52 protein-coding genes (2 of these 52 running past the window's edge) are annotated in these 56791 nt (G+C 67.9%); 21 read left to right on the forward strand and 31 right to left on the reverse strand.

Annotated features, from left to right (window positions below; all coding sequences use genetic code 11):
• A protein-coding gene (locus L0966_RS07395) for a GcrA family cell cycle regulator (protein ID WP_234051201.1) crosses the window boundary here: on the forward strand, positions 1 to 439 show its 3' portion. The gene continues 89 nt to the left of window position 1, outside the view; 439 of the gene's 528 nt are visible here — the last part of the coding sequence; the start codon falls outside the window, past its left edge; the stop codon is at positions 437 to 439.
• Positions 440 to 862: 423 nt separating this feature from the next.
• Here L0966_RS07395 and phoB read toward each other — a convergent pair whose 3' ends face one another.
• The 7 genes from phoB to L0966_RS07430 form a co-directional block, all read right to left on the reverse strand.
• Positions 863 to 1564: a phosphate regulon transcriptional regulator PhoB gene (phoB, locus tag L0966_RS07400; protein WP_234051202.1), complete on the reverse strand. Its 702-nt coding sequence runs from the start codon at positions 1562 to 1564 to the stop codon at positions 863 to 865.
• A gap of 94 nt (positions 1565 to 1658) precedes the next feature.
• Complete coding sequence (phoU, locus tag L0966_RS07405) at positions 1659 to 2381, reverse strand: phosphate signaling complex protein PhoU (protein WP_234051203.1); 723 nt, start codon at positions 2379 to 2381, stop codon at positions 1659 to 1661.
• A 19-nt stretch (positions 2382 to 2400) separates the two neighbouring features.
• Positions 2401 to 3225, reverse strand: coding sequence for a phosphate ABC transporter ATP-binding protein PstB (gene pstB, locus L0966_RS07410; RefSeq protein WP_234051204.1), 825 nt, complete (start codon positions 3223 to 3225; stop codon positions 2401 to 2403).
• 121 nt (positions 3226 to 3346) lie between these two features.
• The gene (pstA, locus tag L0966_RS07415) at positions 3347 to 4180 is read right to left on the reverse strand and encodes a phosphate ABC transporter permease PstA (protein ID WP_234051205.1); all 834 of its coding nucleotides are present in this window, start codon (positions 4178 to 4180) and stop codon (positions 3347 to 3349) included.
• Between the two features lie 17 nt (positions 4181 to 4197).
• The gene (gene pstC / locus L0966_RS07420; RefSeq protein WP_234051206.1) at positions 4198 to 5163 is read right to left on the reverse strand and encodes a phosphate ABC transporter permease subunit PstC; all 966 of its coding nucleotides are present in this window, start codon (positions 5161 to 5163) and stop codon (positions 4198 to 4200) included.
• 285 nt (positions 5164 to 5448) lie between these two features.
• On the reverse strand, positions 5449 to 6489 hold the full coding sequence (gene pstS / locus L0966_RS07425) for a phosphate ABC transporter substrate-binding protein PstS (protein WP_370640644.1): 1041 nt from the start codon (positions 6487 to 6489) through the stop codon (positions 5449 to 5451).
• A gap of 219 nt (positions 6490 to 6708) precedes the next feature.
• Entirely contained in the window at positions 6709 to 8034 is a 1326-nt protein-coding gene (locus L0966_RS07430) for an ATP-binding protein (protein ID WP_234051207.1), read from the reverse strand.
• A gap of 350 nt (positions 8035 to 8384) precedes the next feature.
• Between L0966_RS07430 and L0966_RS07435 the strand changes: the two genes are divergently transcribed.
• Positions 8385 to 9020, forward strand: a complete 636-nt coding sequence (locus tag L0966_RS07435; RefSeq protein WP_234051208.1) for a hypothetical protein — start codon at positions 8385 to 8387, stop codon at positions 9018 to 9020.
• A gap of 420 nt (positions 9021 to 9440) precedes the next feature.
• Here the strand turns inward: L0966_RS07435 and L0966_RS07440 are convergent, their stop codons facing one another.
• Positions 9441 to 10526 carry a UPF0104 family protein gene (locus L0966_RS07440; RefSeq protein ID WP_234051209.1) on the reverse strand — a complete coding sequence of 362 codons (1086 nt, stop codon included), beginning with the start codon at positions 10524 to 10526 and terminating at the stop codon, positions 9441 to 9443.
• A 199-nt stretch (positions 10527 to 10725) separates the two neighbouring features.
• Positions 10726 to 12612 (reverse strand): potassium transporter Kup, encoded by a 1887-nt coding sequence (locus tag L0966_RS07445; protein WP_234051210.1) that lies wholly within the window; start codon positions 12610 to 12612, stop codon positions 10726 to 10728.
• Positions 12613 to 12887: 275 nt separating this feature from the next.
• On the opposite strand from L0966_RS07445, the gene trmD reads away from it, so the two are divergent.
• A complete protein-coding gene (gene trmD / locus L0966_RS07450) occupies positions 12888 to 13610 on the forward strand; it encodes a tRNA (guanosine(37)-N1)-methyltransferase TrmD (protein ID WP_234051211.1) in 723 nt (240 codons plus the stop codon).
• A gap of 123 nt (positions 13611 to 13733) precedes the next feature.
• On the forward strand, positions 13734 to 14144 hold the full coding sequence (gene rplS / locus L0966_RS07455; RefSeq protein ID WP_234051212.1) for a 50S ribosomal protein L19: 411 nt from the start codon (positions 13734 to 13736) through the stop codon (positions 14142 to 14144).
• Between the two features lie 78 nt (positions 14145 to 14222).
• Here the strand turns inward: rplS and L0966_RS07460 are convergent, their stop codons facing one another.
• The 5 genes from L0966_RS07460 to L0966_RS07480 form a co-directional block, all read right to left on the reverse strand.
• Positions 14223 to 15116, reverse strand: a complete 894-nt coding sequence (locus tag L0966_RS07460; RefSeq protein WP_234051213.1) for a hypothetical protein — start codon at positions 15114 to 15116, stop codon at positions 14223 to 14225.
• A gap of 403 nt (positions 15117 to 15519) precedes the next feature.
• On the reverse strand, positions 15520 to 17427 hold the full coding sequence (locus L0966_RS07465; RefSeq protein WP_234051214.1) for a hypothetical protein: 1908 nt from the start codon (positions 17425 to 17427) through the stop codon (positions 15520 to 15522).
• Between the two features lie 135 nt (positions 17428 to 17562).
• On the reverse strand, positions 17563 to 17790 hold the full coding sequence (locus L0966_RS07470; RefSeq protein ID WP_234051215.1) for a zinc ribbon domain-containing protein: 228 nt from the start codon (positions 17788 to 17790) through the stop codon (positions 17563 to 17565).
• A 126-nt stretch (positions 17791 to 17916) separates the two neighbouring features.
• Positions 17917 to 18369 carry a VOC family protein gene (locus L0966_RS07475; RefSeq protein ID WP_234051216.1) on the reverse strand — a complete coding sequence of 151 codons (453 nt, stop codon included), beginning with the start codon at positions 18367 to 18369 and terminating at the stop codon, positions 17917 to 17919.
• Positions 18370 to 18376: 7 nt separating this feature from the next.
• Complete coding sequence (locus tag L0966_RS07480; protein WP_370640664.1) at positions 18377 to 19513, reverse strand: PA0069 family radical SAM protein; 1137 nt, start codon at positions 19511 to 19513, stop codon at positions 18377 to 18379.
• A gap of 469 nt (positions 19514 to 19982) precedes the next feature.
• Between L0966_RS07480 and L0966_RS07485 the strand changes: the two genes are divergently transcribed.
• The 6 genes from L0966_RS07485 to L0966_RS07510 all read left to right on the forward strand — a co-directional run bounded on the left by L0966_RS07485 (position 19983) and on the right by L0966_RS07510 (position 27392).
• Positions 19983 to 20135: an aa3-type cytochrome c oxidase subunit IV gene (locus L0966_RS07485; protein ID WP_234051217.1), complete on the forward strand. Its 153-nt coding sequence runs from the start codon at positions 19983 to 19985 to the stop codon at positions 20133 to 20135.
• Between the two features lie 35 nt (positions 20136 to 20170).
• Positions 20171 to 21319 carry a Re/Si-specific NAD(P)(+) transhydrogenase subunit alpha gene (locus L0966_RS07490; protein ID WP_234051218.1) on the forward strand — a complete coding sequence of 383 codons (1149 nt, stop codon included), beginning with the start codon at positions 20171 to 20173 and terminating at the stop codon, positions 21317 to 21319.
• A complete protein-coding gene (locus tag L0966_RS07495) occupies positions 21319 to 21774 on the forward strand; it encodes a proton-translocating transhydrogenase family protein (protein ID WP_234051219.1) in 456 nt (151 codons plus the stop codon). The genes L0966_RS07490 and L0966_RS07495 overlap by 1 nt, the downstream gene beginning before the upstream one ends.
• Positions 21775 to 21784: 10 nt before the next feature.
• Entirely contained in the window at positions 21785 to 23191 is a 1407-nt protein-coding gene (locus L0966_RS07500; protein WP_234051220.1) for an NAD(P)(+) transhydrogenase (Re/Si-specific) subunit beta, read from the forward strand.
• Positions 23192 to 24320: 1129 nt separating this feature from the next.
• Positions 24321 to 27092, forward strand: coding sequence for a malto-oligosyltrehalose synthase (gene treY, locus L0966_RS07505; RefSeq protein ID WP_234051221.1), 2772 nt, complete (start codon positions 24321 to 24323; stop codon positions 27090 to 27092).
• 75 nt (positions 27093 to 27167) lie between these two features.
• Positions 27168 to 27392, forward strand: a complete 225-nt coding sequence (locus L0966_RS07510) for a hypothetical protein (protein WP_234051222.1) — start codon at positions 27168 to 27170, stop codon at positions 27390 to 27392.
• 42 nt (positions 27393 to 27434) lie between these two features.
• On the opposite strand, the gene L0966_RS07515 is transcribed toward L0966_RS07510, so the two are convergent.
• Positions 27435 to 28391, reverse strand: a complete 957-nt coding sequence (locus tag L0966_RS07515) for a pirin family protein (protein WP_234051223.1) — start codon at positions 28389 to 28391, stop codon at positions 27435 to 27437.
• A 523-nt stretch (positions 28392 to 28914) separates the two neighbouring features.
• Here L0966_RS07515 and L0966_RS07520 point away from each other — a divergent pair.
• Positions 28915 to 29193, forward strand: a complete 279-nt coding sequence (locus L0966_RS07520; protein ID WP_234051224.1) for a TM2 domain-containing protein — start codon at positions 28915 to 28917, stop codon at positions 29191 to 29193.
• 93 nt (positions 29194 to 29286) lie between these two features.
• On the opposite strand, the gene typA is transcribed toward L0966_RS07520, so the two are convergent.
• Positions 29287 to 31113 carry a translational GTPase TypA gene (typA, locus tag L0966_RS07525; protein ID WP_234051225.1) on the reverse strand — a complete coding sequence of 609 codons (1827 nt, stop codon included), beginning with the start codon at positions 31111 to 31113 and terminating at the stop codon, positions 29287 to 29289.
• 168 nt (positions 31114 to 31281) lie between these two features.
• Here typA and L0966_RS07530 point away from each other — a divergent pair, with 168 nt between their 5' ends.
• The 5 genes from L0966_RS07530 (at position 31282) to L0966_RS07550 (ending at position 36751) form a co-directional block, all read left to right on the forward strand.
• Positions 31282 to 31710, forward strand: coding sequence for an ion channel (locus L0966_RS07530; RefSeq protein ID WP_234051226.1), 429 nt, complete (start codon positions 31282 to 31284; stop codon positions 31708 to 31710).
• A 192-nt stretch (positions 31711 to 31902) separates the two neighbouring features.
• Positions 31903 to 33123 (forward strand): acyl-CoA dehydrogenase family protein, encoded by a 1221-nt coding sequence (locus tag L0966_RS07535; protein ID WP_234051227.1) that lies wholly within the window; start codon positions 31903 to 31905, stop codon positions 33121 to 33123.
• Complete coding sequence (locus L0966_RS07540; protein ID WP_234051228.1) at positions 33120 to 34127, forward strand: phosphotransferase family protein; 1008 nt, start codon at positions 33120 to 33122, stop codon at positions 34125 to 34127. The genes L0966_RS07535 and L0966_RS07540 overlap by 4 nt, the downstream gene beginning before the upstream one ends.
• A 169-nt stretch (positions 34128 to 34296) precedes the next feature.
• On the forward strand, positions 34297 to 35370 hold the full coding sequence (locus tag L0966_RS07545) for a 3-hydroxyacyl-CoA dehydrogenase (RefSeq protein ID WP_234051229.1): 1074 nt from the start codon (positions 34297 to 34299) through the stop codon (positions 35368 to 35370).
• A 196-nt stretch (positions 35371 to 35566) separates the two neighbouring features.
• A complete protein-coding gene (locus L0966_RS07550; RefSeq protein WP_234051230.1) occupies positions 35567 to 36751 on the forward strand; it encodes an acetyl-CoA C-acyltransferase family protein in 1185 nt (394 codons plus the stop codon).
• Between the two features lie 189 nt (positions 36752 to 36940).
• Here L0966_RS07550 and L0966_RS07555 read toward each other — a convergent pair whose 3' ends face one another.
• Complete coding sequence (locus tag L0966_RS07555; RefSeq protein ID WP_234051231.1) at positions 36941 to 37699, reverse strand: TetR/AcrR family transcriptional regulator; 759 nt, start codon at positions 37697 to 37699, stop codon at positions 36941 to 36943.
• Positions 37700 to 38001: 302 nt separating this feature from the next.
• On the opposite strand from L0966_RS07555, the gene L0966_RS07560 reads away from it, so the two are divergent.
• Positions 38002 to 38760, forward strand: coding sequence for an RICIN domain-containing protein (locus tag L0966_RS07560; protein ID WP_234051232.1), 759 nt, complete (start codon positions 38002 to 38004; stop codon positions 38758 to 38760).
• Between the two features lie 82 nt (positions 38761 to 38842).
• Here L0966_RS07560 and L0966_RS07565 read toward each other — a convergent pair whose 3' ends face one another.
• The 11 genes from L0966_RS07565 to L0966_RS07615 all read right to left on the reverse strand — a co-directional run bounded on the left by L0966_RS07565 (position 38843) and on the right by L0966_RS07615 (position 50809).
• Complete coding sequence (locus L0966_RS07565) at positions 38843 to 40597, reverse strand: di-heme-cytochrome C peroxidase (RefSeq protein ID WP_234051233.1); 1755 nt, start codon at positions 40595 to 40597, stop codon at positions 38843 to 38845.
• A 269-nt stretch (positions 40598 to 40866) separates the two neighbouring features.
• A complete protein-coding gene (locus tag L0966_RS07570) occupies positions 40867 to 41508 on the reverse strand; it encodes a CoA transferase subunit B (protein WP_234051234.1) in 642 nt (213 codons plus the stop codon).
• Between the two features lies 1 nt (position 41509).
• Positions 41510 to 42223, reverse strand: a complete 714-nt coding sequence (locus L0966_RS07575) for a CoA transferase subunit A (protein ID WP_234051235.1) — start codon at positions 42221 to 42223, stop codon at positions 41510 to 41512.
• Between the two features lie 471 nt (positions 42224 to 42694).
• Positions 42695 to 44272 (reverse strand): 2-isopropylmalate synthase, encoded by a 1578-nt coding sequence (locus L0966_RS07580; RefSeq protein ID WP_234051236.1) that lies wholly within the window; start codon positions 44270 to 44272, stop codon positions 42695 to 42697.
• 413 nt (positions 44273 to 44685) lie between these two features.
• Positions 44686 to 45627: a prephenate/arogenate dehydrogenase family protein gene (locus L0966_RS07585; RefSeq protein ID WP_234051237.1), complete on the reverse strand. Its 942-nt coding sequence runs from the start codon at positions 45625 to 45627 to the stop codon at positions 44686 to 44688.
• Positions 45624 to 46754: a histidinol-phosphate transaminase gene (gene hisC, locus L0966_RS07590; RefSeq protein WP_234051238.1), complete on the reverse strand. Its 1131-nt coding sequence runs from the start codon at positions 46752 to 46754 to the stop codon at positions 45624 to 45626. Before hisC ends, L0966_RS07585 begins: the two co-directional genes overlap by 4 nt.
• Before the next feature lie 126 nt (positions 46755 to 46880).
• Positions 46881 to 47717: a chorismate mutase gene (locus L0966_RS07595; RefSeq protein WP_234051239.1), complete on the reverse strand. Its 837-nt coding sequence runs from the start codon at positions 47715 to 47717 to the stop codon at positions 46881 to 46883.
• Between the two features lie 100 nt (positions 47718 to 47817).
• On the reverse strand, positions 47818 to 48339 hold the full coding sequence (locus L0966_RS07600) for a hypothetical protein (protein WP_234051240.1): 522 nt from the start codon (positions 48337 to 48339) through the stop codon (positions 47818 to 47820).
• 105 nt (positions 48340 to 48444) lie between these two features.
• Positions 48445 to 48828: a VOC family protein gene (locus L0966_RS07605; RefSeq protein ID WP_234051241.1), complete on the reverse strand. Its 384-nt coding sequence runs from the start codon at positions 48826 to 48828 to the stop codon at positions 48445 to 48447.
• A gap of 43 nt (positions 48829 to 48871) precedes the next feature.
• Positions 48872 to 50140, reverse strand: coding sequence for a 23S rRNA (adenine(2503)-C(2))-methyltransferase RlmN (rlmN, locus tag L0966_RS07610; RefSeq protein WP_234051242.1), 1269 nt, complete (start codon positions 50138 to 50140; stop codon positions 48872 to 48874).
• A gap of 123 nt (positions 50141 to 50263) precedes the next feature.
• Complete coding sequence (locus tag L0966_RS07615; protein WP_234051243.1) at positions 50264 to 50809, reverse strand: invasion associated locus B family protein; 546 nt, start codon at positions 50807 to 50809, stop codon at positions 50264 to 50266.
• 357 nt (positions 50810 to 51166) lie between these two features.
• Between L0966_RS07615 and L0966_RS07620 the strand changes: the two genes are divergently transcribed.
• A complete protein-coding gene (locus L0966_RS07620; protein ID WP_234051244.1) occupies positions 51167 to 52144 on the forward strand; it encodes an NADPH:quinone oxidoreductase family protein in 978 nt (325 codons plus the stop codon).
• Between the two features lie 75 nt (positions 52145 to 52219).
• Here L0966_RS07620 and L0966_RS07625 read toward each other — a convergent pair whose 3' ends face one another.
• The 3 genes from L0966_RS07625 to L0966_RS07635 all read right to left on the reverse strand — a co-directional run bounded on the left by L0966_RS07625 (position 52220) and on the right by L0966_RS07635 (position 54175).
• On the reverse strand, positions 52220 to 52624 hold the full coding sequence (locus L0966_RS07625; RefSeq protein WP_234051245.1) for a YkvA family protein: 405 nt from the start codon (positions 52622 to 52624) through the stop codon (positions 52220 to 52222).
• Positions 52625 to 52820: 196 nt separating this feature from the next.
• Positions 52821 to 53354, reverse strand: a complete 534-nt coding sequence (thpR, locus tag L0966_RS07630) for an RNA 2',3'-cyclic phosphodiesterase (protein ID WP_234051246.1) — start codon at positions 53352 to 53354, stop codon at positions 52821 to 52823.
• Between the two features lie 143 nt (positions 53355 to 53497).
• Positions 53498 to 54175 (reverse strand): GyrI-like domain-containing protein, encoded by a 678-nt coding sequence (locus tag L0966_RS07635; protein ID WP_234051247.1) that lies wholly within the window; start codon positions 54173 to 54175, stop codon positions 53498 to 53500.
• Positions 54176 to 54438: 263 nt separating this feature from the next.
• On the opposite strand from L0966_RS07635, the gene dapF reads away from it, so the two are divergent.
• The 3 genes in view from dapF to ftsY are tightly spaced (at most 27 nt apart) and all read left to right on the forward strand, a layout consistent with a single transcriptional unit that may run on beyond the window.
• Positions 54439 to 55296 carry a diaminopimelate epimerase gene (dapF, locus tag L0966_RS07640; protein ID WP_234051248.1) on the forward strand — a complete coding sequence of 286 codons (858 nt, stop codon included), beginning with the start codon at positions 54439 to 54441 and terminating at the stop codon, positions 55294 to 55296.
• Positions 55296 to 56573 (forward strand): tRNA (N(6)-L-threonylcarbamoyladenosine(37)-C(2))-methylthiotransferase MtaB, encoded by a 1278-nt coding sequence (mtaB, locus tag L0966_RS07645; RefSeq protein ID WP_234051249.1) that lies wholly within the window; start codon positions 55296 to 55298, stop codon positions 56571 to 56573. The genes dapF and mtaB overlap by 1 nt, the downstream gene beginning before the upstream one ends.
• A 27-nt stretch (positions 56574 to 56600) precedes the next feature.
• Positions 56601 to 56791: the start of a signal recognition particle-docking protein FtsY gene (gene ftsY / locus L0966_RS07650; RefSeq protein WP_234051250.1), read on the forward strand. 1549 nt of this gene lie beyond the right edge of the window; the window shows 191 of its 1740 coding nt (coding positions 1-191); it begins with the start codon at positions 56601 to 56603; its stop codon lies beyond the right edge, outside the window.

Raw genomic sequence — 56791 nt, forward strand, 5'->3', positions numbered from 1 at the left:
CATCACGCGCAATGCCGTGATCGGCAAGGTGCATCGCCTCGGCCTGTCCGGCCGCGCCAAGACGGCGACGCCGGCGGTGCGCCCGCAGCGCCCGGCGGCGCGGCCCGAGGGCCAGCGCGAGCAGCCCCGGCCGCAGCGCCCGATCACCCAGGGCAACACAGCCCTTGCGGCAGATATCGACGACATGCCGGAGGAGGCACCCGCCCCCGCGCCGGCGCCTGAAACCAACAGCAACGTCGTGCCCATGGGCCAGCGCTGCACCATCATGAACCTGACCGAGAGCACCTGCCGCTGGCCGGTGGGAGAGCCGGGCACCGACAGCTTCTATTTCTGCGGCGCCAAGAGCAATCCGGGCATGCCCTATTGCACCCATCATGCCCGCATCGCCTACCAGCCGGTGCAGGATCGTCGGCGCGATCGCCGGCTTGCCTATCTGTGAGCGCCCCATACGGCGCCTGCCCTTCGGGCGGGCGCCGCTGGTTTCGGGATCTTGAAGGCTTGGCTGCATCCGGATTTCGCCGGGCCTAGATCCAGCAAAGCGCGGCGCCTGCCGAAGGGGCCGGCCACCAGCACCACTTTTGCGGCCACTGAAAAGCGCAGTGTTTGTTGCCGCATGAGGCGCCGGCATTCACATCAAAGCGCCCGCGCCGCCGGCAACATCTCCGGACTTTTGCGCATTTTGGTCTTTCGACGCGCCGGATACGGTCTCGCGGGCGGAATACACTCCCGAGCGTTTCTCGGACTTGCGACACAGCTCTAAATCAATGATTTAAAGCGCACCCTCGCGCGGCGCGCACGTTTCGTCGCGCGAAAACCCTCTGACGCCTTCCCCTGCCAAAGCAGGGAATACGTGTCGCAGCGCTCAGTGCGCGCGGGCAAACATCTCGTTGAACGAGTAGCCCGCCCCGCGCACGGTTCGGATGGGGTCGGATTGGCGCCCGCGATTGATCGCCTTGCGCAGCCGCCCCACATGCACATCGACGGTCCGCTCGTCGATATAGACATCCTGTCCCCACACGCCGTCCAGAAGCTGCTCACGCGAGAACACCCGGCCGGGGCTCTGCATGAGAAATTCCAGCAGCCGGAACTCGGTGGGCCCCAGATGCACTTCCCGCCCGGCGCGGTGGACACGGTGGGTTTCCCGATCGAGCTCGATGTCGCCGGCACGCAGCAGCGTCGCCACATGTTCCGGCTTCGCCCGCCGCAGCAGCGCGCGCACCCGGGCCAGCAGCTCCGGAACGGAGAAGGGCTTCACCACATAATCGTCCGCGCCGGTGGCGAGGCCACGCACGCGCTCGGTTTCCTCGCCACGGGCGGTGAGCATGATGACCGGCAGACGCTCCGTCTCCGGGCGGGTCCGCAGCCGGCGGCAGAGCTCGATGCCAGACAGGCCCGGCAGCATCCAATCCAGGATGACGAGATCGGGCACGCTTTCGCGCAGCCGCGTTTCGGCATCATCGCCGCGGCCGACATTTTCGACCGCATAGCCCTCCGACTCCAGATTGTACCGGAGCAGAAGGGTGAGCGGCTCCTCATCCTCGACGATCAGAATACGCGCCGGCACAGTCTCTCACCCATGTCGAACATTCGGTCGCCGGGCGCCATTCCCGCGACACCGGACCGACGGCGGAGCCAGGGCCCCGCCGCCGAGCTCAAACTCACGCCGTGCGGCCAGGAAAGGCCACGGTGGTGTCGCTGGAGGCGTCCGCCTTCGGGCGGCTCTCCGGCAACACCTGACCGGTCACCATGTAGTAGACGACCTCGGCGATATTGGTCGCATGGTCACCCATGCGCTCGATATTCTTCGCGCAGAACAGAAGATGCGTGCACACGGAAATGTTGCGCGGATCTTCCATCATGTACGTCAGAAGCTCGCGGAACAGCGAGGTGTACATGGTGTCGATGGCGTCGTCGCGGCCCCACACGTCGAGCGCCTTGCTCTCGTTGCGGCCCGCATAGGCGTCCAGCACCTCCTTGAGCTGCTCCAGCACCAGGTCAGACATGTGCTCCACGCCACGCACCAGCTTCTGGGGGTGATATTCCCCCTCGATGGCGATGACGCGCTTGCCCACGTTCTTGGCCAGGTCGCCGATGCGCTCCAGGTCGTTGGCGATGCGGATTGCGGCGACGATCTCGCGCAGGTCGCTGGCCACCGGCTGGCGCTTGGCGATAACGAGCACCGCCTTGTCCTCGATGTCGCGCTGCACCTGATCGATGCCGGCGTCGAGGGAGACCACCTTCTGGGCGACGCTGATGTCGCGCTTGATGAGGGCAGTGACGGCGTCGGCGACCAGGCGCTCCGCCTGGCCTCCCATCTCCACGACCTTACGGCCGATGTCCTTGAGTTCGACGTCGAACGAGGTGACGGTATGATCGGGCATCTGTACCATTCCCCTGGCCTCAGCCGAAGCGGCCGGTGATGTAGTCACGCGTCTTGATTTCCTTCGGGTTCGTGAAGATCACGTCCGAAGGCGCCACCTCGATCAGCTCGCCCAGATAGAAGAAGGCGGTGATGTCGGCGCAGCGCGCGGCCTGCTGCATGTTGTGGGTCACGATGACGATGGTGAAGTCGCGCTTCAGCTCGTCGATGAGGTCCTCGATCTTCGAGGTGGAAATGGGGTCCAGCGCCGAGGTGGGCTCGTCCAGCAGGATCACCTCGGGCCGCACCGCGATGGTGCGGGCGATGCACAGGCGCTGCTGCTGGCCGCCGGACATGCCGAGCGCGGAGGTGTTGAGGCGATCCTTCGTCTCGTCCCAGATGGCCGCCTTACGCAGGCACCATTCCACACGCTCGTCCATCTGCGACTTGTTCAGCCTCTCATGCAGGCGCACGCCGAAGGCGATGTTGTCATAGATGGACATAGGGAAGGGCGTGGGCTTCTGGAACACCATGCCGATGCGGCTGCGCACCACCGTGGAATCCAGCTCCTTGCCGACGATGTTAACGCCGTCGAACAGCACCTGTCCTTCCGCGCGCTGGCCCGGATAAAGGTCATACATCCGGTTGAACACGCGCAGCAGCGTGGACTTGCCGCAACCGGAAGGCCCGATCATGGCGGTGACGCGCTTTTCGGGAATTTCGAAGTTGATGTTCTTCAGCGCATGGCTCTGGCCATAGTAGAACTGAAGACCTTCCACCTTCAATTTCACCGGCGCGGGCGGCGCATCGGGCCGGGCCGCGACCGAGGTGGCGATGCTGATGGACGGATCGACCGCAGACGTCATCTGAGCCTCACTAGATTTGGGTCGCCCGGGGGCAGCCGGGCTTGGGTCCTGTGCGGCCCGGCACAAAGGGCGCCGGGCGGAAGAGCGGGGCGCATCGCGCAGGTGACGCGCCCATGTTCGTTCAATGGCCGCGCGACAGCACGAGGCGCGAGACGACGTTCAGCACCAGCACGCCCACGGTGATGATGAGCGCACCCGCCCAGGCGAGAGCCACCCAATCGTCGAAGGGGCTGCCAGCATATTGATAGATCGCGACCGGCAGGCTCGCCATGGGGCTGTTGAGGTCCAGCGACCAGGCATTGTTGCCGAGCGAGGTGAACAGCAGCGGCGCCGTCTCGCCGGCCGCGCGGGCGATGGCGAGCAGCAGGCCGGTGACGATGCCGGCGCGCGCCGCGCGCCAGGTGATGAACATCACCACCTTCCACTGCGGGGCACCGAGGGCGAATGCCGCCTCGCGCAGGCCAACGGGGACCAGGTTCAGCATGTCCTCGGTCGTGCGCACCACCACCGGGATCACCAGGATGGCGAGAGCAAGCGAGCCGGCCCAGCCGGAGAAGCCGCCCAACGGCACCACCAGCAGGGTGTAGATGAACAGGCCGACCAGGATGGACGGCGCCGACAGCAGGATGTCGTTCACGAACCGGGCGGCCGCGGCGATCTTCGTGCCCTTGCCGTTCTCGGCGAGGAAGGTACCGGCAAAGATGCCGATGGGCGCGCCGATCAGCATGGCGATGCCCACCTGGATCAGCGACCCGACGATGGCATTGGCGAGGCCGCCATTCTGCCCGGGCGGGGCGGTGACATTGGTGAACACCGAGAAGCTGAGCGCCGGCAGACCGCGGGCGAGCAGCGTCCAGAGAATCCAGCCGAGCAGGAACAGCGCGAGAAACGCGAAGCCGGTCGAGAGCGCCTTCACGACGGCGTCCTTGGAGCGGCGAGCGGCGAGCGATGCCATGGGTGACGACTCCCGGATCAATCCATCCGGGAGCGCACGAGCGCCCGGGACAGTGCCAGCACGATGAAGGAGATGACGAACAGGATGAAGCCGAGCTGCAGCAGCGAGGTCAGCTTCAGCGAGCCGAGCTGGGCTTCCGGAAACTCGTTGGCGATGGCGGACGCGATGGTCGCGCCCGGCGCAAACAGGGAGGCCGACAGTCGCGTGGCATTGCCGATGACGAAGGTCACCGCCATGGTCTCACCCAAGGCGCGGCCGAGGCCGAGCATGATCGCGCCCACCATGGCCGTGCGGCCGTAGGGCACCGACACGTTCTTGTAGACCTCATAGGTCGTCGCGCCGACGCCGTAGGCGGATTCCTTCAGCATGGGCGGAACCGATTCCAGCGTCTCGACGAACATGGCCGTGATGAAGGGCAGGATCATCACCGCCAGGATCAGCCCAGCCGTGAGCATGCCCGAGCCGAGGGGCGGACCCTGGAACAGCAGGCCGAGGAGCGGCAGCTGGCCGAGCGTGTCGATGAGCGGCGGCTGCACATAGGCGGCCATGAGCGGGACGATGACGAAGAAGCCCCACATGCCGTAGATGATCGAGGGCACCGCGGCGAGCAGCTGCACAGCCACGCCGATGGGCTGCTTGAGCCTCTGGGGCGCGATCTCGGTGAGGAAGAAGGCAATGCCGAACGACAGCGGCAGCGCGACCACCACGGCGATGACGGCGCTGAACAGCGTGCCATAGATCATCACCAGGGCGCCGTAATTCTCGGTCACCGGATTCCAGCTGGCGGTCCAGATGAATTCGAGGCCGAAGTGCTGCAGCGCGGGAAGGCCACCCTGAAACAGCTCGGCAATGATGAGGCCGAGCAGGATCAGGACGAAAATGCCGCTGCCCCAGAGCAGGGCCACGAAGATGGGATCGGCGATCCTGCCGGTTCCCTTGGCCTTGCTGATGGGTTCGACCGGAGCCGACCCCAAACCGTCCATCGTCGCTTCCATCTGATGCCCATCCCTGCGCCGCCTTGGGCGACCTTGAGTTGCGACCTCGCACGCGCCCGATCGAACCGGGCCGCGGACCTTGCGTGGGGACATGACTGGCACCGGGCACCCCGACGGACAGCCGCCGCGCACCTCGGACTCAACCAACGGACGAGCGCCCATTACCTGGCAGCGTCCGTCACCTGGCGAAGGGCAGCTCCCGCACGGTCCGCCCGCTCACCCGAAACCTTGCCCGCGCCGAAGCGCGAGCAAGGCGTTTTGCTCAAAGCCGGATCAGAGGACCGGCTTGCCTTCGGGGGTGAGGATTTCCTTCTTGAAGGCTTCCTCGACCCGCTTCACCACCGCTTCCGGCAGCGGGATATAGTGGAGCTTCTCCGCCATCTCGCGGCCTTCCTTGCCGTAGGCCCAGGAGAAGAACTGCATGGTCACGCGAGAGGTCTCGACGTTCTTGGGGTCCTTCGGCAGCAGCACATAGGTGGGGCTGACGATGGGCCAGGCGGTCTCGGCCGGAGCGTCGATCATGGACGCGGCGAAGTCCTTGGCATTGTCCCAGTCGGCGGCGGCAGCGGCGGCCTCGAAAGCCTTGGTCTCGGGCACGACGAACTTGCCGGCCCTGTTCTGCAGCTGGGTCACCACCAGGTTGTTGGCGGCGGCGTAGATGAACTCCACGTAGCCGACGCCACCCTTGGTGTTCTTCACGTTGCCGGTCACGCCCTCATTGCCCTTGGCGCCCGCGCCAGCCGGCCACTGCACGGAGGTGGCGGAACCAACCTTGGACTTCCACTCCGGGCTCACGGCCGAGAGGTAGGACGTGAAGATGGCGGTGGTGCCGGAGGCATCCGAACGGTACACGGGCACGATGGCCTGCGAGGGCAGCTTCACGCCGGGGTTGAGGTCGGCGATCGCCTTGTCATCCCACTTGGTGATCTTGCCGAGATAGATGTCGGCGAGCACCGGTCCGGTCAGCTTGAGCTGGTTGGTGGCGATGCCCTCGACGTTCACGGTGGCGACCACGGAGCCGATCACGGTCGGGAACTGCAGCAGCTTGTTGGCGGCGAGCTTCTCGGCCGGAACGGTGGCGTCGGAGGCGCCGAAGTCCACGGTGCGGTTGATGATCTGGTTCTGACCGCCGCCGGAGCCGATGGACTGATAGTTCAGGGCGTTGCCGGTCTTCTCCTTATACTTCATGCCCCAGGCCTGGTAGACGGGGGCCGGGAAGGAGGCGCCGGCGCCGGTGAAATCAGCGGCCTGAGCGCTGCCAGCGAACAGCATGCCGGTCACGGCGAATGCGCCGAGAGCAGTGGTGAGCTTCACGATTTCTCTCCTTGCCAATGTCGTTGCTGCCCGACGACCCCGAGACCCCCAAAACCGCACCGAATACCGCGCATCAACGATGCGCTGGAATGGCACGCTTTGGCCCCGGCCGTGACGCAACACTGGGCTACGAACTTCTAGTCCGTGCGAGGCAAGGTTCTATGACCCCGCCATGACACAGGGATGACATATCAAATTATTGCGATCCCTGCGTTATTTCTATTTCCCCGGCGAAAGGTCGAGCCGCACCGCGAAATTCGCCCCCGCGCCGAGGGTGCTGTCGATGTTCAAACGGCCCCGGTGGCGGGCGACAATGTGCTTCACGATGGCCAGTCCGAGGCCGGTTCCACCCTGGTCGCGGCTGGCCGCCACGTCCACCCTGTAAAATCGTTCGGTCAGCCGCGGAAGGTGCTCCGGCGCGATGCCGGGACCGAAGTCCCGCACCGAAATCACGGCCACCGGCCCGCGCGGACCGGGCTCCCGGCTGAGCGTGACGTTCACCTGCTTGCCGCTGGCGCCGTATTTGAGCGCGTTTTCCACCAGGTTTTCAAACAGGCGGATGAGCTCGTCGCGATCGCCGCGCACCGGCAGGGGCGCCGCATCGTCCTTCAGCTCCAGCTCTATGCCGCGGTCGGCGGCGAGGGGGGTCAGCGTATCGCACACATGAGCCAGGATGCCGGCAAGCTCCACCTCGGTTTCCGGCTGCACATGGGCATTGAGTTCGATGCGCGAGAGAGAGAGCAGGTCGTCGATCAGCCGCGACATGCGCCGCGCCTGGGCCGCCATGATGGTGAGGAAGCGCTCCCGCGCCGCCGCATCGTTGCGCGCCGGGCCCTGGAGGGTCTCGATGAAGCCAGACAGCGAGGCCAGGGGCGTGCGCAGCTCGTGGCTCGCATTGGCCACGAAGTCGGCGCGCATCTGCTCCACCCGGCGCTGCTGGGTCAGATCGCGGAAAGTCAGCAACACCGCGTCGGGCGAGGCGCCCGGCCGGTTCCAGCTCTCGGCGTCCAGGTGCAGCGGCACCACATGGGCCTCGAGCCAACGGTCGAGCGGCACACGCTCGGCAAATTCCACGCGGCGCGGCAGGCCGTCGGTCGCCGCCGCGCGCACCGCATCCAGCACCTCCGGCACCCGCACCAGGAATGACAGCGGATCGCCCACCCGCGCCGGGCCGATGGCCAGGGCCACCCGCGCATTGGCGGTCATGATCTCGCCTTCCGGCGTCAGCAGCAGGGCCGGCTCCGGCAGCGCGCTCACCACCGCCTCGACCTTCGCATCGTCACGCCTGCTGGCGGACGGCACGGCGGCCGCCACAGGCGCCTCGCGCGCCGGCGCCGGCCAGAAGGCCGCCACCGCCACCAGGCCCCCGAGCGCTAGGCCCAGCAATGGATGGAGCAGTCCGAACACGACCCCCAGCGCGCCCACCACCAGAGCCGCGGCCAGCAGCGCGAGGCGGGGTGCGGCCACCCGGCCCCAGCCCAAGCGGGGACGCGTGCCGACGGGGGCTGCCTGTTCCTCCACCGCGCTCCTGTCCGGCATGCTCATCGGCCCTTTCTCCCAGCCCGTTCTTGCTCTTGCCCACGTGGTCTTGCCCACGTGGTCTTGCCCATCCGGCCACGGGCGCGGCCGCTCTCCTGCCGGGACAAGGGGCAGAGCCCGCAGCCTGTGGCGCGGGCTCGAAGATCGGCGAATCACGCCCGCGAACGTGCGAGCGGCCAGGATCATCGCGCTGCACGAAGGCATTACGACAATTTTCGCTGCTCGGCGAATGCCCTGCGGAACTTCTCCGGGTGCCCTGTGTCAAATGGTGACGTAATGTGAACGCGACATGTCCCGAAGAGACCGGAGGGTGCGGGCATGTCTGCTATGACGTCCCTTCGAAAAGGGAGAGATTGATGCTGGCGAAGCGAATCTTTCGGGCTTGCGGCGGTACCGCGCTGGCCGGACTGGGATTGGCCGTGGGCCTCGGCGCGGCCGGCGCAGAGCCCCTGCCCTTCCCCTCCGCCGACTTCAGCCTGAAAGCCAATCTGCCCCGCGGTACGATCATGGACATGGCCTACAGCCAGGGCAAGATGCGGATCGCGGTGAACAACCCGGACACGCCCGGCAGCATGGTGGGCATCATCGACCTCACCGCTCACCGCATGATCATGCAGAGCCCGCAAATGCCGAAGGTGGCGGTGGAAATCGCCCTGCCGCCGGAATATGTGGTGGGCGCGCTGGCCGGCACCGGCACCAAGGGCGAGCGCTCCGAGGTGGCCGGGGAGCCATGCAATCTCTGGCAGGTGGACCCGCCCGCCGACCGCAAGGTGGGCCCCACCCAGGCGTGCATCACCGACGATGGCATCGCGCTACGGACCGAGGCCGAGATCAAGGGCACCAACCGCGTGCTCTACGAAGTCACGAGCCTCACGCGCGGCCCGCAGGATCCCAAGCTGTTCCAGGTGCCGCCGGGCGTGAAGGTGATGAAGATGCCCCAGGGCAAATTCGGCTCCATCCTCGGCAAGGTCGCCCCGGCGCAGTCGCAATAGCCGCGCCATGGCGCCTCATCGCGCCAGCCGGGAGCCTTGTGGCCTGAAAGCGCCTTCGGGCAGCTCGACAGGCCGGAAAGAGGCGGGCGGCAGGTTGCGCCGGTGCATTTGGAAGACAGGCTTTGACGGCGCGTTGGCTCTTTGACGCAGCGGGGTCAGCGCGTCCGAAAGCCGCGCTCAGCGCCTGCGGCTTCGCCAATGCGCGCAACGCAAGCGGGGGCAGACCAGCCCCGAGGGCAACAGCCTCATATGTCCGACGAACGCCCGCGCCCGTTGGAAGGTCAATTCGCCATTTCTGCGCACGCCCGTGGCACAAACCGGCAGCCGCTTTTCGGGAACACGTCGAGAGTGCTTTCCGCTCGTCCAACCTCGCGGAAAGCACTCTAACATGTTGCTTTATATGGAGTTCCTAGACCCCCGCTAGCGCGCGGCGCGGCGGGGGAGGTCAGCGGGGGTGTCTGAGACGGGCGGGGCCACCTCATCGGCGCGCTCCGCCGCCTCGGCCGCAGCCACGCAATCCTTGCGGCGACCAAAGCTGAAGGTACCCAGGCGGATTTCGCGCGCGCCCAGCAGGGTCAGCGCGAAGGCGAAGGGCACGATGTAATAGAACAGGCGGAAGATGAGCAGGGCGCCCACCATCTCCCCCATCTCGAACTGCGGCAGCGCCACCAGCAGCGCCGCGTCAAACACCCCCAGGCCACCCGGCGCATGGCTCGCGAAGCCCAGAAGCGTGGCGGTCACGAAGATCACCGCGAGCGAGATCGGGTCGATATAAGGATGCGCCGGCATCAGCATGTACATGGCCGCCGCGCACAGGCTGAGATCCAGAATGCCGATGCCCATTTGCAGCAGCGTGGAGCGGCCCGCCGGCAGCGTCACGAACCAGGAGGACCGGCCGATGGTACGCGGGGCGGCCGACACCCAGGCCACATAGCCCGCCAGCAGCAGCAGCGCGGCAATGCCGATGATGCGGTTCACATGGGGAGGCAGGTGGTCCACCGCCGTGGCGGCGTCGGGATGAATGGTGATGCCGAGGCCGAGCACCGAGAGGTTGCCCAGCCAGAAGGTCAGGCCCGCCACGAAGCAGATCTTGGCCACGTCGATGGCGCCAAGGCCCCAGGCCGAATAGATGCGATAGCGCACCGAGCCGCCGGTGAAGACGGTGAAGCCCACATTGTGGCCGACGGAATAAGAGCAGAAGCCTGCCAGCGCCGCCACCCGGTAGGGCACCTCGGTCTTGCCGATGGTTCGCAGGGCGAACCAGTCATAGAAGGTCAGCGTCAGATAGGCGCAGGCCACCAGCACGAATGCCGCCGCCACATGCAGCGGGTCCTTCGCGGACAGAGCCTTCGTGACGTCCGCGAACTTGAGATCGTGCAGCATCCGGTACAGCACCACCGCCGCAAAGGCGATGACGATGAGGCTGGCCACCAGGCCCAGACCGTGCAGACCCACTTTGTCGCGCAGAAAGGCCCAAACCTTGGAGAGACCCGATCTCACACCCATACCGACACCATCCCCCCGCCCCTGGACGACACGAAGCGCGCTCCAGGCCCGCTTCCTCCGCAACATGAACGTTTCCTGCCCCAGGCCGCGACGGCTTTTCGCCGAAGGCACGGCCTTGTGACCGCCTGTCCCGGCCGGACACGATGCGCACAAAGCACCCAAAAGCGTCAGCTTGCGGGCAGGTTCCTCGATGCGCTCATCACATCTTCACGGGGTAGCCGATCTCCACCGTGCGCGCCCGCGGCAAGCCGAAGCGGTCCACCGAGCGTTCCGCGTTGCGGGCAAGGAAGGCGAAGACATGGGCCACGATGTCGCGGACCCGCAGCACCTCGTCCGGCGGGATGATGCGTTCGTGGCCGATCACGTAGACGGCGGCGTCCGGGTCGATCCCCCGAGCGCTCAAGGCGGGGCCGAGCACAGAGGGGACATCGATCTGCTGCATGTAGCCGAAGCGCAGATCCACCCGCACGAAATTCTCATTGAGCGTGGTGACCCGCACGCGGTCTTCCACCGAGACCCGCGGACGGGCAGCGATCCACACCGAAACGATGATGGCCTTCTCGAACCGCACCTTCAGTAGCTCCGCCATGCGCGAGAGCGCAACGGGCGTCATCGCGCCGGCACGGGACAGGAAGATGGCCGTGCGCGGACTGTCCACGTCGCTGGAGCGGTCCTTTCGGCCCATGAAGGCGTCGAGCGGCTCGGTGAAGCGCACCTGCTGCGCCACCACAGCCTCGAGGCCCCGCCGCCAGCTCACCATCACCAGGATGATGATGCCGGCAATGGTCAGCGGCAGCCAGCCGCCTTCCTCGAGCTTGGTGAGATTGGCCGAGGCGAAGGAGAAATCCACCGTCAGCATCAGCACCGCCATCAGCCACACGGCCGGCGCGGGCCAGCCCCAGGAGCGGCGCACCTGGGCGATGAACAGCACCGAGGTGGTCACCATGGCGAACGCCACCGCGATACCGTAGGCCGAGGCCAGCTTCTCGGAGGCGCCGAACCCGATCACCACCGCGATGCAGGCGATCATGAGCAGCCAGTTGAGACGCCCCACATAAATGTGCTGCTCATTGTGCTCCGAGGTGTAGCGGATGCGCATGGGCGGCAGGTAGCCGAGCTCGATCGCCTGCTTCGCCAGCGAGAACACGCCGGTGATGATGGACTGCGAGGCGATCACCGTCGCCGCCGTGGCGAGGAACAGCAACGGCACGTCGAACAGATCGGGCGAGAGATCGTAGAAGGGGTTGCGGACCGCGTTGGGGTCCACCAGCAGGATCGCGCCCTGGCCGTAATAATTGAGCAGCAGCGCCGGCATGGCCACGAACAGCCAGGCCCGGGCGATGACCTTGCGGCCGAAATGGCCGAGGTCGGCATACAGCGCCTCACCACCGGTCACGGCCAGAAAGCAGGCGCCGAGGATGACGCCCGCAAGCCCCGGATGGTTCAGCATCAGCATCACGCCATGGCGCGGGTCGAGCCCCGCCAGCACCTGCGGCGCCTGCACGATGCCATAGATGCCCATGGCCGCGAGCGCGGTGAACCACAGCAGCATGATGGGCCCGAAGAAGGAGGCGATGCGCTCCGTCCCCAGCCTTTGCGAGAGGAAGATGGCAAGCAGCACCAGCACGGTGAGTATCACCACCCAGTGCTCAAGCTCCGGCGAGATCACCTGCAGCCCCTCGATGGCGGAGAGCACCGAGATGGCCGGCGTCAGCACGCCGTCGCCGATGAGCATGGCCGAGCCGATGAGGCCCGCAGCCAGGAGATACCACCGGATTCCCAGCGCACTGCGGTGCAGGTCCAGCAGGGTGACCAGAGCGAGGATGCCGCCTTCGCCGTCATTGTCGGCCCGCAGCACCAGCATCACGTATTTCACCGTGACGGAAAGGATGATGCTCCAGGTGATGAGGGAGAGGAGGCCGAGCACGTCCTCCCCCATGAAATTTGTGCCGCCCACCGCGAGCACGCCCTGCTTGAGGGTGTAGAGGGGGCTGGTGCCGATATCGCCGAAGACGACGCCCAGGGCGCCAACTTCCGCTGCGAAAGGCATGACGCGCGTGCGGTCACGGGTGAGGCTGGTGGCCATGGGGCAGCGTCCGGCCTTCAGTGAGCACGCGCGTGGGAAAATGGAGCGATGCGGATCAAGATGTCGCCATCACTTTCGCACCAGGTCGCACCCTGTGACCCGAACGGAGCTTCGATCAAGGGAGGCCCCCGCAGCACTTGATCCCGCATCATAGCGGTCCTCTCACACCTATCCCTGTTCGCGCAGGAAGACAATGCGTGGCCGCACGGCACCCCACACGGGATTTGACCCGCGCCCGCAGATCGCCCAAACCCGGGCCGAAAGACGAAGCCGACATGACCTTCCGCGCCAGCATCCTGACCCTTTATCCCGAGATGTTTCCCGGGCCCCTGGGCCACGCCCTCGCGGGCAAGGCCCTCGCCCGCGAGCTGTGGACCCTCGAGGCGCTGCAGATCCGGGACTTCGCCCTCGACCGACACCGGTCCGTGGACGACACGCCCGCCGGCGGCGGTCCCGGCATGGTGATGCGGGCCGACGTGCTCGCCCGCGCCATCGACGCCGCCGCCCCGCCGGGCGATCCCCGCCCCCGCCTGCTGATGACCCCCCGCGGCCGTCCGCTCACCCAGGCCCGGGTGCGGGAGCTGGCCGCCGGCCCCGGCGCAGTGATTCTGTGCGGCCGCTTCGAGGGCGTGGATGAGCGCATCGTGGCGGCGCGGAACCTGGAGGAAATCTGCGTCGGCGACGTGGTGCTCTCGGGCGGCGAGGCCGCCGCTTTGCTGCTGCTCGACGCCTGCGTACGCCTCATTCCCGGCGTCATGGGCAAGCTGGCGAGCGGGGAGGAGGAGAGCTTTTCCAAAAATCTCTTGGAATATCCGCAATATACGCGCCCCCAGGAGTTCGAGGGGCGCCCCATCCCCGAGGTTCTGGTCAGCGGCGACCATGCCCGCATCGCCCGCTGGCGGCGGGCGGAGGCCGAGGCCATCACCCGGGCCCGGCGCCCCGACCTGCTGGGCAATTGGCCACGCGCCTGTGACGCGCCCATGAAGGAAAGGGAATGACACCACCCTCATTCTCATGTATGGAGCCGCGTCCCCTGAACTGACAACGACACGATGCGGCGCCGGGGCGGGCGTGGACCAGATCCGCGTTTCCAAATAAAGACGCCGCTAGAGGTTGGTGACATGAACATTATCGAGACGCTCGAAGCCGAGCAGGCGGCGAAACTCGCCGAAAAGCGTGCCATTCCGGCCTTCCAGCCGGGTGACACGGTCATCGTGAACGTGAAGGTCGTGGAAGGCGAGCGCACCCGCGTGCAGGCCTATGAGGGCGTGGTGATCGCGCGCTCGGGCGGCGGCCTCAACGAGAGCTTCACGGTCCGCAAGATCTCCTATGGCGAAGGCGTGGAGCGCGTGTTCCCGGTCTATTCGCCGCTCATCGATTCCATCAAGGTGGTCCGCCGGGGCAAGGTGCGTCGCGCCAAGCTCTATTATCTGCGCGACCGTCGCGGCAAGTCCGCCCGTATCGCCGAGCGCCAGGAGCGCACGGCCGACGGCAAGATCAAGAAGAACAACGCGGCTCCCGCCGCCGAGTGATCGCCGGGCGCACCTGCGCCGCAAGCGACCCGCGTTTCACGCCGCCGGCCTCGCCGGCGGCGTTTTTGTTTGCCCTCCTCACGCCCCCGGCGGCTCCACATCCTTGAGGCGCGAGAGCAGCCCGTCCGGGTCCGCGTCGAACATCCGGCGCGCGGCGTCCAAGCCGCTCAGGCCGCCCACGTGCAGCCAGCCATCCACCAGCAGCTTGGGCGCACTCCAGCCGCCGTCCGCCTCCGGCATGGATACCGTGCGCAGGTGCGGCCAGACCAAGGCCTCCGCATCGAGATCACGATAGAGCGCATACCAGTTGCGGCCGCCGGCATCGGTGTCCAGCAGCCGATCGGGGCCGAAATCCAGCGCCATGTCCGCGAGGCCGCCGTCGAACACGCAGAAGCCCGGCCACAGATACCAGGCCTTTGCCCGCCGGCTCCAGCGCCGCACCCCATAGACCGGCTGGCGGGCCACGCAGGCCGCGAGGTCCATGGGCTTCAGCGCCACAAAACCCTGGTCGAGCAGCGCGAAAGCCCCTGGCCCGACAGGGCGGATGATGTTCTGCAGCACCCAATTGGCGGCGACCGATGAGATGCGCGCCGACAAACCATGGGTGAAGGGCACCGGCGGCAGGGCCAGATAAGGCAGGCGCCGCTCCCCCGCCAGCACAGCGTGGCGGGTGCGGGCCTCCGCATCGCAGGAGGTGTCGCACACCAGCAGCGGCGTGTGGGGAAGAAACCGCGCCATGGAGTCCGCCAGCAGCGCCACCGCTTCGGGCGCGTTATAGGCGATGGTCAGGGCCAGCGTTCGCGCGCCCCGCTCTCGCAGCGCGCGCACCACCGCGTCCTGTCCCGCCGCCACGCGGCTGCCATAGGCGTGATCGAGGGACGCGTGGCGCACATGGTTGAGCCATTGCAGGCCCGGCACCTGGGTCAGCCGGCCCGAAACCGCCAGCGGCTCGCCGCCCTTGGCGCGGGCCATGCGAGACGCCCGCAGGCGCGGCCCCTTCACGCGCACACACCGGTGCGTCGCGCGGCGATTAGGCCGGACCGGAGGGGCAGGCAACGACCGCGCGCCCTGCCGAGCGACTTCCTGCAATCCATCCCACCGCCCTCACTCCCCATGCCACTCCCTCCTCCTGCCGGTCCGGCGAGGTTTCACCGCCTGCGGCCGCAAGAGGCGATCGCCGCCGGCGCCTGGCGCATCCGCCCGCCCCGAGAATGCGGACGTGCCGCGGATCTTTGGCATGGGGGTCGCTTCTCACACGCGGCGGCCCCGCTGCCGGAAAGCCAGCCGGTCCGGGTTCAGTTTTTCATGGAGGGGCAGAAACAGTCCATCCTTTCGGCCTCGTGCCCTGCTTCATCCCAACTCGGCGGGCAGCGCGCTACGGCTTGGATGCGGCTGGCCCGGTCGGAACGGGCGTCGTCCGGTTCAGGGCATAAAGATACGCCTGGCCGCTGCCATCCGGGCGCGGGAAGCGGCCGAGCAGCTTGAAGCGCTCCGGGTGAGCCGAGATCGCGTCCTGCATCTGCTCTTCCAGCGCAGCCTCCGACCCCGCGCTTCCCTCGACGAGAGCGATATAGCCAACGCCGAGCCCGTCCAGCCCAACAAGGAGATCTTCGGGAGTGGCAAAAAGCGGTGTTCCCGTCGCCGGGCCGGGGCCACGGACGGCAAGCACCATGCGGCCCGGCATCACGAAGCTGCGGCGGGCCTGATCTCGCTGCGCGACGGCAGCCACCAGCGCGCCTTCCGAAGACCGATCAGCCAGCACCAGCAAGCTCGGCGGGCGGCCGGTTTCGGAGAGAAAGGTCTGCGCGACGGGGTCAAGGCCAAGGCTCGGCTTGCTCACACTCGCCATGACCGCGGGAAGCGCCGCGAACAGCATGACCAGCGCCACCATCAGGCCCGCGAGCGTCCTCCACCCGCTCGTCACCAGCGCCATCAGGCGCAATCCGCCCGCCGCGGCCAGAATGACGAGCGGGGCATAAAGCGGCAAGCCGGTGTCCGGCCCCGGCAAAGGCCACGCCCGCTCGGCCAGGACGAAAGCCAGCGAAAGCACCACCAGGACCGGGAGCAGCGCCGGCCCATCCTTCCGTCGCGTGTCCGCCAGCACGAACAGCACGCCCGCCACCGCCATCGCCGCGAGAACGACGCCGAGCTGCCCCAGGACGGCGAGGCCTTCATGCGGCGCCATGTGGCCGGACAGGGCCGCCGCCGTGCGCACCATGGGAAATGTGCCGATGGTCCACGGCCCAGCGACCACCAGGGCCAGCCCGAACGGCAGCCAGAACACCCCGCGTCGCAGCAGGCCGAAGCGCCGGGTCAACAGAACAGACATGGGGAGCAGCAGCAAGGCGAGGCCCGTGGCCTTGGTCAGGATCGCCGCCGAGGCCAACAGGCCGAACACCATTGCGCCACGCAGGCACGGCCGCTCAAGAAAATCGGCATAGACCACGGCCGCCCAGAGCATCAGCACAGCGAGAGGCAGGTCGAGCCCCACCACCACGGTTGCCTCCCTCAAACTAGGCAGGACCATCAGCACCGCGCCGACGGCCACGCCCGGCAACGGCCCGAAGCATTGCGCGCTCAGCCAGCCCGCGCTCGCCACCAGGAGCGCGGCGAGGAAGGCCGGCAGCAGGAGGATTGCCGGCGTCGAGGGCTGCAGCAAGCTGAACCACAGGCCTTCCACCAGGTAGTAAAGCGGCGGCCACAGCCCGAGCACGACACGGGGAAAGTGCAGCCCATATTCCGCGATGAAAACCAGCGGGTTCTGGAGCCCCGACGACAAATAGTTCAACACCATGAGGCCGGTGACCACATGGCCCGACTCGTCGGGACCCGTGGCTGAGAACTCCGCCATGTAGGCGCCCGCCGTGCGCTGCTGCACCACGATCAGCACGGTAAGGAGGGCCGTCAGGATGAGGAAGCCGAGGCCCTGCAGCGCGGCGGTGCCAAGGCTTCGCGGGGTGCGCTCCCGAACAATGTCGTTCGCCAACTCGACTACTCCGCCAACACAATGCGGCCTCCGGCGCGCACGCGGCGAGACACCGCGCACCGCGAACCGGCTCAGGGCCGCCTTGTAAAAGCACAGGGGTCCGGCGTCTATGCCGGGGACGCGGCACAGGACGCACGACGGGCGGAGGTTGCTGAATGCTGCGGCGGGCGCCGCCGAGCGACTTGGGAAACGGCCCTCCTGAAAAAATGCCCATGACGGCAGGCGAGAAGATTGTCTCGGTATTTCTCTATGACCCGGAAACAGGCGCGTTGCGGATGCCTGCCACTGCCGGAGCATGCCAGCCGCCCCGGGGCAGGACGTCTCACCGGCGCCGACAGCGTCGCTCGTGCCGGTCGAATGGCCGTCCGGGCACGGGGAGCCGAAGGCTGCCGTGCAAAAAGGCCCCGGGCATACGCCCCCGGTGGCGGGGGTTCAGGTGCCGCGCTCGGCCTTGCTGAAATTGCTGAGGTCGCCCTGCCGCTCCGCCTGCTTGCGCCAAACCTTGGCGGCTGCCTTCAGCTTGGCTTCCGGAGCGATGCGCGACATCAGGCGATCAAGCTTGAGGCTTCCGCATTTCGGGCACACGGGCGTGTCGGATATGCCGACGAGCAGCTCGCTATCCGTGTTGCAATCCTGACAATGAAAGCCATAGAGCGGCATCACGCGGCCTCTGTTCCAGCGCCCGGCGGCGCCTTGAAAGAATTGGCGTCGCGCCCCGATCCGGTTCAGCCGGCGCGCGGCTCGACGCACGCAGTCCACGCAAGTTTCGTGCCGCCCTTCCCTCCATCAGGCGTCGCCGCTGGGCAAGACCAACCGGCCTTCGCCATCGAACGGAAAGAACGGATTGTGCGCGACCTCCCAGAGGTGCCCATCCGGATCCGCGAAGTAGCCGCTGGTGCCGCCCCAGAACACTGCCTGGGCCGGCTTCACGCAGCGCCCGCCGGCCCCGACCGCCCGCGCGATCACTTCCGCCACCGCGCCGCTGTCCGCCACATTGCAGGCGAGCGTGAGCCCACGGAACGCCGGCAGGTCGCCCCCCGGCGGCAAAGTCGCATCCTCGGCCAGATGGTCGCTCGGATAGAGGCTGAGCACCACGTTGCCCGCCACGAAGAATGCCACCCCGGTGTCCGCCGCCGCGCGCCGCTCAAGCCCCATGGCCGTATAGAAAGCGCAGGCCCGCGGCAGGTCGGATACCCCGAGCGTGACCAGGTGCAGGCGGAAGGGAGCGTCGGGCGCCATGGCGGCCTCAATCGAACAGCGAGAGCTGCTCGCCCATGGGCTTGGGGTGCCGGAAATGGGCCGTGGAAAGCTTCGCACCGCGCCCATCCAGCCCCAGCCGGCGAGCCGCGATCTCAAACCTGCGCCCCAGGGTCCAGGCATAGGGCCCTTCCCCCCGCATGCGGCTGCCGAAGGCCGAGTCGTAATCCTTGCCCCCGCGCATTTGCTGCATCAGCGCCAGCACATGGCGCGCTTTGTCCGGGAAATGGGTGACCAGCCATTCGCGAAACAGATCCGCCACCTCCAGCGGCAGGCGCAGCAGCACATAGCCGGCCTCGCGCGCACCGGCCGCCTTGGCCGAATCCAGGATGCGCTCAAGCTCCATATCGTTGAGGGCGGGGATCAGCGGCGCCGTCATCACCGCCGTGGGAATGCCCGCCTCGCTCAGCCGCTGGATGGTCCCGAGCCTCCGCTGCGGGCTCGCGGCGCGCGGCTCCATGATGCGCGACAGATGAGGGTCGAGAGTGGTGATGGAGACCGCCACCTTCACCAGCCCCTTCTCGGCCATGGGCGCGAGGATATCGAGATCACGCGCGACCAGCCCTGATTTGGTGACGATGGCCACCGGATGGCCGAAGTCACGCAACACCTCCAGGATGCGGCGCGTGACCTGGTACTGCCGCTCGATGGGCTGGTAGGGGTCGGTATTGGTGCCCATGGCGATCACGCGTGGCTGATAGCCGGGATGGGACAGCTCCCGCGCCAGCAGCTCCGGCGCGTCCGGCTTCACGAACAGCTTGGTTTCGAAATCGAGCCCCGCCGACAGCCCGTGATAGGCATGGGTGGGGCGCGCGAAGCAATACACGCAGCCGTGCTCGCAACCGCGATAGGGGTTGATGGAACGGTCGAAGCCGATATCCGGCGACTGGTTACGGGTGATGACCGTGCGCGCGCGCTCCTCCGTCACCTCGGTCTTAAACGGCGGCAGGTCTTCGAGGGCCTCCCAGCCATCGTCGAACCGCACCCGAGCCACCGGCTCGAACCGCCCCGCCGCATTGGAAACGGCCCCGCGCCCGCGCCGCCGCTGGGCTTCCACGACCAGTCCCGCGGCCTCGGCGGCGGAAGGGGCGACAGCCGGCACATCCGCTGCCGCTTCAACACCCACCGACTGCTGCGGGCTTTCAGCGGCTGCGCGGCGCGTTGCTGCGCGGTCCTCCTCCAGCCGGCCGAGGACCGCCCGCGCGCGCTTGGGCCCCGCGCTCGCCGCCGGCTGCGGAGCCGCTCCGGCGGCCGCCTTGCGGCCGGCGCCACCCGCCACCTTGGGACCGGCGGACGACCGCCGGCCCGCCTTTGGCGGCGCAAGGGAATCGGAAGGCCGCTGAGCCACCTCCAGATCGAGAGGCGCCAGCAGCGAAGGGGCTGGAGGGTGAGCATTCAGATTCATGAATCAAAAGCTAACACCGCCGCGCGAACGAAACAAGAACATCGGCGCGCAAATCGCGTTTCCGGAACGGATGCGAGCTTGGCGGGGCGCCGTGGTCTATTGTACGCTGAAGTACTCCGCTCACAGCGGTTGCCAGATGTCGGAGCCTCCGTTAAAGCCCGTAGAGGCTATGCGCCGAAGGGAGAAGAACATGGCGGATCATGCGACGTTTGAGTACGCCACCGCCGACGGCAACGATTATGCCGAGCACCTGCGCACATACGCCTTATTCACGGCGCTGACGAAATGGGGAACCGTCGCGGTCGCCGCCGTGCTCGTCCTTATGTGGATCTTCCTCCTCTGAGCCTTTGAAAGCCCGGAGCACTGGAGACATCTCAGATGAAAATCGCTGTCGTCGCCGAGGTTAACCTCGGCGAGCCGAGGGTCGGTGCGACCCCGGATACGGTGAAGCGTCTCGTGGCCCTCGGCGGCACTGTCGTCGTCGAGAGCGGCGCAGGCATCAAATCCGGCATCATGGATGCCGAATATGTCGCGGCTGGCGCCACTATCGCCGCCTCGGCGGCCGACGCCCTGTCCGGTGCGCAAGTGGTACTCAAAGTGCGGCGCCCTGAGGAAGCCGAACTTTCGTTGTATACACCGGGAGTCATCGTCCTCGCCATCATGGATCCCCATGGCCACGAGGCCGCGCTTGAAGCCATGGCCAAGGCCGGCGTCAGCGCCTTCGCCATGGAGCTGATGCCCCGCATCACGCGCGCCCAGGTGATGGACGTTCTCTCCTCCCAGGCCAATCTCGCCGGCTATCGCGCCATCATCGACGCGTCCTACGAGTTCAACCGCGCCCTGCCGCAGATGATGACCGCCGCCGGCACCGTGCCCGCGGGCCGCGTCTTCATCATGGGCGCGGGCGTGGCGGGCCTGCAGGCCATCGCCACTGCGCGGCGCCTCGGCGCCATCGTGACCGCCACCGATGTGCGCCCCGCCTCCAAGGACCAAGTGGCCTCGCTGGGCGCGAAGTTCATCGCGGTGGAGGACGAGGAGTTCAAGCAGGCGGAAAGCGCCACCGGCTACGCCAAGCCCATGTCGGCCGAATATCAGGCCAAGCAGGCGGCGCTCGTGGCCGAGCACATCAAGAAGCAGGACATCGTCGTCACCACCGCCCTCATCCCCGGCCGGCCCGCGCCGCGCCTGGTGAGCGCCGAGATGGTGGCCTCCATGCGGCCCGGCTCGGTCATCGTCGACCTGGCAGTGGAGCGTGGCGGCAATGTTGAAGGCTCGGTGGCCGGCGAGGTCGTCGAGATCGGTGGCGTGAAGATCATCGGCCACCACAACATGCCGGGGCGGCTCGCCGCGTCCGCGTCTCCGCTTTACGCGAAGAACCTCTACAACTTCTTTGAGACCATGGTCGACAAGTCGGCGAAGACCTTGGCCGTCAAGTGGGACGATGAGCTGGTGAAAGCCACCCTGCTCACCCGCGACGGCGCCGTCGTGCATCCGAACTTCGCCAAGAAGACCGAGGGAGCTGCGTGATGAACCCCGTGACCGCACAAGCCGCGGCCGACGCCGCAGCCCAGGCGCGCGCTGCCGCCGAGATCGCCCGCCAGGCCGCCGAAGCCGCCCAGATCTATGCCGATCAGGCCGCGACCGCCCTCGGCGGGGCGGTGCATGCCGCCACCGGCGGCGCCATCGACCCGTTCGTGTTCCGCCTCTCCATCTTCGTGCTGGCGGTGTTCGTGGGCTATTACGTGGTGTGGTCGGTGACCCCGGCGCTCCACACCCCGCTCATGAGCGTCACCAACGCCATCTCGTCCGTCATCGTGGTGGGCGCGCTGCTCGCGGTGGGCGTGACCACCGTGGGCGATGCCTCGCACGCCTGGTGGGCGCGCATCTTCGGCTTCATCGCCCTCATTCTGGCAGCGGTGAACATTTTCGGCGGGTTCATGGTGACCAGCCGAATGCTCGCCATGTACTCGAAGAAGAAGTGAGGCCGCACCCATGAGCGTCAATCTCGCGGCCCTGCTCTATCTCGTTGCGGGCGTCCTGTTCATCCTCGCCTTGCGCGGCCTTTCCCATCCCACCACGTCGCGACGGGGCAACCTGTTCGGCATGGCGGGCATGACCATCGCCGTGCTCACCACCCTGGCCCTGCAGCCTCCGTCCGATGCTGTGGGCTGGGTGCTGGTGATCGCCGGCCTTGCCATCGGCGGCGGCGTCGGCGCCGTGGTGGCCAAGCGCATCGCCATGACGGCCATGCCGCAGCTGGTCGCCGCCTTCCACTCCCTGGTGGGCCTCGCGGCGGTGCTGGTGGCGGCGGCGGCCCTTTATGCCCCGCGCGCCTTCGGCATCGGCGATCCCGGCCACCTGCACGGGGCGAGCCTTGTTGAAATGTCGCTGGGCGTGGCCATCGGCGCCATCACCTTCACCGGCTCGCTGATCGCCTTCGCCAAGCTCAACGGCAATATGAGCGGCAAGCCGATCATGCTGCCGGCCCGCCATTTCATCAATGGCGGCCTGGCCCTGCTGCTGATCATCCTCATCATCGCCTTCGTGAATACCGGCTCGATCGCGCTGTTCTGGATCATCACCGTGCTGTCGCTGGTGCTCGGCGGGCTGCTCATCATCCCCATCGGCGGCGCGGACATGCCCGTCGTGGTGTCGATGCTGAACTCCTATTCGGGCTGGGCGGCGGCCGGCATCGGCTTCACCCTGGGTAACACCGCGCTTATCATCACGGGCGCGCTGGTGGGCTCCTCGGGCGCCATCCTGTCCTACATCATGTGCAAGGGCATGAACCGGTCCTTCATCTCCGTCATCCTGGGCGGCTTCGGTGGCGATGCCGCCGCCGCCGGCCCGGGGGGGAAGGCCGAGGACCGGCCGGTGAAGCAGGGCTCGGCGGACGACGCCGCCTACATCATGCGCAATGCCGAGAAGGTCATCATCGTGCCCGGCTACGGCATGGCGGTGGCCCAGGCCCAGCATGCTTTGCGCGAAATGGCTGACTTCCTGAAGGAAGAGGGCGTCGAGGTGAAGTACGCCATCCACCCGGTGGCCGGCCGCATGCCCGGGCACATGAACGTGCTCCTGGCGGAAGCCCAGGTGCCCTATGACGAGGTGTTCGAGCTGGAGGACATCAACTCCGAGTTCGCCCAGGCGGACGTCGCCTTCGTCATCGGCGCCAATGACGTGACCAACCCGGCGGCCAAGACCGACCCGCAGTCGCCCATCTTCGGCATGCCCGTTCTGGACGTGGAGAAGGCGAAAACCGTGCTCTTCATCAAGCGCGGCATGTCGGCCGGCTATGCCGGCGTGGAGAACGAGCTGTTCTTCCGCGACAACACCATGATGCTCTTCGGCGACGCCAAGAAGGTGACCGAGGACGTGGTGAAGGCGTTCGGCCACTGAGCCCGCGCCACCGGCCACGAAGCCGGTGGACCATGCAAGAAACCGACGGCCGCCGGCATCCACCGGCGGCCGTTGCGCGTTAAGAACAACCCCATGTCGCGAAAGACAGATTGCTTTTCGCGATTCAATGGCGGGCGAAAAGTCTCTACACTCGCCATTGGAGCGGGATGATGGGCGCCGGCCAGGGCCGGGGTCCGCCGGACCAAGGCGGCCACGGGTCCGCCGAGGCAAGGGGGCACGAGGTGAGGGGTCCAGCGTATCGCGGCGTCGCCACGCCGGCAGGAACGGCGCGCGGCAGCCAAGCGCACCGCGCCGGGCGCACACGCCACGGAACCCACCTCGGCGCGCCCGCTTTCGCGCGACTGATCGGTGGCCGGCACGACGCGGCGAATGGCTGCGCGCGGACGAGACGCCCGCCCGAAACATGTGCGCCAGGGCAACTTCAGCCATTCGCAACAGCGTCAAGGCAATCGATCCTCTCGTTTTTCCGACTTTCCTTCCGGCGCACCGAAGCCCATTTCGCGCGGATGGGCTCTCACTCTCAGCCCGCGCGCGCTGCCGGAACCTGTCCACGCGCTCCGGGCCTCCGCACGGGTCGGCGCCACAGCTGGATCCCCAGCGGAAGCGCTGAGCCCTACTCTCACGCCCTCAGCCGCGCAGGCCAGGCCGGCGAGCGGGGTGCGCCGTGGTGCGGCGAAGATGGCCCGAAGCAGACCGCGCGCGCCCGTCCCCCGGAGGCTCTCCGCAGGCCAGGTACTTGGCCATTCAACGTTTTCCAAGTTGCTGCGACCCACGGCGCAGCCTTGCCGGAAAGCTTCGACCGCCACATCCGATCGCCCAAGGCGTCGCCAACCGGCGCATGCCGTTTCCCGGTGTCCAACGGGGTCTCCCCGCGCGCGGCGCGTAGCGTCGGCCTCCCCCTCGTCAACGCACCGCAGGATGGTGCACGTGACCGCCGCCCCTCCGGCGGGCGCCGGGCGGATGCGCGGCCTTGCCCCCCCTCCCCGGTCCTGTGCTCCAGAGGCCGCACCCGTTTGCGCGCCCGGCGCGCAGAACAGCGTCTTCCAGTCCCCCACCAGTCCGCTGAACGTCCGCGCCGGCAGGCTCCGAGCCCCATGCGAGGCCGGCCGTGACTGTGCCCCGGGCCGCCGTCCGCCTTCAGTTCGAACCCGCATTTCCCCTCGACGCGGCCGTGGGGCTGGTGGACTATTTCGCCGATCTCGGCGCCAGCCACATCACGGCGAACGCCTTGCTCGCCGGTCGCGCGGATCTCCCCGGCGGCGTGGTGGACCACGATACCGTCGAGCCCCGCATCGGCGGCGAGGAGGGGCTGCGCCAACTGGTGGCCGCGCTGCGCCGCCGGCAGATGGGGCTCATCGTCGACATCACCCCCGCCGCCATGGCGGTCGGCGGCGCCGACAACGAGACCTGGAACGACCTGCTGGAGTGGGGCCGCGACAGCGCCCATGCGCACTGGTTCGACGTGGACTGGCGCGGCGCTGATCCGGTCCTGCGCAACAAGCTGCTGGCGCCGTTTTTGGACCAGCCCTATGGGGTGGCCCTGGATGCCGGCAGCCTTCAGCTCGCGTTCGACAGCGCGCAGGGGCGCTTCCTGGTGCGCCACCATGCCCACGCCTTCCCCATCTGCCCGCTCCACTACGCGGAAATCCTGGAGGCGGCCGAGCTGACCGGCTCCGACGAGCTGGCCGCGCCCTTTACCCGGCTGCCCCGCCTGCGGCCCGACCCGCAGGAAGCGGAAGCCGCCCGCCGGACCTTGATGGCGCGCGCCGCCACGCCCGAGGGGCGCACGCTCATCGCCGCCGCCTGCGGCGCCTTCGACAGCCGCACCGAACCCGGCCGCGAGCGCCTGCACCGGCTGCTGGAGCGCCAATCCTTCCGGCTCGCATGGTGGGGCACCGCCGCCGACGAGCTGAACTGGACCCGGCTGCCCGACACCACCGCCCTCGCGGCCATCCGCACGGAGCGGCCGGACGTCTTCGATGCCACCCATGGAACCCTGGTCCGGCTCTATGCGGAGGGGCTGGTTGACGGCTTCGTCATCCGCCAATGGGACCTGCTGGGCGACCCCGCCGCCTACACCCGCCGCCTGCGCCTGAAGCTGGAGAGCGCGGCCGCCTCCCGCCCCGCGGGCCTCCCCGCACTCTATCTCGCGGCTGGTACGGTCGGAGCCGGGGACATTCCCCCCGGTGGCGGCATCGTGGCCGGCACCGCCGGCGCCGAGGCGCAAGAGGATATCTCCGCCGTGCTCCACGACCCGGCCGGCGGCACGCCGCTGGGCGATCTGTGGGTTTCCGCCACCGGCGAGCGCCAGCGCTTCGACGACCAGCGGGCCCTGGCACGCCGCCAGGCCCTCGCCATGAGCTTCGGCGCCCAGCTCGATCGCGTGGTGGACGCTCTGGTGGAGGTGGCGCGCTGCGATCTCAAGACGCGGGACACGCCCCGCGCCAGCATCGCGCGCTGCGTGCGCGAGCTCGCGGTGGCCCTGCCCATCCGCCGCACCTATGCCGACGTGGATGGCTTCGACGCGGCCGACGCCGCCTTGTTCGCGGCCGCGCTGAAGCGGGCGCGCCGCCGCTTCTCGCCCCTCGACCTCCCGGTGGCGGAGCAGATGGCCGCGTGGCTCGGCGGCGAAGCACCGCGCCAGCTCGGCGATTTCGAGAAAGCGGGCGCGCGCGAGGAGGCCATTGCCGCCTTCCAGCAGCTGACCGCCGCCCTTGGCCGGGAAGCCCTGGACGAGATGCTGGCCGCCCGCTTCGGCCGCCTTGTCTCGCGTAACGAGCCGGGGTCCGATCCGGCATGGATGGGCCTTGCACCCGACGCTTTTCATGATCGCATGGCGGCCCGCGCCAGTCGTAGCCCCCACGCTTTGAGCGCCACCGCCGGACCGGACCAGCAGCGCGGCGAGGATGCCCGCATGCGGCTGGCCGTGCTTAGCGTCGCGCCGCGCGAGTGGGAGGCCCTGCTGTGGCCGCTCTTGGAGATCACGGCCCCCTTCCGCTCCCGGCTGGTGGACGGTGTCGCGCCGGAGCCGCGCGATGTGGTGATCCTCGTACAAACCCTCATCGGCGCCTGGCCCCACGGCCTGCGCGCCGACGACGCGCTGGGCCTCGGCAGCCTGCATGACCGCGTGAAGGCATGGTGGATGGAGAACCTCCGCCGGGCCCGCATGCGCACCCGCCCGCATTTTCCCGACACGGCCTATGAACAGGGCTGCGCGCAATTCCTCGCCACCCTGATGGAGGGGGAGGCCGGCGCGCCGGCCCGCCGGCTCATTGCCGCCTTTCTGCCCCAGCTCGCCCGCGCCAGCGCCGTCAATGCCCTGTCGCAGGTGGTGCTGAAATGCACGGTTCCGGGCATTCCGGAACTGTTCCAGGGCACCGAATTCTGGGACTTCGGCCTCGGCGCCGGCGACGGCGCTCCGGCAGTGGACCATCTGGCACGCGCCGACGCCCTTGCCACCGGCGGCACGCCCGACTTTCTGCTGGAGAGCTTTGCCGATGGCCGGGTGAAACAGGCCACCATCGCGCGCCTTCTTCACCTGCGGGCGACAGAGGCTGCCCTCTACCGCGACGGCGAATATCTGCCCCTCCCCGTCCAGGGCCCACGCGCCGCCCACGCATTGGCCTTCGCGCGCCGCCATCGGGACGCCATGGGCGTGACGGTGGTGACGCGGCTGGCCTATGGGCTGCTCGGCCTGGAAACGGCCCTGCCCAAGGTGGCGCCGGGCCTGTGGCAGACCACCCGTGTCACCTCTCCCGAGCTGAGCGATGGGGCCTATCGCGACGCCCTCACCGGACGCGTGGTGGAAGTCCGCCTCGGCCGCTTCGATCTTTCCGATGCGCTGGACAGCTTTCCGGCCGCGGTGCTCCTGAAGATGTGAGGCCCGCGGCGGAACGGGGGCGGGCTGACGACGTTGATGGGCCAACACCCACAGGTGGGGGCCAGGGAGACGTCCATGAGCAAAGGCCACGCCCACAAGAAGACTGCCCAACCGCACACGCCCGAAGCCTGCCGAACACCGGAATCCGTGGCTCGGCAGCTCGACGACGAGCTGGAGCAGAGCTTCCCCGCCAGCGATCCACCCTCCATGGTGCGTGATACGCCCACGCCCATTTGCGGGGAGGAGGCGAAGCCCCAGCACCCGCGCGGCCACCACGAGAAGAAGCACGGGCACGGCTAGAGCGTTGCCGAACGACGTCGCAGGCCGCGCGCGGGAGAGCGATCAGGTCCGCGGCCGCTGGGCGCGCGGGCGGCCGGGGCCGTCACCGGGGGCCGGGATGAACTCGTCATGATCGGCGGGGATAAGGTCGAAGCGTCCCTGGCGCCAGGCCTCCCGCGCGTCGTCGATGCGCTCCAGGCGGGAGGAGACGAAGTTCCACCAGATGTAGCGCGGCCCCTCCAGCGCGGTGCCGCCCAGCAGCAGCACCCGCGCCGCCGTATGCGCCCGCGCCCGGGTGGCGACGCCATTACGGATCACCAGCATTTGCCCGGCGGGGAAACGCGTGCCATCCACCTCGACCTCGCCGTCCAGGATGAAAAGCGCCCGTTCTTCATGCTCGGCATCGATCGGCAGCGCCGCCCCGGGCGCAAGGCGCACGTCCACATAGACCGCCGGCGCGGCGACCGGCACCGGCGAGACTGCGCCGAACGCCGCCCCCAGGATCACCCGCGCCGACACTCCCCCATCCTCCACCAGAGGCAGGGCATCGGCGCCGGCATGAACGAATTCCGGCGCCCCCTCCTCCCGCGACTGGGGCAGAGCCAGCCAGATCTGCACGCCGGAGAGGCTGCCGCCATGGGCTTTCACGGCCGCGTCGTGCCGCTCCGAATGGACGATGCCGCGCCCCGCCGTCATGAGATTCACGGCGCCGGGGGTAATCACCTGCTCGCTGCCCAAACTGTCGCGATGAATCATCTGCCCGTCGAGAAGATAGGTGACGGTGGCGAGCCCGATGTGCGGATGTGGCCGCACGTCCTCCGCCTGATGCGGGCCGAAACGCACGGGCCCCATACGATCGAAGAAGATGAAGGGGCCAATCATCTGCCCCCGGGTGGAGGGCAGCACCCGCCCCACCTCCATGCCGCCAATGTCGCGGCTGCGCGGCAGCAGAACGGTTTCCACAGCCGCGCAGCCGGCGGCGTCCCCGAGCTCGGGATCTGGGCAGGGAACGAAGCTCATGGAACGAAACTCATGGAACGAAACTCATGGGCAGCAGCCTCCGGCGCAGCGAGCTTTTCCGCCACCAGCGGCAAAGGGGTGCCGGTACGGAGCAAAGGAGCGAGGACATCATAGCCCCGATCCGAATATGCTCCATCGCAAATGCCGTCCTGGGCCGCACAGGCTGAGAACCGCCCGGCACGCCGAGAGGCGATCTTTCCCCCGCGCTGAGGAAGCTCCAACGCAACGGCGAGGCGCCGAGGCGGTCGGGTACATCCGGATTTCCCCGCCCCGCTCCGACGCGGCGGCCACCTCGCCACCACGCGGCGCAATGCGAATTTCCCCTCAGGGGCGCTTCAGAGCGGAGTGGATCCGCCTCGCGTGAGGGAAATGCCCGAAGGCCCGGCGCATATTCCATGCGCAAACGGGTATCCACTTCACGGTAAAGGGCCTTAGTAAGACGCCGCTCGCGAAGCCGGCCCTGGCGCGCCGAAACCGCTCGCCGCTCCGGCCCGCGTTTGACCCTCCAATGCCGGGCCTTTCCATGACCACCGACATCGCCACCAGAACCTATATCGAAGCGCGCCTCGCCAATGAGGGGCCGAGCATGACGCTCGCCTATTTCTTCTGGCTGTTCCTGGGGCTGTTCTCGGCCCACCGCTTCTATCTGGGCAAGACCGGGACCGCGATCCTGCAGATCATTTCCTATTTCTTCGTGGTGGGCATCATCTGGTTCGTCATTGATGCCTTCCTGCTGCCCGATCTCGTTCGGGCCCGGCAGGAGGAGATCCGCCGCCGCATCGCCAGCGGCATTGTGTCCTGAAAAAGCGGCCCGCTGAGGCAGCCGCCCAACAAAAAGGGGTCCGGCGATGCGCCGAACCCCTCTTCTCATGCAATTCCGGCGAACGGGCGCCGATCAGGCCATCTCGCCCACGGCCTTGCGCTCGTTGCGCTTGCGCTCGTTGGGATCGAGGAAGCGCTTGCGCAGGCGGATGGACTTGGGCGTCACTTCCACCAGCTCGTCGTCCTGGATCCAGGCCAGAGCGCGCTCAAGGGTCATGCGGATCGGCGGGGTCAGGCGCACCGCCTCGTCCTTGGAGGTGGTGCGGATATTGGTGAGCTTCTTGCCCTTCAGCACGTTCACTTCCAGGTCATTGTCCCGGTTGTGGATGCCCACCAGCATGCCCTGATACACCTTCCAGCCCGGCTCGATGATCATCGGGCCGCGATCTTCCAGGTTCCACAGGGCATAGGCCACCGCCTCACCCTGCTCGTTGGAGATCAGAACGCCATTGGTGCGCCCGGCGATCTCGCCCTTATAGGGGGCGTAATCGTGGAACAGGCGGTTCATGATGGCGGTGCCGCGCGTGTCGGTGAGCAGCTCCGACTGGTAGCCGATGAGCCCACGGGTGGGAGCGTAGAAGACGAGCCGCTGGCGGTTGCCGCCGGAGGGGCGCATCTCGACCATCTCGGCCTTGCGCTCGCTCATCTTCTGCACAACCGTGCCGGAATACTCCTCGTCCACGTCGATGAGGACTTCCTCGATGGGCTCCATCACGGTGCCCGCCTCATCTTTCTGGAACACCACGCGCGGCCGCGACACGGCCAGCTCGAAGCCCTCGCGGCGCATGGTTTCGATCAGCACCGCGAGCTGCAGCTCGCCGCGGCCGGACACGAAGAAGGAGTCCTTCTCGGTGGATTCCTCGATCTTGAGGGCCACATTGCCTTCCGCCTCGCGGAACAGGCGGTCGCGGATCACGCGGCTCGTCACCTTGTCGCCCTCGGTGCCGGCGAGCGGCGAATCGTTGACGATGAAGGTCATGGTCACGGTGGGCGGGTCGATGGGCTGGGCAGCCATCGCCTCGGTCACCTCGGGAGCGCAGAAGGTGTCCGCCACCGTGCCCTTGGACAGGCCGGCGATGGCGACGATGTCACCCGCCACGCCCTCCTCGATGGGCTGACGCTCCAGGCCGCGGAAGGCCAGGATCTTGGAAACGCGGCCCTGCTCCACCAGGGAGCCGTCCTGCGCCAGAACCTTGATCGCCTGGTTGGGCTTCAAGGTGCCGGAAGTGATGCGGCCGGTGATCATGCGGCCCAGGAAGGGGTTGGCTTCCAGGAGCGTGCCGATCATACGGAACGGGCCTTCATGCACGGTCGGCGCCGGCACGTGCTTCAGCACCAGGTCGAACAAGGGCGCCATGCCCTGGTCCATGGGGCCTTCCGGGCTATCGGCCATCCAGCCGCTGCGCCCGGAACCGTAGAGAATCGGGAAGTCGAGCTGCTCGTCGGTGGCGTCGAGCGCCGCGAACAGGTCGAACACCTCGTTGATGACCTCGGTCGGGCGCGCGTCGGAGCGGTCCACCTTGTTGATGGCCACGATGGGCTTCAGGCCGATCTTGAGCGCCTTGCCGACCACGAACTTGGTCTGCGGCATGGGGCCTTCGGCGGCGTCCACCAGCACGATGGCGCCATCCACCATATTCAGGATGCGCTCCACCTCGCCGCCGAAATCGGCGTGCCCGGGGGTGTCGACGATGTTGATGCGCGTGTCCTTCCACACCACCGAGGTGGCCTTGGCGAGGATGGTGATGCCGCGCTCTTTTTCGAGATCGTTCGAGTCCATCACGCGCTCAGCCACGCGCTGGTTCTCGCGGTAGGAACCCGACTGCTTGAGCAATTCGTCCACCAGGGTGGTCTTGCCGTGGTCGACGTGGGCGATGATGGCGATATTGCGCAGCTTCATGGGCTTCCAGCACCAAAATGCGGGTCCGAGTTCCTCGGGCCCGCCGGAGAAGAGGGAAAGTTGCGGTGCAAAATACACACTAAGGGCCGAAGATCAATGCGCGGCTGGCATTCTCCCTGCGCGGGTGGCATCTGAGGCTGGTTGGCGCGCCGCTTTTCCGGAGGGTTCATGCAGGTTGAAGAGATCGTGTTCGGCCTTCTGGTCAGCGCCCTCACCATCGCCATCCAGGCCGTCATCACCCTCATGCTCGTTCATGCCCTGCAGAAGCGCGCCCACCGCCGGGTGAAGGAACACTCGGTGCCGACGCTGCTGGTGGTCATGTGCGGCACCGGGGTGGTCCTGACCCTCGGGCACCTGGTGCAGGCGCTGGCGTGGGGCGTGCTCTACGTGATGGTGGGCGCCGCGCCGGCCGATGTCGCCTTCTATCTGGCCATCGAGAACTTCACGACTCTCGGCTATGGCGATGTGCTGCCGGCCCACGAATGGCGGCTGCTCGGCCCGCTCACCTCCTGCAACGGCCTGCTGCTGTTCGGCTGGTCCACGGCGCTGCTCTATACGGTCCTCAATCGCGCGGTGCAGACCCTGCGCCTGTATTGACCTTTTTTTTCTGCCCGACAGCGCCGCAAAGGTCCCCTTGCGCGGTGTCGCGCGCTCCGATAGAAAATCGAGCGCTCGCTCGACTTTCCTGGCGGGCCTGTTGCGCCGCAAGATGTTCCGCATCACTGCAATCATCCCGAGCGGCGCTGTCCGGAGGTGGAATCACCACCCCGGCAAGAGCGGAGAGACGCCATGGATTTCGCCATCTCCCCCGAGCTCGAGGCGCTGAGGGCGCGCATCGCCGCCTTCGTGGCCGAGGAGATCATGCCCCACGAGGCGGATGCCTCCGCCTATGACGCCCACGAGAACATCCGCCCCGATCTTCTCGCCGAGCTGCGCGCCAAGGCCCGCGCCGCCGGCCTGTGGTGCCTGCAGCTGAAGCCGGAGAATGGCGGGCTCGGCGTCGGCCGCATGGGGATGGCGGTGTGCTATCCGGAAATGAACCGCTCCATCTTCGGGCCGGTGGTATTCAATTCCGCCGCGCCCGACGACGGCAACATGATGATGTTCGAGGCGGTGGGCACCCCGGATCAGAAGGCCCGCTGGCTCGCCCCCATCGTCGCGGGCAAGGTGCGCTCCGCCTTCGCCATGACCGAGCCCCATCCCGGCGGCGGCTCCGACCCCGGCATGATGCTCACCCGCGCCGAGGCGCAGCCCAATGGCAGCTATCGCCTCTACGGCCGCAAATGGTTCATCACCGGCGCGGAGGAGGCCGAGCACTTCACCGTGATCGCCCGCACCTCGGATGATCCGCGCACGGGGCTGACCGCCTTCGCGTTCCACCGCAGCGCGCCGGGCTGGCGCATCCTCCGTCGCATTCCCATCATGGGACCAGAGGAACATGGCGGCCATTGCGAGCTGGAGTTCGACGGGCTGGAAATTCCCCCAGAGGACATCCTCATGGGCGTAGGCAAGGGGCTGAAGGTGACGCAGATCCGCCTGGGCCCGGCGCGCCTCACCCATTGCATGCGCTGGCTGGGCCTATCCGCCCGCTGCGTGGAGATCGCGCGGGAGTATGCTTCCGAGCGCCACGGCTTCGGCATCAGGCTCGCCGACCGGGAGAGCGTGCAGCTCATGCTCGGCCGCCTCGCCATGGAAATCGAGATCGGCCGCCTTCTGGTGATGAAGGCCGCTTGGGAACTGGACCGCGGGGGCCTTGCCCGCAAGGAAGTGTCCATGGCCAAGATCCAGGCCGCCAACACCCTGCACAAGGCCGCCGACACCGCCATCCAGATCAATGGCGCGCGTGGCTATTCCAAGGATACTGTGCTGGAGTGGATCTACCGCTATGCCCGCCAGGCACGCCTGGTGGACGGCGCCGACGAGGTGCACCAGATGGTGCTGAACCGATTCCTGGACAAGGAACAGGGCGCCTTCTGGCGCTGGCCCGTGGCCGGGGAGAGCGCGAAATGAGCTTCGGCTTCGACGTCGCCGCCATTGATGCCTATCTGAAGGCCGCGATCCCCGGCCTTGCCGGGACGCCGCGCCTTACGCCCATCGCCGGCGGGCAGTCCAACCCCACCTTTTTCGTGGACTACGACAATCGCGCTTTGGTGCTGCGCAAGCAGCCGCCGGGCGAGCTTCTGCCTTCCGCCCACGCCATCGACCGCGAATACCGCATCATCCGCGCTCTGGCGCAGACCGATGTGCCGGTGCCCCCGGCTCTGCTCTATTGCGAGGACCGCGCCGTCATCGGCACGCCCTTTTATGTGATGGAGAAGGTGGACGGCCGGGTGTTCCACGATTGCACCCTGCCGGGCGTGGAGCCGGAGGAGCGGCGCGCCATGTATCGCGCCATGGCGAAGACCCTCGCCGCTTTCCACAATGTGGACGTGGCGGCGGTGGGCCTTTCCGATTTCGGCAAGCCCGGCAACTACTTCTCCCGCCAGATCGGGCGCTGGACCCGACAATGGGTGCTCTCGCGCACGCGGGACGACGAGAATATCGAGCACCTGACCACCTGGCTGCCGGCGCACATTCCGGCCGATGACACCACGACCCTGGTGCATGGCGACTATCGCATCGGCAATCTCATGTTCCATCCCACCGAGCCCAGGGTGGTGGCGGTGCTGGACTGGGAGCTTTCCACCCTCGGCCATCCTTTGGCGGACCTGGCCCATTGCGCCATGGCCTGGGTGTCGCAGCCCGACGAATATGGCGGCATTGCCGGCCTCGATTTGAAGGCTCTGGGCATCCCCGAGCTCAGCGATTTCGTGGCCGATTATGCGGCGCTGGCTCGCCACGGACAGGCGCTCACCGACTTCCACAAGGCCTTCGCCCTGTTCCGCTGGGCGGTGATCTTCGAGGGCATCGCCGCGCGCGCCAAAGCGGGCAACGCCAATTCCGCCAATGCCGCGGACACCGGCCGCCTCGCCGCAGCCTTCGCCCGCCGCGCTGCCGATCTCACGCGCGGGTGAACGTCCCACCGCGCGACCATTGCGCGCGAGGGGCAGGAGGGGTAAGGAGAGGGAACCAAACAAGCGTTTGATACAATTTGCGTGACGGACCGGCGCAGGTTGCCGGAAACCGTTCCGCAAGCGCATCATCCGGCGCACCAGCGCCCATGAAAGCCGGGAGGAACAGGGCATGCAGCGATTGGCAGTCATCGGCGCCGGCCTGATGGGTGGCGGCATCGCCCTCGACGCGGCGCGCCACGGCATCGACGTGGTGGTGTTCGACCAGCGGCCCGACGGGGTGGCGAAGCTGAAGGAGCGGGCCGCCAAGGTCTATGGCCGCTGGGTGAAAAATGGCCGCATGGCCGAGGCTGACGCCACCGCCGCCCTCGCCCGCCTCTCCCCCGCCCCCGATCTCGCCGCCGTCGGCGCCGCGGATGTGGTGATCGAGGCGGTGTTCGAGGATCTCGCCGTCAAGCGCGAGCTGTTCACCGCCTTGGCGCCCCATCTTTCCCCCGCCGCCATCCTGGCCACCAACACGTCCGCGCTGAAGGTGGGAGATCTGGCGCAGGGCTTCGCCTTCGCGCCGCGCTTCCTGGGCCTGCATTATTTCAGCCCGGCGGAAGTCTCACCGCTGGTGGAAGTGGTGCGCTCGGAGGCGACCTGCGACGCCACGGTGGACCGGGCCCTCGCCTTCCTCAAGGCCACCCGCCGCACGCCCTTGCCCTGCAAGGACCGGCCGGGCTTCGCCATCAACCGCTTCTTCTGCCCCTATTACAACGAGGCCACGCGCATCGTTGAGGACGGCATCGCCGGTACCGCTGACGTGGACCAGGTGGCCCAGGAGCGCCTCGGCGCTGCCGCCGGCCCGTTCACGGTGATGAACCTGGTGCGCCCGGCGGTTTCCGCCCATGCCATGAGCAACCTTGCCGCCCTCGGCCCGTTCTACACCACCAGCCGCATCTTGAAGGCCCAGGCCGAGAGCGGCGCCGACTGGCCGCTCGACGTCCGCGTGGCGGGTGCCGACCTCGATCTGGTGGAGCGCCGCCTGCTGGGCGCTTTGGTGCTGCCCGCCTTGGAGCTGGAAGCCGAAAAGGTGGCCGCGCCCGAGGCCGTGGACCAGGGCGCCGTTCTGGCCCTGAAGTTCAAGGAAGGCCCTTTCGCCCTCATGCGCCGCTATGGGGACGCGAGCGTGGAAGCGGCCGTGCGCGCTCTGTGCGAGCGTGACGGCCACCCCGTGCCCGCCTTCGCCCCGGTTGAGGCGTGAGCGGCGCGACCCGTTCAGCGGCGGCCTGAAGGCCGCGGCCCTTTGTTCGGCATGACCTCCGCCGCCCGCCGGCGTGCGGCCCCCAAGGTCCGAGGGTCCCTGGTTCCAGGGTCCCCGGTCCCGAGGCCGCAAGCCCTGTTTTCCTTCCATCCCGCCGGGCGGTGACGCCCGCTCACAGGTTTCGGGAGACACCCGCATGAGCACGACCGAAGTCTTCATCGTTTCCGGTGCCCGCACGCCCATCGGCGATTTCGGCGGCGCGCTGAAGGACATTCCCCCCACCGCGCTCGGCGCCCATGCGGCCAAGGCCGCCATCGCCCGCGCCGGCATCGAGCCGACCGATGTGGGCCACACGGTGGTTGGCAACGTGATCCACACCGAGCCGCGCGACATGTACATTTCGCGCGTGGCGGCCATGGAAGCGGGCGTGCCCAAGGAGGTGCCGGCCCTCACCGTGAACCGCCTGTGCGGCTCGGGCCTCCAGGCCATCGTCAACGCCACCCAGCTCCTGAAGCTGGACGATGCGCGCATCGCGCTCGCCGGCGGCGCCGAGAGCATGAGCCGCGGCGGCTATCTCATGCCCGCCGCCCGTTGGGGCCAGCGCATGGGCTCCGCGAGCGCCGTGGACATGATGGTGGGCGTGCTCACCGATCCCTTCGGCCACGGCCATATGGGCGTGACCGCCGAGAACGTCTCCGAGCGCTACCAGATCACGCGCGAGGACCAGGACGCCATGGCGGTGGAGAGCCATAAGCGCGCCGCCGCCGCCATCGCCGCCGGCTATTTCAAGGACCAGATCGCCCCGGTGGAGATCACCACCCGCAAGGGCACCGTGGTGTTCGACACCGATGAGCATGTGCGCGCCGAGGTGACTCCGGCGGACATGACCAAGCTGCGCCCCGTCTTCAAGAAGGACGGCACGGTGACCGCCGGCAACGCCTCCGGCATCAATGACGGCGCCGGCATGGTCATCCTCGCCACCGGCGAGGCGGTAGTGGAAAAGGGCCTGAAGCCCATGGCGCGGCTGGTTTCCTACGGCCTCGCCGGCGTCGATCCCTCCGAGATGGGCATGGGCCCGGTGCCGGCGGTGAAGACCGCCCTCGCCAAGGCCGGCCTGACCCTGGACGAGATCGACATCATCGAGTCCAACGAAGCCTTCGCGGCCCAGGCCTGCGCGGTCAGCCGCTCGCTCGGCTTCGATCCGGCCAAGGTCAATCCCAATGGCGGCGCCATCGCGCTTGGCCATCCGGTGGGGGCCTCGGGCGCCATCCTGCTCATCAAGGCCATCTATGATCTGCAGCGCACCGGCAAGCGCTATGGCCTCATCACCATGTGCATCGGTGGCGGCCAGGGCATCGCAACGATCGTCGAGCGGGTCTGAACCGCGGGCAAGGTCAGGGGTCCGACGGGGAGACCCTCGGCGGCGGCGTCCCGGGCTCAGGTCCGGGGCGCCGTTTGCGTTTGAGACGGGGCATGGGCGTTTTCGAGCACGGTGGAGATCGGCCCGCAGGACGAAAAGCGTCAGATCAACGGTTCCGACCGCTCCTCGTCGCCGGCCAAAGGAACGGACCTAGCCGCGCGCCTTCTTCACGGCTCTGGCCGGCTTCTCAGCCTTGGCGGCCGCCGGTGCCGCGGGCGCGGGGGGCGGCGCCAGGGCGGCCAGCACGAAGTCGCTCACCCGCGCGGCGTAGGTGGCGGCATTGACGCCGCGCTTCCTGTATTTGCCCCGCTTCACGTACCAGTCCTGAAGCAGCGGCTTGATGAGGGTGGCGGTGAAAGCCACGTCATCCACCGCGAAGCGGCCCATGCGCGCGCCCTCCTCCAGCACCTCGGCGAACATGCGCTCGGTGGCCAGCTCGCTTTCCACCGCCGCCTTGCGGGCGGGCGGGGGAAAGGCCTTCGCCTCCATATAGGCGAACACGAACCAGGGCTGCATGGCCTCCGACAGGGAAACATGGGTCGCGATGAGCCAGGCCAGATGCTCCGCCGGGTCGGCCCGCACCTTGTCCGGCACCGCCCCGAGCGCCTCGGTCACCGCATCGGCCACCTGCTCCAGGATCATGAGCAGCAGCGTGTCCTTGCCATCGAAATAGGAATAGAGCCCGCCCATGCTGATGCCCGCCACGCGGGAGAGATCACGCAGTGTCGTGGCGTGGAAGCCCTGCCGGTTGGACAAGGTGAGCACCGCCTCCACGATGCGGGCGAGGTTGGCCACCGCCACATGGGGTTTCTGCACCTTGATGGTGTCTCGGTGCCGCTCATAGATGCGGCCGCAGAGGGCTTCCAGCGCATAGTCCGCCCCCGGTGCGGGCCGCCGCTCCTTGCTCAACGTCCTGTCTCCCCATGCGCTTTCGACTGCGTCCCGGCTATGTATCACAGGATGCCGCGCTCGAAAGTCAAGCGAGCGTTCGTTCGATCGCAGGCGGGCGAGCAAAAAACATCTGCGCCCGGCCGCGAGGGATCGGGCCAAGGAATGGCGCTGACCGCCGCCGCAGGGCTCAGCTATGACTTGAACGGCGGGGGTGAAACGCGGACGAAACCGCCGGCGCGAACAGCCAGGCATCCCTCCCATGCCTGTCGATCGGCGCTTGGAGATCCGCGATCCATTCAAGCCCGACACGCAGGGACCTCATGCAGCGCCCCCTCGCCCTCGCCACCGCAGCGTTGCTGCTCTTCCCCACCGCCCGGGCCGCCCACGCCGCGGGACCGGATATCTGCGTGCCCTATGCCAATGCCATGATCGCGATGACGGTCCGCGGGCAGAAGGCCAAATGCAACACCTTCGCCAGCACCCCGCTGGATTGGGACAATCATTTCAACTGGTGCTCCAGCCAGGGCCCCGCCAAGATCAAAGAGGCAGAGGACCTCTGGTCCGCCAAGCTCGATGGTTGCCTGCTGTCCTCCGCCCAGCCCACGCCCCAGCCGGCTCCCGCCACCCCGCGCGGCAAGCCCATCGTCAATGCCCTGTCGGGCAAGTGCATGGTCGCCGCCGATGGTGTCGGCGGGCGCAATGGCGTGGGGCTGCTGATCTGGAACTGCAACGACTCCCGGATGAATGCCGCCAATCGCTGGGAGCTGACCAATGGCGGCTTCATCCGCAACGTCGCCACGGGCAAATGCGTCGACGTATCCGGCGCGCCGGGGGCCGCCGATGGCAGCGCGCTGCTGGTCTGGGACTGCGAGAGCTCCGGCCGCAATCCCAATGGCAGCGTGACCGATCAGCGCTGGGAGCTGCGCGGCGGGTTCATCGTGAACCAGCTCTCCCGCAAATGCGTGGACGTATCCGGCGCGCCCGGCACCGCCGATGGCGCCAAGCTGCTGCTTTGGACCTGCGAGAGCTCCAGCCGCAACCCCAATGGCAGCGCCACCGACCAGAACTGGCGCTTCTGAAGCCGTTCCCCGCGGCAAGACCTCTCGTCGCGGGGAACCAGACGGCGTGATGGCGCGCCGGAAGAAAACCCAGGGCGCGGGCTTAATGGCCGGCCGGATGGGGCCCCTCCAGAACCTTGAGATATTCGATGATGGCATAGCGCTCCGAGGGCGAGAGCCGCGCCACGGACGGGTCCGGGAAGACATGGCCGGCATTGGAATTGCCCTGCACGCTCGTGTCGAACAGGAACAGGCCGGCGCGCTCCTTTTCCGGGATCTTGTCCGGTTCGGAGACATAGCCGAGCTTTTTCGCGTCATAGCGCACATGGCCCACATAGAAGCGCTTCGGCCGCTCTTCCGGCGGCGACAGCAGGTCGTAGACCGTCGGCACCGAGCCATTGTGCAAGAACGGTCCCGTGGCCCACACGCCGGCCAGCGGCCCTGCCTTATAGGCCAGCGGCCCCACCCAGCCCGCCTGCGGTGCCGTGCTGCCGGGCGCGAAGCGCCAGCCGTAATAAGCAAGCCGCGCATCCCCGGAAATGGCGAGATTGCGCAGGTCGTTCTCGGCGATGTTGCCCACCATGGCCACCAGGACCTGACGGGCCGGCACCTCGCGCGCACCACCGAACGCGGGCGCCAGACTGCCCGTCTGCGCGGTTCGCGTCGCGAAGTTCATCAGCATTTTCGGGTCGGTCTTGACGGTGGCGAGGTCCACCATCTTCACCGCCAGCCACTGCCGGCCGCCCATGGCGTCGGCGGCGGGGGTGAGCGGATAGTCCGGCCCGCCATGGCAGCTCGCGCAATATTGCGCATAGAGCTTGGCGCCGCGCCTGGCGCGCATCTGGCTCACCTTGCCCAGCTCCTTCGGCCAAAGCGGGGGCTGCAGCGCGGCGGTCCAGGTCTCCAGCGCCTTCAGGCTCTCGATGAGCGCGCTGGAGGAGAAGCTGCCGGGCATCCCATTACCGATGGAGGGATGGCCGAACACCCCCAGCACCTCGCCCAGGTTCCGCCCCAGCGGATTGCCGGCGACGCCGTTCCACTGGGCGTAGCGCTGGGCCGGCGTGGTCCACAGGAAGGGATAGCTCACCGGGGCATCGGGAACGCGGAAGTTCTCCGGCTGGCCCAGGGACTCCGCGGCGACCGCGTTGAGAATATGGCCGAAGGCATCGAGCCGGCCGCGCCCATAAGGTTCCGGCGTCCAGCCGGCGGCCTCGATGCGGCGGATTTCCGCCGCCGTCGCCTCCAGAGCCGGGCGCACCGCCCGGGGATCCGCCTTCAGCCGCGCGGCGAAGCGCTGGAACTTGGCAGGGTCGGCCAGGGTCGCGTCCAGCGCCTTGGACAGGCGCGCCATGAGCATCTGGAAATCGCCCAGGGATGCGCCGCCATCGATGCGAATGCGGGTCTGTCCCACCTGGATGTCGTTGGTGTGGCACGCGGCGCAGGTGAGCCCCACCGCCGGACCAAACGCGGCGCCGAGGCGCGGGTCCTTGACGAAGCCGATGGGCAGGCCATCCGGATTGAGCTCTGAGCGCCCTTCCGCCGGCAGGAATCCGGTCTCGGCGATATAAGAGGGATCGAGGAAGAGACCGGCAGCCGTGGGCTGCTCCAGCGCCGTGAGGAAGGCATAGGGCAGAAGCTGGCTGCCCTGCGGCGTATAGTAGAATTCCTCGCGGCGCTCGGCCGACCAGCCTTGCTCCAGGTGCACCACCTTCGCCGCGGTCTTGCCGCCCGCCGCCGGCTCCTTGCGCACCACCGCGCCGGTCAGCGCCGCGAGAGCCACCACCGTGGCGAACCCGCCGAGCACCACCCATTTCGTGCGCCTGGGTTGCGTGCGCTCCGCGCTCTCCTGCCCCACCATGTCGTTCTCTCGTGCTGTCGCTGGTGCTGCGCGGCCTCCGCATGGCGCCACAGCAGGGTGGACTCCGGCCGGCCCTTGGCCATGCGGATGGAGATTCGGGTGTGATCGACCCGCAGCCTAATCCAGAACGGTTCCAGCCTGTATGACCGGGACCGCGTCTTTTGGTCCGGCCACCACACGGAGAGGCCCCAAAAGAAAACGGGCGGGATGGCTCGCGCCCCCGCCCGCTTCCAGAACTCAACGCGCCGCAGGGGCGCGCCGATGAAGCCTCACAGACCCACTTCGAACTTGGCGGCGGTCTTGGCCTTCACCTCGTCGAGCGAGACACCCGGCGCCAGCTCCTTCAGCACCAGGGTGCCGCCGCGCTTGGTGAACTCGAACACGGCGAGATCGGTGATGACGAAATCGGTCACATGGGTGCCGGTGAGCGGGAGGGTGCAGCGCTCCACCAGCTTGGGCGCGCCGGACTTCTCCACATGCTCCATGAGCACGATCACTTCCTTGGCGCCGGCCACCAGGTCCATGGCGCCGCCCATGCCCTTCACCATCTTGCCGGGCACCATCCAATTGGCGATGTCGCCGTGCTCGGACACCTGCATGGAGCCGAGAATGGACAGGTCCATGTGGCCGCCGCGGATCATGGCGAACGAATCGGCGCTGGAGAAATAGGCGGTCTCCGGCACCTCGGTCACGGTCTGCTTGCCAGCATTGATGAGGTCGGCATCCTCGTCGCCCTCAAAGGGGAAGGGGCCGATGCCAAGCATGCCGTTCTCGCTCTGGAAGGTCACGGTCATGCCCGGAGGCAGAGCGTTGGCCACCAGAGTGGGGATGCCGATGCCGAGGTTCACGTAGAAGCCGTCGCGGATCTGCTGGGCGGCGCGGGCCGCCATCTGGTCACGAGTCCAGGCCATCTCACTTCACCTCTTCGCGCTTGCGGGTGGTCACCTTCTCGATCCGCTTCTCGGCGTCCTTGGCGACGACGATGCGGTCCACATAGATGCCCGGCGTGTGGATGTGATCTCCGTCGAGCTCGCCGACCTCCACCAGCTCCTCGACTTCGGCCACGGTCACCTTGCCGGCGGTGGCCATCATCGGGTTGAAGTTGCGGGCGGTCTTGCGGAAGACGAGGTTGCCGGCCTTGTCGGCCTTCCACGCCTTGACGATGGAGAGATCGGCGTGGAGCGCGGTCTCCAGCACATACATGTGGCCGTTGAACTCGGCGGTGGGCTTGCCCTCGGCGATCACGGTGCCGTAGCCGGTCTTGGTGTAGAAGGCCGGAATGCCGGCGCCGCCGGCGCGAATGCGCTCGGCCAGGGTGCCCTGGGGATTGAATTCCAGCTCGAGCGCGCCCTCGATGTACAGCTTCTCGAACAGCTTGTTCTCGCCCACATAGGACGAGACCATCTTCTTGATCTGGTCGTTGGCGAGCAGGATGCCGAGGCCGAAATCATCCACGCCGCAATTGTTCGAGATCACGGTGAGGTGCTTGGGGCCGAGGTCGCGCAGCGCGGAGATGAGGTTCTCGGGGATGCCGCAGAGCCCGAAGCCGCCGGCCATGATGGTCATGCCGTCGGCGACGATGCCGTCGAGAGCACTTTTCGCGTCGGCGAAAACCTTGTTACGCATCGATGAAGTCCCTCCGTGGAGCCGGTTCCATCCCCCGATCAGTTCGGCGGCCTTGCCGGCGAAGGCAACCGTGACCCGCTTCATCTGTCTCGCGACATGAACGGACGCCGCCCCGGCACCCCGGTTCCAGGCCCGGCGGAGCTCTCGACGATCACCAAAGGAGGAACCTCCCGAAGGTCCCGCAGGGCAGCGCCCGCGCGCCGTGGCGAATGGCGGCGGTCAAGGTGTTTCGTAATGCGCGCCGCCGGTCATGCCAAGGGGTTGAGAGACGTCTTCACCCACGATGTGCGGAAAGCACTGCACAATGAAAATGCTGCATTGCGAAGACTTGCACGAAGATCTGGTGTCGTGACTTGAGGGCGGCCATTGGCCACCCGCGCCCTCTCCTCCCGGCCGAAAGGCTGGCGCAAAAGAAAACGCCCGGCCGAAGCCGGGCGCCATCCTGGTTCATCGCGGATCCGAAAGCGGCGCTCAGCCGGCCACCGCCTGGGGGTTCACGCTCTGGCGCTTCATCTGCAACTTGTTGAGCGCGGTGATGTAGGCGCGGGCGGAGGCAACCAGGGTGTCCGGGTCCGCCGCGCGGGCGGTCACCACCTTGCCGTTCTCCTCAAGCCGCACGGACACTTCCGCCTGGGCGTCGGTGCCCTCGGTCACGGCGTGCACCTGGTAGAGCTCCAGCTTCGCCGTGTGGGGCACCAAGGCCTTGATGGCGTTGAAGGTGGCGTCCACCGGACCGTTGCCTTCGGCCTCCTCGGTCTTCACCGCGCCGTCCACTTCCACCTTCATGGTGGCGCGCTGCGGCCCATGGGTGCCGGCGATGATGGACAAGGAGATGAGCTTGATGCGATCGCTGGCGGCGACAATGCCTTGATCCACCAGCGCCTCGATATCCTCGTCATAAACCACCTTCTTGCGGTCGGCGAGGTCCTTGAAGCGGGCGAAGGCGTCGTTGAGGGCGTTCTCGCCCAATTCGTAGCCCATGGCCTTGAGCTTGTCGCGGAAGGCGGCGCGGCCGGAATGCTTGCCCATCACCAGCGAGGTCTTGGAAACGCCCACGCTCTCGGGGGTCATGATCTCATAGGTCTGGGTGTGCTTGAGCATCCCATCCTGGTGGATGCCACTCTCATGGGCGAAGGCGTTCCGGCCCACGATGGCCTTGTTGTACTGCACCGGGAACGAAGTCACCGCCGAGACGAGCTTGGACGCGCGGGTGAGCATGCGGGTGTTGATGCCCGTCGCATAAGGGAAGGCATCGGAGCGGGTGTCGAGGGCCATGACGACCTCTTCCAAGGCCGCATTGCCGGCCCGCTCGCCAATGCCGTTCACCGTGCATTCGATCTGCCGCGCGCCACCAGCCACACCGGCGAGCGAGTTGGCGACCGCCATGCCGAGATCGTTGTGGCAGTGCACGGAGAACACGGCCTTGTCCGAGTTCGGCACCCGCTCGATCACGGTGCGGAACAGTGCCTGGTATTCGGCCGGCGTGGTGTAGCCCACGGTGTCGGGGATGTTGATGGTGGTGGCGCCAGCATTGATGGCGGCCTCCACGCAGCGGAAGAGAAACTCCATCTCCGTGCGGGTGCCATCCTCGGCCGACCACTCCACGTCGTCCACATGATTGCGGGCACGCGACACCGAGGCCACGATCATCTCGAGGACCTGATGCGGCTCTTTCTGGAGCTTGTACTTCATGTGCACCGGCGAGGTGGACAGGAAGGTATGGATGCGGGCGCGCTCGGCATTCCTCACCGCCTCGGCGCAGCGATCGATGTCATTGAGCGCGGCGCGGGAGAGGCCGCAGATGGTGGCGCGCTTGGCGCGGCGGGCGATCTCCGACACGCTCTCGAAATCGCCGATGGAGGCGATGGGAAAGCCCGCCTCGATCACGTCGACGCCCATGTCGTCGAGCAACTCGGCCACCTGGAGCTTCTCTTCGAAGCTCATGGAGGCGCCGGGGCACTGCTCGCCATCACGCAAGGTGGTGTCGAAGATGATGACGCGGTCCTTCTCCGAGGCGGGGACGGAGGAGGTGGATACGGGTTCGGTCATCGGAACGGTCCTTCTCGCATTCCGGCGGGCGCCTGCTCCATCCTGGGAGCGATCTCATTGATGAGACTGGGGCGCGGCATGTGCCGGATCATAAGCCGAAACAGTCGCCGGGTCTTCTGCCGGCGGCGGATCCAAGTCCCCTGAGTGCCCAGGCATAGCCCGGCCGGCGCTCAGGGGCGGCTAAGGAGCAGAATGGCGCGCAGAATAAGAGCGTTGTTCCCGGGAACCAGCTTGGTCCGGGTGGCAGAGGCGGCGATCTTGGTCGTGCGGGACGACACGGGGCTCAGCTCTCGGCGGTTGCGCTCAGGAGCCGTTTTGATACCCGACCGGGAGCGACAGCGCAAGGGGTTGATGCAACGCCAGGGAGAAACAGGGCCGCGCGGTCGCGACCCCGCATCTTTCAGCTGCGCGCGTCAGCTCTGCTCATGCTTGGGCTTCTCCGCCGCGCGGCGGCCGAAGTCGGGGGCGGCGGTCTCCTGGCCCTGCTCGATGATGGAGCGGCGGATCGCCCGGGTGCGGGTGAAATGCTCGAACAGCGCATCCCCGTCCCCATAGCGGATGGCCCGCTGCAGCGCCGTGAGGTCCTCCGTGAAGCGGCCCAGCATTTCCAGCACCGCATCGCGATTATAAAGGAACACGTCGCGCCACATGGTGGGGTCGGACGAGGCGATGCGGGTGAAGTCTCGGAAGCCGCCGGCGGAAAACTTGATGACCTCCGAGGCCAGGGTCTCTTCCAGCTCCGCCGCCGTGCCCACGATGTTGTAGGCGATGAGGTGCGGCACGTGGGAGGTGATGGCCAGCACCAGATCGTGGTGCTGGGCGCTCATGAACTCCACGTTCGCGCCCATGCCGCGCCACAGCGCCGCCAGCCGCTCCACCGCCGCCGGGTCCGCCCCCTCGGGCGGGGTGACAATGCACCAGCGGTTTTCGAACAGGCTGGCGAAGCCCGCATCAGGGCCGGAAAACTCGGTTCCGGCCACCGGATGGGCGGGCACCAGATGGGCGTGCGGCGGCACATGGGGGCCCATGGCCTCCACCACCGCGCCCTTCACCGAGCCCACGTCCGAGAGGATCGCCCCCGCCTTCAGCTCGGGCCCCACCTCGGCGGCCACCGCGCGGGACGCACCCACGGGCACGCAGGCCACCACGATGTCGGCGCCGCGCGCGGCCTCGGCCGCCGTTTCCACGACCTCGTGGGCAAAGCCCAGCTCGGCGACACGGCGGCGCACGGCCTCGTCCCGGTCACTCACCACCAGCGTTTCCGCCAGGCGCTTCTCGCGCACGGCGCGGGCCACCGACGAACCGATGAGCCCCGCGCCGATCACCGCCACGCGTTTTGCGACGGGACCGCTCACGCCGGCTTTCCTTCCAGAAAGTCCTTCAGCGCCTCGATCACCTTGATGTTGGCCTCCTCGCTGCCCACCGTCATGCGCAGGGCATCCGGCAGGCCGTAGGACGCCACCGAGCGCAGGATGAGCCCGCGCCGGGTGAGGAAGGCATCCGCCTCCCGCGCCGTGCGGCCGGGCACCGGCGGGAAGTGGATGAGCAGGAAGTTGGCCACGGATGGCGTCACATTGAGGCCGAGCTTCCCGATCTCGCTGGTGAGCCAGGGCAGCCACTGCTCGTTATGGGCGATGGAGCGCTCGATGTGCTCCACGTCCGCCACGGCAGCGGCGCCGGCCAGCAGCGCCGGCGTGTTCATGTTGAACGGGCCGCGCACCCGGTTCAGGGCGTCGATGATGGCGGACGGCCCCACCGCCCAGCCGATGCGCAGAGCGGCCAGGCCGTGGATCTTCGAGAAGGTGCGGGTCATCAGCACGTTCTCGGTGGAGAGCGCCAGCTCGAGCCCGGTCTCGTAATCGTTCCGGCGCACATATTCCGCATAGGCGGCGTCCAGCACCAAGAGCACGTTCGGCGGCAGGCCGGCATGCAGGCGCTTCACCTCGCTGATGGGGATATAGGTGCCGGTGGGGTTGTTGGGATTGGCGAGATAGAGCAGGCGCGTGCGCGGCGTCACCTTGGCCAGCAGCGCGTCCACGTCGGTGGTGAGGTTCGCTTCCGGCGCCACCACGGGCACACCGCCGGCAGCCAGCGCGGCGATGCGGTAGACAAGGAAGCCGTGCTCGGAGAACAGCACCTCGTCTCCCGGTCCCACGAAGGTGTGGGCCACCAGGCTCAACAGCTCGTCGGAGCCGGCGCCGCAGATGATGCGCTCGGGATCCAGCCCCTGGGCGCGGGCGATGGCCTCGCGCAGCACATGGGCCGCGCCGTCGGGATAGTCCTGAAGGTTCCGGGCCGCCGCGTTGAAGGCCTCGATCGCCTTGGGGCTCGGGCCGAGCGGGGTCTCGTTGGAGGAGAGCTTGAAGACCTTCTCCACCCCCGGCGCATGGCTCTTGCCCGGCACATAGGCGTCGATCTTGAGCACACCCGGACGCGGCTGCGGACGGGCGGGGATGGCAGGATCATTCAGCACGGCGGACATTGAAGGCTACTCCAGCACTCTTCCAGCCGGCCGCGCTCCGGGCCGGCTTCACGTTCGGCCGGGGACCGGCCGTTTCTCCGGCTTTCTGTCACGCCCAAGGGGCGAAGGCCGGCTCACGATTTCACGTCACGAGCACACTTTATGGAGGGCGGCATGGCTGCCCACCTCGCGCGCGCTGCGAATGCCGGCGCCCGCGCCGGTCACCGCGTCGAGCACCTCGTCGATGCGATGGCCCGGCGGCACGGACACCAGCAGCGCCGCCCCGTCGAGGGCCTCATCCGGCGCGACCAGGATTTCCGCGAAGGCCGGCAGGGAATGGCCCGCCGCCGCGCTCCAGCCCGAAACCCGCACCGAGTGCACCCGCACCTCGGTGACCGCCGCATCGGAAATGGGATGGGAAACCACAAACACCGGCAGCGCGGCCGGGTGGTCGTCCCGCTCCACGAACGGCAGGCGGGCGATGATCTTCGGCGCGCCGTCGGCCTCCAGCGCAATCCACCACGGCGTGGTGCCCACGGCGGCGGGCAGCAAGCCAAGGTCACCCTTGGAGGCGGCCACCGCCTCGATCACCCCATTGGCGCCCATGTGGGGCACGAACGGCACGGTGAAGCCGAAATGGAAGCGGGCGCTGTCGCGCATGGCCGGCTCGCCCACGGCCAGGTCCGCATGCACGCTGTAGGGGGCCTGAACATAGGTGAAGGTGGCGATGATGACGCGCCAGATGCTCTCCACCGTGTCCAGCGGCAACAAGCCGTGGTGGCGCTCCACCAGGCGGCGCATCATGTCCGCCTCGCGGGCGGGGCGGAAGGCGGAACCGCCCTCGGCGCCCTGGGTGCGTTTCACCTGCACCAGACGGTCGATGATCTCGCTGCGCTCCATGAGCAGGAGATGCATGGCCGCGTCGATGCGATCGATCTCAGTGCGCAGATCGGCGAGGGAGGGGGATGCGAGAGGTTGTGTCATGATCTAGCCGGCTTGCGGGGAGGCTTAGCGGGAACGGGACCGAGAATCAAAGGATTGTTGTACGCTTCGCCCCGATGGCCGCAGGCGGGAGGGGCATCGCTCAGGTGGCGCCGGGTGGCGGCAGGTCCGCGCCCTGCGGCGGACGCAGGCGGGCGGCGCGCTCGGCGGGCGAACGCAGCACCGGCTTGAAGAAGCCGGCGGTGGACCCCGCCACCAGCCAATAGACCAGCCCCCCCGCGAGCCCGGCGGCGATCACATAGAAGGGATCGTGCACCACCCGGTTCACCTCCGCATCGGAGCCGAACATCTGCGCGCCGATCCAGGCGGATATGGCGCCATTGGCCACATGGAACATCCAGGAGCGCACCGCGAACAGCTCCGAGAACAGGATGCCCACCGCGGCCACCAGCCAGATGGCGGACACCAGCAGCGCCATCAGCGCTCCCGCCGCCACCACCGCGATGACAAGGCCCAGCACTGCCTCGTCCGGACGGGGCGTGTCGAACAATGTGCCGATGCGCCATTCGCCGATGAGGATCACCGCCGCCCCCGCCGTCACGGCGGCAAGGTAGCCGAGGGGAACCAGGATCAGGCGGAGCAGCAGGCGAACCAGGGAATCCATAATGCCTCATACCATCGGCCCGGTGCGCGACCGGCGCCAAGGGATCTTGTTCACGCGCCGCGACGGCCCCGCCAGACGCGGGCGCGCGGGCCTGGGGCTGGGCCGTCAGGCCGGCTTGTGGCAGACGGCTTCCACATTCACGCCGTCGGGGTCCAGCACGAAGGCCGCGTAATAGTCGGGGTGGTAATGGGGGCGCAGGCCTGGCGCGCCATTGTCCCGCCCACCGGCGGCCAGGGCCGCGGCATGGAAGGCATTCACCATCGCCCGGTCCGCCGCGGCGAACGCCACATGGAGGTAGGAGGAGCGGCCCGGGCCGCCGGAAATCCAGAATTCCGGCTTGCCCGCGCCGAAGCCTACGGCGGCATGGCCACCGGTTTCGGCCGCGCTCACCTCCATGGCGATCGACAGCCCCAGCGGCGCAAGCGCGGCGGCATAGAAGGCCCGCGACCGTTCGAGATCCGAAACCGAGATGCCCATATGGTCCAGCATGGGGCCCTCCCTTCGGCCGGACCGCGCGGGCCGGCGTCTCGCGTTATTCCGCCGCCTCGGCGGAGGCGGCCATGGCGCGGTAGGCGAGGCGCTCGCGGGCGGAGAGCTTCTCACTCTCGCTCTTGAGCTGCCCGCAGGCCGCCAGGATATCGCGTCCGCGCGGCGTGCGCACCGGGCTTGCATAACCGGCGCGGAACACGATGTCCGAGAAGCGCTCGATGGTCTCCCAGTCGGAGCACTCATACTGCGTGCCCGGCCAGGGATTGAAGGGGATCAGGTTGATCTTGGCCGGCACCCCTTCCAGGAGCTTCACCAGCGCCCGCGCGTCAGCGGGGGAATCGTTCACGCCCTTCAGCATCACATATTCAAAGGTGATGCGCTTGGCGTTGGAGGCCGCCGGATAGGTGCGGCACGCCTCCATCAGCTCCTTGATGGGATACTTCTTGTTGATGGGCACCAGCACGTCGCGCAGATCGTCGCGCACCGCATGCAGCGAGATGGCGAGCATGGGGCCCACCTCCGCGCCCAGCCGCTCGATCTCCGGCACCACGCCGGAGGTGGACACGGTGATGCGGCGCTTGCCGAGGCCCAGGCCGTCGCCATCGGAGAGGATCTCGATGGCTTCCTTCACGCTGTCGAAGGCATAGAGCGGCTCGCCCATGCCCATGAACACGATGTTGGTCACCAGCCGGTCGCCCTCGGTGGGCAAGCCGGGGCCGACCGCGCGCTCGCGGCCGGGATAATCGCCCAGCCGGTCGCGGGCCACCATCACCTGACCGACGATCTCGGCCGCCGTGAGGTTGCGCACCAGGCGCTGGGTGCCGGTGTGGCAGAAGGCGCAGTTGAGCGTGCAGCCCACCTGGCTAGAGACGCACAGGGTGCCGCGATCGCTCTCGGGAATATAGACCGTCTCGATATCGTGGGGCTTCTCGCCAGGCTGGTCGGCGGGAAAGCGCAGCAGCCATTTGCGGGTGCCGTCCTGCGACACCTGCTCCATCACGATTTCCGGCCGCGCCAGGGTGAACGCCTCTTCCAGGCGCGCGCGCAGATGCTTGGAGACGTTGGTCATCTCGTCGAAATGGGTGGCTCCGCGCAGATAGATCCAGTGCCAGAGCTGGTTCACCCGCATGCGCCGCTCGCGCTCGGGCACGCCCGCGGTGGCCAGGGCGTCGGCAAGCTTGGCCCGGTCGAGCCCCACCAAAGAGGGCAAGGTTGTGGCAGGCGCGGGCGCGCCAGCCTCCGCCGAAGGGCAGGACGGGGGAGCGGAAACATCGACGCTGGCGGCGTCGGCAGGATCGGAAGCGCGGGTCATGGCGTCACACATAGTCTGTCCCGCCGCGCCTTTCCACAGGCTCGGCGGGTCGCATGACGCCTTCAACCAGCATATTGGGGCGCCGCCGCGGCGAAACGGGACCGCGGCGGCCGGCCAACCGGCCTATTTGCACTCCTGCGCCGCGCGGTCGAGCGCCTGGGAAATGCCGGAGAGGGAATATTTGTCCGTGGTCTTGTTGCCTCGTCCCGAAACGCTTTCCACCGTCAGGTCGCGCCCCTTGCGCATGGCGTCCACGAGCTTGGTCTCGTCAGCCACGTTGCGCACCCAGGCGCCCTGGTCCTTGGTGTAGAGCTGGAGCGTCAGCGAGCCCACGGTCAAGGTGGCGTCGGAGCCCTCCTTCACGGGGAAGCCGACAGTGATGCTCACCTCATTCTTCACATTCTCGCCAGGGCGGGTGGAGATGAAGAAATAGGCGGGATCACGGCTCAGCCCCGCCGGCAGGCGGGTCTTCGGCTGGGAAATGGCGTAGCAGACCTTGGGACTGGACGTGGACACGTAAACGCTCCAGTCGCCGAACTGCGCGACCGGTTTCGACTGGCCCTGGCCCTGGGCCATAACGGGCGTGGCGACCACAGCGGCGAGCAATGCGCCAACGAGCGTTGAAAGGCGCTTCGAAAGACGCGTCGGACGGACACGACGGGGTGCCATAGCTTCTCCTTTTCGTTGCGGCCCGCAGCGAGGGGTGGCGCGGGCTGGCGAAACTGAGGGTGTGAGCCTGTGTGCCGCGTGAGCGATCGAGGCGGTTCCGGCAGGATGGCAAGCATGCCTTGCGTATTCTTAAACCGGCGCCTGCTCTCACCTCAATGTGTGCAAAACTCGAACTTCCAGGATTGAAACGCAAAGGGGGCCCTTGCGCGATCCCACCCGCCATGGCGCCAATCCGACAGGACGAGAATGTCCCGCTCAAGCCCCTTCGGCGCGGTGGAAGGCCATCCTAGCCGCCGGCCCTTTGCGAAAAGGTAAACGAATGGTGAGCGGGCGCGAACGATACGGGAGGCTTGGGCCATGAAAGCAGTCTTGTGTGTGCGCCACGGACCGCCGGAGACCCTGGAAATCGTCGATCTGCCGGATCCCACGCCGGGTCCCGGAGAGGTGGTCGTCGATGTCGCGGCCATTGGTCTCAACTTCTTCGACACGCTGATCATCCGCGACCTCTACCAGGTCAAGCCGCCACTGCCCTTCTCCCCGGGCGCGGAGTTCGCCGGCCATGTGGCCGCCCTGGGCGAGGGTGTCACCGACCTGGCGGTGGGCGATCGGGTATGCGGCTACATCACCTCCGGCGCGGCGCGCGAGAAGGTGGCGGTGCCGGCGGAGTTCCTCGCTCGTGTGCCCGATGATCTTGACCTCGTGAAGGCGGCCGGCCTCATCGTCACCTATGGCACCGCGCTCTATGCCTTGCGTGATCGCGGAGAATTGAAGGCGGGCGAGACCCTGGCGGTGCTCGGTGCCTCCGGCGGCGTGGGCCTGGCGGCGGTGGAGGTGGGCAAGATTCTCGGCGCCCGCGTCATCGCCTGCGCCTCGTCGCCGGACAAGATCGCCTTCGCCCGCGCCCACGGCGCGGATGAGGGGCTCGACTACAGCACCGAGGACCTGAAAGGCCGCCTGAAGGCCCTCGCCGGCCCGCGCGGGCTCGACATGGTCTATGACCCCGTCGGCGGGGATTATGCCGAACAGGCTCTGCGGGCACTGGGTTGGGAAGGGCGCTTCATGGTGGTGGGCTTCGCCGCCGGCGCCATCCCGAAACTGCCGCTCAATCTGCTGCTGCTGAAGAATTGCGACGCGCGCGGCGTGGCCTTCGGCGCGCAGGCGCGGGCCAATCCAAAATGGCTGCGGGATACGGTGCAGGATCTGGTGGGCTATGCCCGCGAAGGGCGGATCTCGGCCCATGTCGATTCCACGTTCCCGCTCGCCCAGTGCGCCGCCGCCATCGACGAAATCGCGGGCCGGCGGGTGAAGGGCAAGGTGGTGCTCACCACGCGGTGAGCATCTTTCCGCGCCTCAGCCCTGGCTGTGTCAGTGCTGGTCGCTTCCGTGCTGGTCGCTTCCGTTCTTGTCGCGTCAGTTCTGGCGACGCACGTCGTCCAGGGCGTCGCGGGCGGCTGAATGGTGATGCGGCTTGATGTGGTCCGACAGCAGGCGCATCGCGGTCATCAGCACCGCGGCGTCGTCGGTGAAGCCCAGCACCGGAAACACGTCCGGCACCGCATCCACGGGCAGCACGAAATAAGCGAGCGCGGCCAGCAGCGTCGCGCGCACCTTCAGCGGCGTCGCGCGGTCGAATGCGGCGAAATAGGCGGCCGTCGCTTCCTGGGCGAAGGGCACGAAGGTGGCCTGCCGCTTCAGCTTCTTCCAGAACCCGTTGCGGACCCGGGCCTCGTCCTTGGAGGCCCCGGCCTCGTTGGCCCCATTCAGAACACGCCACTCCAGAGCGGCGAACTGAGCGGTATTGGAAGATGTCGTCATGGGCAATACTCGATCACGGCCGCCGCGGACACAAGATCCCGCGGGCACCGCGCCCGCGATTGCGCCGACGACCTGCCGTCATTTGAAGCAGTTCATGTGTCAGGAAAATGAATTCTGCGCCGCGGCGCAATATCAAGCTGCGGCCAGCGGTCCAAATAATAGTTTTTCTAAAGTGCGGCGCCGGCTCACATCCCCCTCACCCGAGGGGATAGGCGGCCTCCACAAGATAGGGTCCGCCGCCCACGGAATCGCGCGAGGAGAACAGGACGAAGCGCGGAACATGAAATACCGGGCTGCGATAAGGCCCGCGCAAAGCGAGATAATCAGCCACCTGCCGGCTGGACGCATCGCGCAGCCGCGCCAGGGTGACATGGGGGCGAAAATTGCGCCCCTCCGCGGCGAGGCCGAGCCGCTGCATGATGCGCTCCTGCTCGGCCTGGAGCTCCATGATGGCGGCATTGACCTTCACCGCCGCGAACAGGGAGCGCGGCTTGCGCCCTCCGAACTGGTCGAGCCCCTGCAACATCAGCTCGAACGCGGGCCGCCGCACGGCGCCCAGCATGTCCATGATGTCGCGCCCCATGGCGTCGTCCACGTCACCGACAAAGCGCAGGGTCACATGGTAGTTTTCGGGATCGATCCAGCGTGCCCCGGACAGGCCTCCGCGCAGCAATGAGAGGCCGAGCCCCACATCGGGCGGGATCTCGAGGGCGGTGAACAGGCGCGGCATGGCGGCCTCCGCGTGACGTCGGGCGCGTGACGCCCGGTACGATCCTGCGCCCATCAAAGGAGATTCGCACGCCCAAGGAAAGCCGGGGAATGCGGCCGGCGCCGCCGGATCCACATCCCCGCGCGCAAAACCCCGGCCCCGCTTTATTTCGGTGCCGGCACCAGAATATCGATGGTCAGCGCATCGGGCGCCGTGGTGGTGAGATCGGTGCGGTACTGCTCCACATAGAGCTCGTCCGCGTTCACATTCTTCTCGTCCAGATAATTGGCGATCTGCTCGTAGGTGTTGTCCATATCGGCGAAGGAGCCGGAATGGGTGAACTTCAGCACCTTGCCCGTATAGGAACCGCCGAGCTTGATATTGCCGGAGGGCTTCTGCGTGGTGGTGCCGGAAAAGGGCATCTGCACTTCATAGTCGAAGCCGAGATCGTCGCTGGAGCTGTAGACCACCAGCACGTCCCCCTTGCGGGCGAGGCCGAGCCTGCCCAGCTCCTTGTCCAGGGTCTTCATGGTGGCGACCAGCTTGTCGTAGGCCTCCTCCCAGGTGGCATGGCCGGACAGGGTGATGACCGGAACCGGCTGCAGGCTCACCTCCTCCGGCGCCAGCGCCTTGACCGGTGCGGGCGCCACCGGCGTCGTTTCCACCGGCTTGGGGTCCACCACCGGCGGCGGGGTCAGCGTATCGTCCTTCTGGGAGGCGGGCGCGGGCGCGTTCTGCTGGGCAAGAGCCGGCGCTGCGGAAGCCAGCAGCACGAGCGAAAGCGCGACACCCGCGATCCGGCGGGCGGGCGCACTCCGCGCCGGCCGGGTGGCGAACGTCATCGAGGTTCCATAAGCATCGTGCGCCGCGCGAGCCGCCATCATTCATCCTCCGTGCCGGCCGCCAATGGTCCGGCAACGTCACCGTTTCTAGCATGTTCGTTGGCATGTTCGAGGCAAGAGTGCGGCCGCGCTGCGGCGCGCATCGGAAGCAACACTGCGGCCGCGCTGCGGCACGCGGGGGTGGCGCGCGCTGCGGTTCGGCGCCATATAGGATGGGACGAATTTCCCCATGTCCGCCGGGCCCGAAGGATGGCCGAAGTCCCATGCAGCCGCTTGCCCATCGCCCCTTCGTGAAGATGAACGGTCTCGGTAACGAGATCCTGGTGCTCGACCTGCGCGACGCGCCGGTGGAGATCTCGGCCGCTGACGCCGTCGCCCTCGCCCGCCCCCAGGCGGTGCCCTACGACCAGGCCATGGTGCTCTATCCCCCGCGCCGGGAGGATACGGCCGCCTTCGTGCTCATCCTGAACAATGACGGGTCGCAATCGGCCGCCTGCGGCAACGGCACGCGCTGCATCGCCGCCTATGAGGCTGAGCGCACCGGCGCCAGCCACATCGAGTTCGAGACCGATGCCGGCCTCCTCGACTGCCGCATCCATGACGACGGCACCGTGACCGTCGACATGGGCGCCCCCCGCCTCGACTGGCGAGACATTCCCCTCTCCCACGACGTGGGCGACACTGCCGCCGTGACGGTGCCCGGGTTCGAGGCGCTGGGCCCGGCCAGTCTCGTGAGCATGGGCAATCCTCACGCCGTCTTCTTCGTGCCCGATGCCGACCAGGTGGACGTGGAGGGCCTCGGCGCCGCGCTGGAGCATCATCCCCTGTTCCCCGAGCGGGCTAACATCTCCTTCGCCAGCCTCAAGGGGCCGGATGACATTCTGCTTCATGTGTGGGAGCGCGGCTCGGGCCGCACCCGCGCCTGCGGCACCGCCGCCTGCGCCACCGCCGTCAGCGCCGCGCGCACGGGCCGCACCGGCCGCGCCGTGCGCATCCACCTGCCCGGCGGCGATCTCGACATCGAGTGGCGGGCCGGCGACGACCATGTGCTGATGACCGGACCCGTGGCCTACGAGTTCCGTGGCGAGATCACCCCCGCAATGCTCGGGGAGAGCGCCTGATGGCGCAGGCCGCCGCGCCCGTGCGGGTGGAGACCTTCGGCTGCCGGCTCAATGCGCTGGAGAGTGACGGCATGCTGCGCGCCGCCGCCGGCGCGGGGCTGGAACGCACCCTGGTGGTGAACACCTGCGCCGTGACCGGCGAGGCGGTGCGCCAGGCGCGGCAGGCCATCCGCCGGGCCAAGCGGGCTGATCCGGACCTGCGCATCGTGGTGACGGGCTGCGCGGCCCAGACCGAGCCGGCCAGCTTCGCGGCCATGGGCGAGGTGGACCTGGTGCTGGGCAATGCCGCCAAGGCGGCCCCCGCCACCTGGGATGCCGCCCGCGCCACCCTGGACTTCGGCCTTGACGCCGAGGCCCGGGTGCGGGTGCAGGACATCTCCACCGTGCGCGAGGCCACGCCCCATCTGGCGGAAGCCTTCTGCGGGCACACCCGCGCCTTCGTGGAGGTGCAGAACGGGTGCGACCACCGCTGCACCTTCTGCATCATCCCTTATGGGCGCGGCCCCTCCCGCTCCGTGCCCATGGGCGCGGTGGTGGAGCAGGTGCGCCGGCTGGTGGACAGCGGCCACCGCGAGGTGGTGCTGACCGGCGTCGACCTCACCTCCTACGGCCAGGGCCTGCCCGGCCAGGCGACGCTGGGCCGCCTGGTGCGCGCTTTGCTGCGGCAGGTGCCGGAGCTGGAGCGGCTGCGCCTGTCCTCCATCGATGCGGTGGAGGCGGACGGCGAGCTGCTGGCCGCCTTGGCCGAGGAGCCGCGCCTGCTGCCCCACCTGCACCTGTCGCTGCAGTCGGGCGACGACCTGGTGCTGAAGCGCATGAAGCGCCGCCACAGCCGCGCCCAGGCCCTGGCCTTCATCGCCACCCTGCGCCGCCTGCGGCCGGACCTGGTGCTGGGCGCCGACATCATCGCCGGCTTCCCCACGGAGACCGAGGCGCAATTCCGCAACACCCTCGCCTTCCTGGAGGAAGCGGGCATCGCCTTCGTCCATGCCTTTCCCTTCTCCGCCCGCCCCGGCACGCCCGCGGCGCGCATGCCGCAGCTTGATCGCGCCGAAGTGGCGGCGCGCGCGGCGCGGCTGCGGGACCTTGCCGGCCGGCAGCTGCATCGCCACCTCGCCGGCGAGGTGGGCCGCCGCCGCAGCGTGCTGGTGGAAGCGGGCGGACGCGGGCATACGGAACATTTCACACCGGTGCGTCTCGCCCGGCCGCTCACACGCGGCACGGTGGCGGAGGTGCGCATCTCCGGCCACGACGGCGCGCGCCTGATCGCCGCCTGAGCGCAATTCAAGGAACGGCCAGACGCCATGAGCCAAGACGACGCCCACTCGGACGCCCTCCCGGACGCCGGCAACGCCCCCACCGAAGCTCCGAAGAAGAAGCGCGGCTTCTGGGGCTGGCTGACGGGCCGCGCCGACGAAACCAGCGCGCCTCCACCAGCGGAAGAAGGGGAAGCAACCGCGGGGGAAGCAACCGGGGCGCCGGCGCCCGAGCCCGC

It is taken from the genome of Xanthobacter sp. NM-59, assembly GCF_021401125.1.
GTDB lineage: Bacteria > Pseudomonadota > Alphaproteobacteria > Rhizobiales > Xanthobacteraceae > Xanthobacter.

Excerpts from the sequence above, each read along its gene's own strand:
- rlmN (WP_234051242.1), bottom strand. The coding sequence starts at position 50,140 with ATGACCCGCGCTTCCGATCCTGCCGACGCCGCCAGCGTCGATGTTTCC.
- L0966_RS07460 (WP_234051213.1), bottom strand. The coding sequence starts at position 15,116 with ATGGCCCGCGCCAAGGGCGGCGAGCCGCTGGCGGTTTCGGGCCGGCTG.
- trmD (WP_234051211.1), top strand. The coding sequence starts at position 12,888 with ATGACCTTCCGCGCCAGCATCCTGACCCTTTATCCCGAGATGTTTCCC.
- L0966_RS07510 (WP_234051222.1), top strand. The coding sequence starts at position 27,168 with ATGAGCAAAGGCCACGCCCACAAGAAGACTGCCCAACCGCACACGCCC.
- L0966_RS07530 (WP_234051226.1), top strand. The coding sequence starts at position 31,282 with ATGCAGGTTGAAGAGATCGTGTTCGGCCTTCTGGTCAGCGCCCTCACC.
- L0966_RS07430 (WP_234051207.1), bottom strand. The coding sequence starts at position 8,034 with ATGAGCATGCCGGACAGGAGCGCGGTGGAGGAACAGGCAGCCCCCGTC.
- pstB (WP_234051204.1), bottom strand. The coding sequence starts at position 3,225 with ATGACGTCTGCGGTCGATCCGTCCATCAGCATCGCCACCTCGGTCGCG.
- L0966_RS07520 (WP_234051224.1), top strand. The coding sequence starts at position 28,915 with ATGACCACCGACATCGCCACCAGAACCTATATCGAAGCGCGCCTCGCC.
- L0966_RS07535 (WP_234051227.1), top strand. The coding sequence starts at position 31,903 with ATGGATTTCGCCATCTCCCCCGAGCTCGAGGCGCTGAGGGCGCGCATC.
- L0966_RS07495 (WP_234051219.1), top strand. The coding sequence starts at position 21,319 with ATGAACCCCGTGACCGCACAAGCCGCGGCCGACGCCGCAGCCCAGGCG.
- L0966_RS07445 (WP_234051210.1), bottom strand. The coding sequence starts at position 12,612 with ATGGCCACCAGCCTCACCCGTGACCGCACGCGCGTCATGCCTTTCGCA.
- L0966_RS07595 (WP_234051239.1), bottom strand. The coding sequence starts at position 47,717 with ATGACACAACCTCTCGCATCCCCCTCCCTCGCCGATCTGCGCACTGAG.
- dapF (WP_234051248.1), top strand. The coding sequence starts at position 54,439 with ATGCAGCCGCTTGCCCATCGCCCCTTCGTGAAGATGAACGGTCTCGGT.
- L0966_RS07440 (WP_234051209.1), bottom strand. The coding sequence starts at position 10,526 with ATGGGTGTGAGATCGGGTCTCTCCAAGGTTTGGGCCTTTCTGCGCGAC.
- L0966_RS07560 (WP_234051232.1), top strand. The coding sequence starts at position 38,002 with ATGCAGCGCCCCCTCGCCCTCGCCACCGCAGCGTTGCTGCTCTTCCCC.
- L0966_RS07575 (WP_234051235.1), bottom strand. The coding sequence starts at position 42,223 with ATGCGTAACAAGGTTTTCGCCGACGCGAAAAGTGCTCTCGACGGCATC.
- L0966_RS07570 (WP_234051234.1), bottom strand. The coding sequence starts at position 41,508 with ATGGCCTGGACTCGTGACCAGATGGCGGCCCGCGCCGCCCAGCAGATC.
- L0966_RS07470 (WP_234051215.1), bottom strand. The coding sequence starts at position 17,790 with ATGCCGCTCTATGGCTTTCATTGTCAGGATTGCAACACGGATAGCGAG.
- L0966_RS07540 (WP_234051228.1), top strand. The coding sequence starts at position 33,120 with ATGAGCTTCGGCTTCGACGTCGCCGCCATTGATGCCTATCTGAAGGCC.
- phoU (WP_234051203.1), bottom strand. The coding sequence starts at position 2,381 with ATGCCCGATCATACCGTCACCTCGTTCGACGTCGAACTCAAGGACATC.
- L0966_RS07475 (WP_234051216.1), bottom strand. The coding sequence starts at position 18,369 with ATGGCGCCCGACGCTCCCTTCCGCCTGCACCTGGTCACGCTCGGGGTA.
- mtaB (WP_234051249.1), top strand. The coding sequence starts at position 55,296 with ATGGCGCAGGCCGCCGCGCCCGTGCGGGTGGAGACCTTCGGCTGCCGG.
- L0966_RS07635 (WP_234051247.1), bottom strand. The coding sequence starts at position 54,175 with ATGACGTTCGCCACCCGGCCGGCGCGGAGTGCGCCCGCCCGCCGGATC.
- L0966_RS07580 (WP_234051236.1), bottom strand. The coding sequence starts at position 44,272 with ATGACCGAACCCGTATCCACCTCCTCCGTCCCCGCCTCGGAGAAGGAC.
- L0966_RS07615 (WP_234051243.1), bottom strand. The coding sequence starts at position 50,809 with ATGGCACCCCGTCGTGTCCGTCCGACGCGTCTTTCGAAGCGCCTTTCA.
- L0966_RS07515 (WP_234051223.1), bottom strand. The coding sequence starts at position 28,391 with ATGAGCTTCGTTCCCTGCCCAGATCCCGAGCTCGGGGACGCCGCCGGC.
- rplS (WP_234051212.1), top strand. The coding sequence starts at position 13,734 with ATGAACATTATCGAGACGCTCGAAGCCGAGCAGGCGGCGAAACTCGCC.
- L0966_RS07620 (WP_234051244.1), top strand. The coding sequence starts at position 51,167 with ATGAAAGCAGTCTTGTGTGTGCGCCACGGACCGCCGGAGACCCTGGAA.
- pstA (WP_234051205.1), bottom strand. The coding sequence starts at position 4,180 with ATGGCATCGCTCGCCGCTCGCCGCTCCAAGGACGCCGTCGTGAAGGCG.
- L0966_RS07565 (WP_234051233.1), bottom strand. The coding sequence starts at position 40,597 with ATGGTGGGGCAGGAGAGCGCGGAGCGCACGCAACCCAGGCGCACGAAA.
- hisC (WP_234051238.1), bottom strand. The coding sequence starts at position 46,754 with ATGTCCGCCGTGCTGAATGATCCTGCCATCCCCGCCCGTCCGCAGCCG.
- L0966_RS07435 (WP_234051208.1), top strand. The coding sequence starts at position 8,385 with ATGCTGGCGAAGCGAATCTTTCGGGCTTGCGGCGGTACCGCGCTGGCC.
- L0966_RS07500 (WP_234051220.1), top strand. The coding sequence starts at position 21,785 with ATGAGCGTCAATCTCGCGGCCCTGCTCTATCTCGTTGCGGGCGTCCTG.
- L0966_RS07465 (WP_234051214.1), bottom strand. The coding sequence starts at position 17,427 with ATGCTCCGGCAGTGGCAGGCATCCGCAACGCGCCTGTTTCCGGGTCAT.
- thpR (WP_234051246.1), bottom strand. The coding sequence starts at position 53,354 with ATGCCGCGCCTGTTCACCGCCCTCGAGATCCCGCCCGATGTGGGGCTC.
- typA (WP_234051225.1), bottom strand. The coding sequence starts at position 31,113 with ATGAAGCTGCGCAATATCGCCATCATCGCCCACGTCGACCACGGCAAG.
- L0966_RS07625 (WP_234051245.1), bottom strand. The coding sequence starts at position 52,624 with ATGACGACATCTTCCAATACCGCTCAGTTCGCCGCTCTGGAGTGGCGT.
- L0966_RS07550 (WP_234051230.1), top strand. The coding sequence starts at position 35,567 with ATGAGCACGACCGAAGTCTTCATCGTTTCCGGTGCCCGCACGCCCATC.
- L0966_RS07600 (WP_234051240.1), bottom strand. The coding sequence starts at position 48,339 with ATGGATTCCCTGGTTCGCCTGCTGCTCCGCCTGATCCTGGTTCCCCTC.
- L0966_RS07605 (WP_234051241.1), bottom strand. The coding sequence starts at position 48,828 with ATGCTGGACCATATGGGCATCTCGGTTTCGGATCTCGAACGGTCGCGG.
- L0966_RS07545 (WP_234051229.1), top strand. The coding sequence starts at position 34,297 with ATGCAGCGATTGGCAGTCATCGGCGCCGGCCTGATGGGTGGCGGCATC.
- L0966_RS07485 (WP_234051217.1), top strand. The coding sequence starts at position 19,983 with ATGGCGGATCATGCGACGTTTGAGTACGCCACCGCCGACGGCAACGAT.
- L0966_RS07490 (WP_234051218.1), top strand. The coding sequence starts at position 20,171 with ATGAAAATCGCTGTCGTCGCCGAGGTTAACCTCGGCGAGCCGAGGGTC.
- pstC (WP_234051206.1), bottom strand. The coding sequence starts at position 5,163 with ATGGACGGTTTGGGGTCGGCTCCGGTCGAACCCATCAGCAAGGCCAAG.